This window comes from Luteimonas huabeiensis HB2, assembly GCF_000559025.1.
Lineage (GTDB): Bacteria > Pseudomonadota > Gammaproteobacteria > Xanthomonadales > Xanthomonadaceae > Luteimonas > Luteimonas huabeiensis.
Genome location: NZ_JAAN01000020.1, coordinates 1 through 56,687, shown reverse-complemented (window position 1 = coordinate 56,687; position 56,687 = coordinate 1). Strand labels below are relative to the sequence as shown.

Genomic DNA, 56,687 nt, shown 5'->3' with positions numbered 1-56,687 from the left:
CCAGCAGCTGGGGCATGATTTCCGGGAGGAAATCGGTGTCGTGGCGGGCGGCGCGCTCGAAGGCGCGGATCGCGGCGACGTCGTTGCCGGCGTCGAACTCCAGCCGCCCGGACAGGATGCCGGCGCGCACGGAGTTGGAATCCGCCGCGTAGGCGCGCGCCACCGCGGCGCGCGCGCCGTCGAAGTCGCCGGAGGCGCGCAGTCGTTCGGCCAGCTCGCACTCGAAGTGCGCGATCAGGCGCCCCATCGGCTCGCCGGTGACCGCCTCGTAGCGGGTGGCGTTGTCGATCGCCTTCGGCCAGTCGCGCTCGGACTGGTAGATGGAGATCAGGTGCTTGAGCGCCTGCGGCGCGCGGTCGTCGAGCGCGGCCAGCTCGGTGAACACCGTCTCGGCGCGATCGAGCAGCCCGGAACGCATGTAGTCCTCGCCCAGCGCCAGCAGCGCCTGCACGCGCTGCTGGTCGCTGAGGTCGGAGCGCTCCACCAGGCCCTGGTGGAGGCGGATCGCGCGATCCACCTCGCCGCGCCGGCGGAACAGGTGGCCCAGCGCGACCTGGGTCTCGAACGTGTCCTTGTCCAGCTCGGCGATGTGCAGGAACAGCTCGATCGCCTTGTCGGGCTGTTCGTTGAGCAGGTAGTTGAGGCCGCGGAAATAGGTCGTCGACAGACGGCTGACCTGGGTGTCGCTGTGGCGTTCGCCGCCCCTGCGCCCGATGATCCAGCCGCTCAGCGCGGCCAGCGGCAGCAGCAGGAAGAACCAGAACCACTCGCTGATGAAGGCCATCGATCGACTCCTCGTTCAATGCGGGCCCGGCCGCGCGCCCGCGCCTGGCGCCGGCACGCGCGCAGCGTGCGGCAGGCCGGCGGCGGGACCGGGGCAGTATCACCGAAACCCGGCGCGGCCACGCACCGACCGGCGGGAAATGCGGCCATGCTTCGGCCCAGCGCCCTGGGGCGTCAGTCCTCCGACGGCAGCGGATCCACGCCGCTGACGCGCTCGCGCAGCTCCTTGCCGGGCTTGAAGTGCGGCACGTGCTTGCCCGGCAGGGCGACCGCGTCGCCGGTCTTCGGGTTGCGCCCGGTGCGGGGCGGACGGTAATGCAGCGAGAAGCTGCCGAAGCCGCGGATCTCGATGCGCTCGCCCTGGGCCAGGGAAGCGCCCATCATCTCCAGCAACGACTTCACCGCGAGATCGACGTCGTCGGCCTTCAGGTGCGCCTGCCGCGCGGCAAGGATCTCGATGAGTTCCGACTTGGTCATGTCCCCGGTCTGACGCTGGTGGCGCACAGGGCGCCGAGAATGCAAACGGCGGCCCGGAACCCGGGCCGCCGTCGCCGACTCGCTGGTGTTACTCGCTCTTGCCTTCCAGCTGCTCGCGCAGCAGCGCGCCCAGCTTGGTGGTGCCGCTCGAGGCCTCGGCCGCCGCGCGGTTGTACTCGGCCAGGGACTCGGCGGTCTCCGCCTCGTCCTTCGCCTTGATCGACAGCTGCAGGGTGCGGCCCTTGCGGTCCATGCCGACGAACTTGGCCTCGATCGTATCGCCGACCTTCAGGAACTGGCTGGCGTCGTCGACGCGCTGGTCGTTGATGTCGCGCGCGGCCACGTAGCCCTCCACGCCCTCGGCCAGGTCGATGATCGCGCCCTTGGCGTCGACTTCGCGGACCGTGCCGGTGACCTTCGAGCCCTTGGGGTGCGAGGCCATGAACTGGCCGAACGGATCCTGCTCGAGCTGCTTGACGCCCAGGCTGATGCGCTCGCGCTCCGGATCGACCGCCAGCACCACCGCCTGCAGGGTGTCGCCCTTCTTCAGGTTGCGCGCCAGGTCCTCGCCGCCGGTGTTCCAGCTCATGTCGGACAGGTGGATCAGGCCGTCGATGCCGCCGTCCAGGCCGATGAACACGCCGAAGTCGGTGATCGACTTGATCTGGCCCTCGACCTTGTCGCCCTTCTTGTGGATCGCGGCGAAGGTCTCCCACGGGTTCGAGGTGACCTGCTTCATGCCCAGCGAGATGCGGCGGCGCTCCTCGTCCACGTCCAGCACCATGACCTGGACCTCGTCGCCGACCTGCACAACCTTCTGCGGGTTGACGTTCTTGTTGGTCCAGTCCATCTCCGACACGTGCACCAGGCCCTCGACGCCCGGCTCGATCTCGACGAACGCGCCGTAGTCGGTGACGTTGGAGACCTTGCCGAACACGCGGGTGTTGGCCGGGTAGCGGCGCGAGATGTTGTCCCACGGATCCTCGCCCAGCTGCTTCAGGCCCAGGCTGACGCGGTTGCGCTCGCGGTCGTACTTGAGCACGCGCACTTCCAGTTCCTGGCCGACCTCGACCACCTCGGACGGGTGGCGCACGCGCTTCCACGCCATGTCGGTGATGTGCAGCAGGCCGTCGATGCCGCCCAGGTCCACGAACGCGCCGTAGTCGGTGAGGTTCTTCACCACGCCCTTGAGCTTGGCGCCCTCGACCAGCTTCTCCATCAGCGCCTCGCGCTCCTCGGAGTGCTCGCTCTCGACCACCGCGCGGCGGGAGACGACGACGTTGTTGCGCTTGCGGTCCAGCTTGATCAGCTTGAACTCGAGCTCCTTGCCCTCGAGGTAGACCGGATCGCGCACCGGGCGCACGTCGACCAGCGAACCCGGCAGGAACGCGCGGACGTCCTTGATGTCGACGGTGAAGCCGCCCTTGACCTTGCCGCTGATGCGGCCGGTGACGGTCTCGTTCTTCTCCAGCGCTTCTTCCAGCTCGTCCCACACCATCGCGCGCTTGGCCTTCTCGCGCGACAGCACGGTCTCGCCGAAGCCGTTTTCGAGCGAGTCCAGCGCCACCTTGACGGTGTCGCCGACGGCGACGTCGATCTCGCCGTCGTCGTTACGGAACTGTTCGATGGGCACGATGCCCTCGGACTTCAGGCCGGCGTTGATGACGACGACGTCGGTGCGTACGTCGACCACCGTGCCGCTGACGATGGCGCCCGGCTTGAGCTTGGCGAGGTTGGCCTGGCTCTGCTCGAACAGTTCTGCGAATGATTCGGTCATTGTGATGGTTACTCGGTTGATGACACGGACGCGCGGTGCGGCGGGAACTTCCGCCCGGATGCCGCGGTCCACCCGTAGGTCGGCCTGCGCGGGATTGCGTATGGCCGTTGCGTGCGAAGTGGATTTCCTCCGGGCGCGAGCGCCCGGAAGGGCCTGTCCGCCGCGAGCCGGACGCGCCGGGCGGGCCCGGCGCCCGAAGGCGTCAGTCCCGCACCAGCGCGAGCACGCGCGCGACCACCTCGTCGATCCCCAGGCCGGTGGTGTCGATGCGGACGGCGTCTTCGGCCGGCCGCAGCGGCGCCACCGCGCGGCTGGCGTCGCGGGCGTCGCGGGCGAGAATCTCTCGCAGCAGACCGCTCAATGTAACGGAAACCCCCTTGCCGCTCAACTGCTTATAGCGCCTTTCGGCGCGTTCCTCGGCACTGGCGGTCAGAAACACCTTCCAATCGGCATCCGGAAAGATCACCGTACCCATGTCGCGACCGTCGGCGACCAGGCCCGGCGGCTGCCTGAATGCGCGCTGCCGGTCCTTGAGCGCGGCCCGCACCTCGGGGATCGCGGCGATCGCCGACGCCGCCGCGCCGGCGGTCTCGGTGCGCAGCTCGTCGGTGGCATCGACGCCGTTGATCAGCACCCGCGGCTCCCCCGACGGCGCGTCGCGAAACGCCACCTCGACGTCGAAGGCGCAGCGCACCAGCGCGGCCGGGTCGGCCAAGTCGATGTCGCTCCAGCCCGCGGCGACCCCGACCGCCCGGTACAGGGCGCCGGAATCCAGGTAATGCCAGCCCAGCTCGCCCGCCACCGCGCGGCTGATGGTGCCCTTGCCCGAGCCGGAGGGACCATCGATGGTGAGGACGGGGACGGCGGATTCGGGCATGCCGGGGGCTCGATGCGGGGACGGCACATTCTAGGTTCTCCGCCGCTCCGGCGGGCGGGCCGCATCTCGGGACGCATCGCGGCTGCGAGGGCGGCGTCGCCTCGCCCGGAGCGGCGACGCGTCCGAGGCCGTGCCCCGGCACAGGCCGATGCGGCCCGGCACGCGCCCGCGCGAGGCAAGCAGTTGATCCGGCTGGCGAAAGTCCGCTAGAATCGCCGGTTTCCTGCCGTCATCCCGTCACCCTTTACGCAAGCCGAGGTTCCATCATGAAGGTCCTGTCCTCCCTGAAGTCGGCGAAGGCCCGCCACCGCGACTGCAAGGTCGTTCGTCGTCGCGGCAAGGTCTTCGTGATCTGCAAGTCCAACCCGCGGTTCAAGGCGCGCCAGCGCTGAGACCGCCCCGGCGCCGCGGCGCCGGCCGGTTGCGTCGAGAGGGCCGCGCGAGCGGCCCTTTCGCGTTGGGGCGCGCCGCCCTCCACGGGCGCAGCGGCGCGATCGGCCTGGCGTTGTTTAGAATCTGCGCTTCCGACCGCCAGGAGCCTGCCATGCCCCGTCGTATCGCCGTTGCCGCGTTGTGCGCGCTGGCCCTCGCCGGCGGCTCCGCTTCCGCCGACGTCCTGCTGGTCGAGCGCGTCCAGGCCGGGGCCCGGGTCGCGCTGCCGCCCCAGGGCATGCGGATGGCCGAGGTCGAGGCGCGTTTCGGCGCGCCGGCCGAGCGGCTCGACTCGCGCGGCGGCCAGAAGCGCGACTGGCCGACCATCCACCGCTGGGTGTATCCGGACTTCACCGTGTACTTCGAGCGCGACCGGGTGGTGAGCGCGGTGCTCAACCAGGCCGCGCCCAACGAGATCGGGCCCCGCCCCGCGATCCGCTGATCCGCGCCGTCGGCGCACTGCCCGTCCCGCCTTCTTCCAGGTGCCGGCCCGCGCGGCCGGCGCCCTCGTCCAGGAACGCCCGCGACCCATGACCCACGACCTCCCCGCCCGCCGCTTCCCCGCCGAATGGGAGCCCCAGGCCGCGATCCTGCTGGCCTGGCCCCACGCCGACACCGACTGGGCCGAACGCCTGGGCGAGGTCGAGGAGACCTACATCGCGCTGGTCGGGGCGATCGCGCGCTTCCGTCCGGTGCTGCTGTGCGTGGCCGACGACGACGTCGAGGCCTACGCGCGCGCGCGGCTGTCGTCCTCGCGCATCGACATGGCGCAGGTGCGCTTCCTGACCGTGCCCTACGACGATACCTGGCTGCGCGACTCCGGCCCGATCACCTTGCGCGAAGGGGACGGCTTCCGCCTGCTGGACTTCCGCTTCACCGGCTGGGGCGGCAAGTTCGCCGCCGAGCGCGACGACGCGCTGGTGTCGCGCCTCGACGAGATGGGCGTGTTCGCCCGCAGCGAGCGCATCGCGATCGACTTCGCGCTGGAAGGCGGCGCGATCGAGACCGACGGCGCGGGGACCCTGCTGACCACCTGGAAGTGCCTGCACGAACGCCACCCCGGTCTCGACCGCAGCGTGCTCGAGGCCCAGCTCGCCGGCTGGCTGGCGCAGGAGCGCGTGCTGTGGCTGGAGCACGGCTACCTGGAGGGCGACGACACCGACGCCCACATCGACACCCTGGCGCGCTTCGCCGCGCCCGACGCGATCGTGTTCCAGGCCTGCGACGATCCCGGCGACGCGGCGCACTACGCCGAGCTGCGCGCGATGGCCGACGAGCTGGCCGCCCTGCGCACCGCCGATGGCGCGCCGTACCGCCTGTTCCCGCTGCCGTGGCCGCGCCCGATCCACGACGGCGAGCGCCGGCTGGCGGCCTCCTACGCGAACTTCCTGATCGTGGACGGCGCGGTGCTGATGCCCGGCTACGGCGACCCGGCCGACGCCGCGGCGCGCGACGTCGTCGCGCAGGCGTTTCCGGATCGCGAGGTGGTGCAGATCGATTGCCGGCCGCTGATCTGGCAGAACGGCAGCCTGCACTGCCTGACCATGCAGTTGCCGCGCGGCGTGCTCGGCTGACGCCGCCGGCGCAGCCGGTACCCGCGGCCCATCGCCGCGCTCCGTGGCGTACAGCCTCCAAGGATTAGACTGCCCGCATGAAGACCAAGACCCTGCCCGTCGCCCTCGTCCAGGAGCGCAACCACGGCGACGCCGCCGCCAACCTGGAGGTCATCGAGGCCCGCGTGGCCGAGGCCGCGGCCGCCGGCGCGCGCCTGGTGCTGCTGCAGGAGCTGCACAACGGCGCCTACTTCTGCCAGCACGAGTCGGTGGCCGAGTTCGACCTCGCCGAGCCCATCCCCGGGCCCAGCACCGAGCGCCTGTCGGCGCTGGCCGCGCGCCACCGGGTGGTGCTGGTCGGCTCGCTGTTCGAGCGCCGCGCCGCCGGCCTGTACCACAACACCGCGGTGGTCCTGGACGCCGACGGCCGCCTGGCCGGCAAGTACCGCAAGATGCACATCCCCGACGACCCCGGCTTCTACGAGAAGTTCTATTTCACCCCGGGCGATCTGGGCTTCGGCCCGATCGACACCTCGGTCGGTCGCCTGGGCGTGCTGGTGTGCTGGGACCAGTGGTACCCGGAGGCCGCGCGGCTGATGGCGCTGGCGGGCGCGGAGCTGCTGCTCTACCCCACCGCGATCGGCTGGGACCCGGACGACGCCGAGGACGAGCGCGCGCGCCAGCGCGACGCCTGGGTCCTCAGCCATCGCGGCCACGCGGTCGCCAACGGCCTGCCGGTGCTGTCGTGCAACCGGGTCGGCCACGAGCCGTCGCCGCTCGGCGCCTCCGGGATCCGCTTCTGGGGCAACAGCCACGTGCTCGGCCCGCAGGGCGAGTTCCTGGCCGAGGCCGGCGGCGAGCCCGAGCTCCTGCTGGCGGAGCTGGACCTGGCGCGCAGCGAGGACGTGCGCCGGATCTGGCCGTTCCTGCGCGACCGCCGCATCGATGCCTACGGCGACCTGCTCAAGCGCTACATCGACTGACCGCCCGGCACCGCCCATGACCGAAACGCCCAGCCCGCTCTGGCAGAGCCAGCCGCATGCCATCGTCGAGCGCGACGGCGTCCGCTACACCCTGCTGGGCACCGCCCACGTCTCCAAGGCCAGCGTGGACGCGGTGGAGGACGCCATCGACAGCGGCGGCTTCGACACCGTGGCGGTGGAGCTCGACGCCGGCCGGTTGCAGGCGCTGACCGACCCGGACGCGCTGGCGCAGCTGAACCTGGTGGACGTGATCCGCAAGGGCCGCGTGGCCATGTTCGCCGCCAACCTCGCCCTGGCCGCCTACCAGCGCCGGCTCGCCGAGCAGCTGGGCATCGAGCCCGGCGCCGAGCTCAAGCGCGCGGTCGCGGTGGCGAAGGAGCGCGGGCTGGGGCTGGAACTGATCGATCGCGAGGTCGGGCTGACCTTCCGCCGCGCATCGCAGCGCCTGGGCTTCTTCGGCCGGCTCAAGCTGGGCTGGAGCCTGCTCGGCGGGCTGCTGACCAGCGAGGAAATGGGCGAGGACGAGATCGAGAAGCTCAAGGAAGGCGACATGCTGGAATCGAGCTTCGGCGAGTTCGCGCAGACGAGCCCGGCGCTGTACGAAACCGTCATCGCCGAGCGCGACCGCTACATGGCCGCGCGCCTGCGCGAGGTCCCGGCCGGCGCGAAGGAGGTGCTGGCGGTGGTCGGCGCCGGACATCTGGCCGGGCTGGCGCGCCATCTCGCCGAGGACGCGCCGGCGCCGGCCGAGATCCGCGCCGAGCTGGAGGCGGTCGCGGCCAGGCGCCGCTTCCCCTGGTTCACCACGATCCTCATGGCGTTGATCCTGGGCATGATCGCCTGGGGCTTCTGGCAGGGCGGCGCCGCGCTGGGGACGCAGATGCTGCTGGACTGGGTCGTCATCACCGCCGTGCTGGCCGCGATCGGCACCATCGCCGCGGCGGGCCATCCGCTGAGCGTGCTGGTCTCGGCGATCGCCGCGCCGCTGAAGCCGTTCCGGCCTCCCGGGGTCTCGCCGGGGCTGTTCAGCGCGCTGGTCGAAGTCCAGCTGCGCAAGCCCGCTTACGGCGACTTCCTGGCCCTGCGCGACGACGTACAGACGCTCAAGGGCTGGTACCGCAACCGCGTCTCGCGCGCGATCCTCAACTTCATGCTGACCAATCTCGGTTCCAGCGCCGGCGTGTGGATCGCCGGGCTGCGCATCTTCCGGACCCTGCTGTCGTAGACCCCGCCCTCGCCGCGGCCCGCCGGGCGGCGGCGCTCAAGGCGCCGCCGCCGGCAGCGGCTCGCCGCGGCGCCGGCGCGCGCGCCGCAGCAGTCGCTTGCTGCCGTTGGCCAGGTCGTCGAGCAGCGCGTAGATGGTGGGCAGGAACAGCAGGCTGACCACCGTCGAGAACGCCAGCCCGCCGGCCACCGCGCGCGCCATCGGCGAGTACGCCAGCCCGCCCAGCACCACCGTGTCGCTGAGCGAGATCGGGATCATCGCCAGGATCGCGGTGCCCATGGTCATCAGGATCGGCCGCAGGCGCTCGCGGCTGCCCTCCACCAGCGCATCGGTCCGGCTCATGCCGCGCCGGCGCAGGTTGTTGATGTGCTCCACCATCACGATGCCGTTGTTGACCACCACGCCCATCAGCACCAGCACGCCGATGAAGGCCATCACCGTGATCGAGGTGCCGGTGAGCCAGAACAGCCAGAACACGCCGAAGATCGAGAACAGCACGCAGCTCATGATCGCGGCCGGGAACAGCAGCGATTCGAACACCGCGGCCATCACCACGTAGATCATCAGCAGCGCGATCAGCAGGTTGAACATCATCTGCTGGCTGGCCTGCTGGTCCTGCTCGAAGCCGCTGCCGGAGAAGCTGAAGCCGTAGCCCGGCGGGAAGGCCATCGCCTGCAGGGCCTGCTCCATCGCCTCGCGGGCCTCGGGCATGGTGGTGGCGCCCTCCAGGTTGGCCTGGATGGTCAGCGTGGTCTGGCGGTCGGTCCGGCTGATCCGGTTGGCGCTGGGCACCACCGACACGTCCACCATGCTCAGCAGCGGCACCGTGCGGCCGTCGTCGGCGCGCACCATGAAGGTGGCGATGTCGGCCTCGGTGTAGCGCTCGGCGCCGGCGAAGCGGACCCAGACCGGCACCTCGGTCTCGCCGCGGCGGAAGTCGCGCAGCTGGGTGCCGCGCAAGGCCATGCCGACGAAGGTGGACACCTGCTCGGCGCTGAAGCCGTAGGCGGCGGCGCGCTCGCGGTCCACGCGCACGGTCAGCTCCTGGTTGGTGTCGCCGGCGTCCACCCGCACGTCGCGCAACTCCGGGCGGCTCTCCAGCACGGGCACGATGTCCGCGGCCAGCTCGCGCAGCATCTGCGCCGAATCGCCGACCAGCAGCACCTGCACGTTCTGCCCGCCCATGCCGCCGCCCTGGTCGCCGCCGCTGCCGCGCACGCCGATTTCGGCGCGGGCCGACTTCGGCAGCTCGCGGCTGATCAGGTCGCTCTTCTCGCGCAGGTCGACCTTGCCGTCGCCGAAGGTGGCCACGGTGCCGGAGTCGCCCTGTTCGCCGAACCACGAATAGATCTGGGTGATGCCCAGCCGTTCGCGGTTCTCGTCGAGATAGCGCTCCACCCGCGCCACTTCCTGCGAGCGCTGCTCGTTGTTGTAGCTGCCCTTCCACTGGTAGTAGACGGTGATCTCGTTGCCGCCGTCGCCGCCGCCGAACATGTCGAACTTGGCGAGCTTCATCGGCACCAGGCTGGCGGCGATCACCGCCAGGATGCCGGCGACGGCCCAGCCGCGGTGTTCCAGCGTCCAGCGCAGCAGCCGCGCGTAGCGGCGCTGCATCCGCGGGATCAGCCCGTCCGGCCGCGCCACCGCCGCCGGCGTCCTCATCCGCGCCGACAGCATCGGGATCAGGCTCACCGCGACCAGCCAGGAGGCCAGCAGCGAGACCGAGATCGTGACCGCGATCTGGGCCATGAAGATGCTGATGTCGTTGGTCTCGCCCAGCAGGTTGGGCAGGAACACGATGCAGTGGCACAGCGTGCCGGCCGACAGCGCGATGGCGACGTTGCGGGTGCCCACGATCGAGGCGTAGGCCGGCCGGTCCGGGTGGCGCTCGCGCTCCTGGTAGATGCTCTCGACCACCACCACCGCGTTGTCCACCAGCATGCCGACCGCCAGCAGCAAGCCCATCAGGCTCAGCACGTTGAGGGTCACGCCGAAGAAGTGCATGAAGCCCAGCGTCATCACGAAGCAGATCGGGATCGCGAGGGTCACCATCAGCGTGGACGGCCAGTGGCGCAGGAAGAAAAACAGCACCACGATCGACAGCACCAGCCCGATGGCGCCGGCCTCGGCCAGTTCCAGCAGCGAACCGGTGACCTCCTCGCCCATGTTCTGGATGATCTTGACGTCGATCCCCTCCAGTCCCGGCTCGCTGCGCGCGCGGTCGATCTCGGCCAGCGCCTCGCGCGAGACCTCGACCAGGTTGGCGTCGCGCTCCTTGTAGATGTCCAGGCCCACGGCGGTGCGTCCATCGAGGCGGCGCCCGTAGTCCATCCGCGCCGGGCGCAGCCGCACTTCGGCCACGTCGCCCAGGCGCAGGCCGCGCTCGTCGACCGGCAGCTGCCGCAGTTCCTCCAGGTCGACGATCTCGCCCACCGGCTGCACGCGCAGGCGGCGGCCGCCGTCCTCGATGAGGCCGGCGGAGACCGAGAAGTTCGCCGCCTGCAGGCGCTGGCCGAGCGCGTTGAGCGCCAGCCCGTGCGCGGTGAGCCGGTCGGGATCGATCGCGATCTCGACCTCGTTGGGCGGCGCGCCGCTGACCTCCACCCGCGCCACCCCGGGCACGCGTTCCACCCGCCGCTTGAGCTGGCGGTCGATCAGGTCGTAGGCGCCGGTCAGGTCGGTGTCGCCGGCCAGGCGCACGCGCAGCACCGGCTCGTCGGCGGTGGACCACTTGTGGACGAAGTAGCGGCGGAAGTCGTCCGGCAGTTCGTCGCGGATGGCGTCGATGCGCTCGCGCGCCTCCGAGGCGGTGATCGCGATGTCGCGGTCCCAGTCGGAGAACTCCATGAAGATGTCGGCGCCCTCCGAGGTCGCCCGCGCCCGCATCCGCTTGATGCCGGTCATGGTGGCCAGCGCCTCCTCGGCCGGCCGCAGCACGTTGCGCTCGACTTCCTCGGGCGTCGAGCCGGTGTAGGGCATCTGCACGTACAGGAACGGCGCCGACACGTCCGGCAGCGCCTCCAGCGGCAGCCGGAACGAGGCGATCAGCCCGATCGCGAACAGCGACACGAACAGCATCACCGTGGTGACCGGCCGCCGCAGGCTGAGTTCGGCGATGCTCATGCCGGCTCGGCCCCCGGCTCGGCATCGGCGATCGCCCCACGCGCGCGCTCGCCGCGGGCGCGGTACCAGGCATCGCCGCGGCGGTCCATCAGGTCGTAGACCACCGGGATCACCAGCAGCGTGAGCACGGTGGAGACGACGACGCCGCCGATCACCGTGATCGCCATCGGCGAGCGCACCTCCGCACCCTCGCCGAGGGCCAGCGCCAGCGGCATGAAGCCGAACACCGTGCACAGCGTGGTCATCGCGATCGGGCGCAGGCGCGAGCGCGCGCCCTCCACCATCGCCTCGCGCTTGGGCACGCCGGCCTCGCGCAGCTGGTTGACCTTGTCGATCAGGATGATCGCGTTCTTGACCACCAGTCCGACCAGCAGGATCAGGCCGATGAACACCACCACCGAGATGGTGTGGCCGGTGACCAGCAGCGCCAGCACCGCGCCGACCAGCGCCAGCGGGATGGTGAACAGGATCACGAACGGATGCAGCAGCGATTCGAACTGCGAGGCCATCACCAGGTAGACCAGGAACACCGCCAGCGCGAACGCGAACAGCAGCGAGCCCAGCGATTCCGACAGTTCCTCGCCCTGGCCGCCGATGTGCATCGAGACGCCGGCGCCGAGCGGCTCGGCGGCGACCATCGCCCGCACCTCGTCCACGGCCGCGCCGAGGTCGATCCCGCGCAGGTTGGACGACACCACCGCCACGCGCACCTGGTCGGCGCGGTGGATCTCGGCCGGGCCGGTGGTGGCCAGCACCTCGGCCACCGCCGACAGCCGCACCGGGCGCGCGGCCTCGGGATTGACGATCAGGTTGCGGATCGCCTCCACGGAGTCGCGCTCGCCCTCGCGGGCGCGCACCAGCACGTCGATCTTGCGGTCGCGGAAGTTGTAGCGGGTGGCGACCTCGCCGCGCACCGAGCGCACCACGGCATCGGCGATCTGCCGCGTGGTCAGCCCCAGCGCGCCGGCGCGGGCCTGGTCGAACACGATGCGGATCTCCGGCGCGCCCTGCTCCACCGTGGACTTGACGTCGGCATAGTGGGGATTGGCGCGCAGCAGCGCGGCCATCTTCTGGCCGGCCGCGGCGAGGCCGTCCAGGTCCTGCCCGCGCAGCTCGATCTCCAGCGGCGTGGAGAAGCTGAAGAGCGCCGGCCGGCTGAAATCGACCTGCGCCCCCGGATAGGCGCGCATGGTCCCGCGCAGCGCGTCGGTCAGCCGCGCCTCGAGCTCGCGGCTGCCGCCCTCGGCCATGACCACGGTCAGCTTGGCGACGTTCTCGCCGCTCTCGGTCGGGTTGGCGTCCAGCCGCGTGCCGCTGCCGCTGTAGCCGAACAGCGCCGCGATGCCGTCGTCGCCGTCGTGGGCCGCCTGCACCTCGCGCAGCACACGATCGGTCTCGCGCAGCGGCGTGCCCGGCGGCAGCTTGACCGTCATCTCGAAGCGGTCCTGGGCCAGCTGCGGGATCAGGTCCGTGCCCAGCAGCGGCACCACCGCCAGGCTGGCGGCGAACGCCGCCGCCGATACGCCCAGCACCGCCCAGGGCCTGGCCATCGCGCCCGGCAGCAGGCGCAGGTAGGCGCGCTCCGCGGCTTCGTAGGGCGCCATCGCCAGGTCGCTGGCCTTGCGCATGACCGGCGACAGCAGCGCCGCGGCCCCCCGCCACAGGCGCACGAAGAACCAGGCCACGGCGAAGCAGGCCCCGCGCGCCAGCGCGCCGATGCCGCGCCCGGTCGCCGCCAGCGGCCGCTGCCAGCGCGCCTCCGGCCGCCACTGCGGATGCGGCGCCTCGTCCGGGAACTGCATCGGCGAGCGCGCCTTGAGCGCGCTCAGCATCGGGATCAGGGTCATCGACACCGCCAGCGAGATGCCGACCGCCAGCGCCACCGTGATCGCCTGGTCGCGGAACAGCTGCCCGGCGATGCCCTCGACGAACACCAGCGGCAGGAACACCGCGATCAGGGTCAGGGTGGAGGCGACCACCGCCATGCCGACCTCGCGGGTGCCCTCGATGGCCGCCTCGAGCACGCCCAGCCCGCGCTCGCGCGCCTTGGCGATGCTCTCCAGCACCACGATCGAATCGTCCACCACCAGCCCGGTGGCCAGCGCCAGGCCGCTCAGCGACATCACGTTGAGGCTCAGCCCCAGCTGGTCCATGAAGAAGAACGTGGCCACGATCGACACCGGCAGCGACAGGCCGACCACGAAGGTGCTCCAGCCGCTGCGCAGGAACAGGAAGATGATCAGGATCGCCAGGGTGCCGCCCAGCACCGCGTCGAACTTGACGTCGGCGATCGCGGCGCGGATGAACTTGGCCTGGTCGTCCACCACGGTCAGCTCGATGCCCGCCGGCACCTCCTTGCGCAGCTGTTCCAGGCGCGCGTGCACGGCGTCGGCGGTGGCGACGGTATTGGCGTCGCCTTCCTTGTAGATCGCCAGTTCCACCGCTTCGCGGCCGCCGAGGCGGATGATCGATTCGCGCTCGCGGTAGCCCTGCCGCACCTCGGCCACGTCGCCCAGGCGCACCGGGCGGCCGTCGGCCACCGTGCGGCCGCTGGAACCGCCGGCGCTCTGCGCCTGCATCGCCGCCGCCAGCACCGCGGCATCGCCCGAGGCCGCGGCGATGCGTGCCACTTCCTCCGCCCCGCTGCCGGAGGTCGCGGCGGCGGACTGCGTGGCCACCAGCATGCCGCGGATCTCCTCCACGCTGGCGAACTGGTTGACCGTGCGCACCAGGTAGCGCTGGGTGCCCTCCTCCAGGCGGCCGCCGGAGAGGTTGACGTTCTCCTGCTTCAGGCGCTGGATCACGTTGTCGATCGGCAGCCCGATGCGCGCCAGCTGCTGGGTGTCCAGCTCGACCTGGATCTCGTCCTCGAGTCCGCCGCCCACGCGCACCGCGGCCACGCCCGGCACCGGCTCCAGCTTCTTCTTGAGATCGTCGTCGGCGTAGCGGCGCAGCTCGGTGAGCTGGCGGACCGGATCGCCGTCGCCGGCGGCCGACAGCGCCACGCGCAGGATCGGCTCGGTGGACGGGTTGAAGCGCAGCAGCACCGGCGGCTCGACCTCGAGCGGCAGCTGCAGCGTCTCCAGCTTGTCGCGCACCTCCAGGCTGGCCTGGTCCATGTCGGTGCCCCAGGCGAACTCCAGCACCACGTCGCTCTGGCCGGTGCGCGAGACCGATTTCAGCTTGCGCAGCCCCTTGACCACGCCCAGCGCTTCCTCGACCGGCTCGCTGACCAGGGTCTCGATCTCGGCCGGCGCGGCGCCGGTGTACTCGGTGCGCACGGTGAGCGTGGGATAGCTGAGGTCGGGCAGCAGGTTGACCTTGAGATTGCCCAGCCCCAGCAGGCCGAACAGCAGCAGGCTCACCGTCACCATCGCCACGGTCACCCGCCGCCGGGTGGAGAACTCGATCACCCCGCCCCGCGCGCGCGGGGCCGGGCCGGCGCCCGCGGGGGCGCCGGCGCGTGCGTCGGGCGCGCTCATCGCGGCGCGCCGCTGCTGCCGTCGGCGGCGCCGGCGGCGGGCGCGCGCCAGGCCGTCGCGCACCTCGACCAGGTTGCCGTCCACGTAGCCCAGCTCCACCGGCGTGCGCACCGCCTTGCCCTCGCGCACCACGTACACCGCCGGCGCGCCCTCGTCGTCGAGCAGCGCCAGGCGCGGGATCGTCAGCGCGTCGGCGCGCTGGTCGTAGTCGATGCGGATGCGGCCGAACATGCCCGGCTGCAGGGCCTCGCCGGCGAAGGCGCAGATGACCCGGAAGGTGCCGCTGCCGGCATCCACCACCGGCGCGACCCGATCGACCACGCCGTTGAACTCGCGCCCGGGCAGCGCGTCCACCTGCAACCGCACCGGCTGGCCCTGCCGCAGCGTGGCCAGCTCGCGCTCGGGCACGTTGAGGGTGGCCTCCAGGCGCGAGTTGTCGACGATGCGCAGGATCGGGGTGTTGATCTGGACGAAGTTGCCGGTCTTGATCGAACGCGAGGCGATCACGCCCGAAATCGGCGCGGTCACGTTGGTGTAGGAGAGTTCGAGCTGCGCCAGGCGGTAGGCGGCGCGGGCGTTCTCCAGATCGTAGCGGAGCTGGTCGTGGTCGCCGGCGCTGATCAGTTGCTGCGCGGCCAGCCGGTCGGAACGGTTGAAGTTGTTCTCCAGCTTGCGCATCTGCGCCTCGATCTGGGCCAGATTGAGCCGTGCGCGGTCCGGATCCAGCCGCACCAGGGTCTGCCCGGCGCGCACCACGTCGCCTTCCTCCACCAGCACCTCCAGCGCCACCCCGGAGGTCTTGGCGACGACCTGCGACTCGGCCTGCGCTTCCAGCGGCGCGGTGCCCGTATAGCTGGCGGCGATGGCGCGGCGCGTCGCCTCGGCCGTTTCCACCGGCACCGCGGCCGCGGCGGCGTCGGCCGCCGGCGCGGCGTCGCCCGCGGCCCCCCGGCCGCACCCGGCCGTCATCGCCAGCACGATCGCCGCGCCCAACACGGGCAGCGCGCGCCGCCCCCAGCCCTTGTCTCGATACGACGGCATGCCCCAGCGTCTCCGGTCGGTGTTATTGGTGTGGTAGTTAGGTATATCACCAGGCCGCGAGGGCGCCATCCGCCGAAGGTCATGGTGACCGGTGGCGCTCCGACAGACGCCGCGCAGGGCGCGCGCACCCGGCGCGCCCGCGCCCGATCGGGCACCCCGCCAGGCGCCTTGGGAAGCGCGTCGAACGCAGGCTATACTGCCTCGATTGCGCGTCGGCGCCACCTCGGAAGCCACGCGCGGCCAGTCATCGCCAAGCGACATCAGCCAACAGGACTGCGGAACAACATGATGCGACCGCTGCAACTCGCCGCCTGTCTCGCCTTCGCCGCGGCCCCGTCCGCCGCGTTCGCGCAGCAACCCGCTTCCGCGCCCGACGCCGGCAGCGCCGACCTCGAGAACGGCCGCATGCTGACCTACACCTGTCAGGGCTGCCACGGCATCGCCAACTACAAGAACGCGTATCCGAACTACCGGGTCCCGAAGATCGGCGGACAGTCCGCGGCGTATCTGGTCAACGCGCTCACCGAGTACCGCAACGGCACCCGCCAGCACCCGACCATGGAAGCGCAGGCCCGCAGCTTCTCCGACCAGGACATCGCCGACATCGCGGCGTTCCTGTCCAGCCTGCAGAAGTGAGCCGCGCCATGATCGATACCCGTCGCCTCGTCCTGTCCAGCTTCGTCCTGTCCTGCGCGTTCCTGGCCGCCTGCTCCGGCGGCGCCGAAGGCGAGCAGGTCGCCGAGAACCGCTCCTCGTCCGCCGGGCTGCCGAAGGGCCGCGTCGTGGAGGGCGAGCAGCGCGCCAACGTGAAGGGCCAGGCCACCGGCCAGTCCTGCATCGACTGCCACGGCCCGGACGGCAACGACCCGCTCGACGACACCTATCCGAAGCTCGGCGGGCAGTACGCCGACTACCTCGCCCACGCGCTGCAGCAGTATCGCGCCGGCAAGCGCGAGAACGCGCTGATGGCCAACCAGGCGACGGACCTGACCGACCAGGAGATCGCCGACCTGGCCGCCTACTTCGGCTCGCGGCCGGCGCTGATCGTCGACCTGCAGGGCGCGCACGCGCGCTGACCACCCGCTCCGGGCGATGCCCGGAGAAAACGCCCTGAAGGAACGGAGCCGCCAGGCTCCGTTCCGCATTGGGCGCGGCGAATCCGCATGCCTTCGGTCCGCAGCGCCGGAGGGCGATGCAGGCGGCGGCGCGATCGCGCGGTTCGCCTCCTCGCATCGGCCCGCGCGGGCCGCCCGCTCAGTCGCCGTCGTCCTCCTGCAGCTCCGGCTTCCAGGGCACGTCCGGCGGCGGCCGGGCTTCGGCCTCCACGTCCTGCTTGTTCGGATCGGTGATCACGCAACCGCCGGCGAATGCCAGCATCATGACGTCGCAGCGGATCGACTTGCTGGTGCCGGGGATCGGGATCAGCACGGTGCGGATGCTGCGGCGCGCCCATTCCTCCAACAGGCTCTCGTGCGGCACCCAGAACGGGTCGAGGCTGGTGGGCTCGTAGTCGGACGGCGGTCGCTTGAGCCAGGTGCCCATGCGATCGATCTTCTCGTAGTCCTCGGTGATCGTGCCCGGCGGCAGGCCGCCGCCGACGCGCGCGCCGGCTTCCGGCGGCAACTGCGGGCGGCCGTCGCGATTGAACAGGGCCGAGCGGCCGGCCTGGCCGCCCGGCCGGTTCCGCGCCGCCTCGCCCCAGTCGTCGGCCGCGCGCGGCGTCGGCGCGGCACCGGGCGGTGCCGCCGGCGCGGGGCCGGCACCGGCGGCCGTGGCCGCGGGGCCGGCGCCTTCGGCAGCGGCCGGTGCCGGTGCGGCCGCCCCGGGCTCCACCGTCGAGGACGCGGGCGCGCCCGCGTCGGCGACGGCCGCGGGCGCGGCGCCCGCATCGCGTTCGGGCTGGCGCACCGGGATCTCGCGCACGCGCGCCGGCGGCGCATCGCGCTGCACCACCGGCGCCCGCGGCACGGGCACGCTCACTTCGGGCAGGGTCACCTCGCGCGGCGGCGAGACGATCTCGCGTTCGGCCAGTTCCACCGCCGGTTGCGGCACGACCGGCGCGACCGGGCGCGGCTGCAGGCTCGGCGATGCCGGCCGCACCAGCACCGGCGGCGGCCGCTCGGCGATCTCCCGCAAGCGCGGCCGCACCTCGCGCGTCTCGGGCGCCGGCGCCGCCAGCGGGATCTCCGGCGGCGGCACCACGAACGGGCCGTCGGGCACCGGGGTCTCGGTGACCGCCAGCGGCTGCTCCGGCTGCACGGGCGCGACCGGCTCGGGCGCGGCGACAGGCTCCGGCTCGGGCGGCTGCGACACCGTCGCCGGTGCCGGTGCCGGCGGCACGGCCGGCGGCGGCGTGGCCGGCGCGGGCTCGGCCTCCGGCTCCGCGGCGGCCTCGCCGGAGGGCGCGCCGCCGCCGGCATCCTCGGGCGTGCCCTCGCCGATCCAGGTCACCTCCACTGCGGCGTCCGGGCCGGCCTGCGTCGGCGCGCGGTACGGCGGCACCACCATCAGCCAGGCCAGGGCCAGCAGGAACAGCAGGTGCAGCGCGCCGGAACCCACCGAGGACACGGCGCGCAGGCTGCGCTCGTCGCGACGAGCCGGTTCCCACTGCTGTCGCCACAGCGACGCGAACGCGCGCCAGCGGTCGGCGGGTACCTCGCCCGGCGGCGGCGGCGCCGGCTCGCGCGCGGCCAGCCGCGCGACGATCTCGGCGGCGGGCGCGCCGACCACGCGGCCCGGCCGTGCCGGCAGCGCATCGAACCAGGCCTGCCAGCCGGGCGGGAAAGCGCCTACCGGCGCCTGCGGGCGGATCGAGCGAGGGTGGCGCCTGTGGAGCGCGGCGATCAGTTCGGCGGAGGTGAACACTCGCGCCGCGGTCCGCTCAGGCGACGTCGCGTGGGACGTAGGGCGCCGCGCCGGTGTCGTGGTCGGTGGCGTCGCGCACCGCGGTCACGCCGGGCACCTTCTCCAGCAACGTCTTCTCGATGCCCTGCTTGAGGGTCACGTCGGCCATGCCGCAACCATGGCAGCCGCCGCCGAAGCGCAGCACCACCACGCCCTCGCCGCTGACCTCCACCACCGAAACGTGGCCGCCGTGGCGGGCGAGCTGCGGATTGATCTCGTGCTCCACCAGCCAGCGCACCCGCTCCACCAGAGAAGCCGACTCCGCCGGCGCCTCGCCCTTGATGCGCGGCGCGCGGATCTGCAGCTGGCCGCCGGTCGCCTGGGTGGCGTAGTCGATCTCCGCGCCGTCGAGCCAGCGCACGCTGTCGGCCTCCAGCCACAGGGTGAAGCCCTCGCAGTCCACCGCCCATTCGTCGCCGCGCAGGTCGCCCGGCTCGGCGAACTCCAGGCGCACGTCCGCGCGCGTGGTTCCGGGGTGCACGGCCGACAGGCGCACGCCGAGGCCCGGCAGCGCCTCGCGCTCGATCAGCTTGCGGAAATGCGCCTGCGCGCGCTCTGAGATCTGGATCATCGTCGTATTCTAGCCCCCTGGATCACGCCATCGGGCCGCGGCGGGCCCCGCCCGGGCCGCCGTTGTCCCTCTGTTCGGAGTCGAATGCCGCCATGACCGATCTCGTCCCGCTCTCCCAGGCCCATTGCGTCCCGCGCAAGGGCAGCGAGCACCGGCTCACCGAAGCCCGCATCCGCGAACTCCTGCCCGACGTCCCCGCCTGGGAACTGGCGGAAAACGGCCATGCGCTGGTGCGCACGTTCCGCTTTCCCGACTACTACCGCACGATGGCGTTCGTGAACGCGCTGGCCTTCATGGCCCACCGCGAGGACCACCACCCGGACCTCGGCGTGCACTACGACCGCTGCGTGGTCCGCTACTCCACCCACGACGTCGGCGGCCTGTCCGAGAACGACTTCATCTGCGCCGCACGGGCGGATGCGCTGGCGGTCTGAACGCGACATCCGGCGGCGCGCGGCGGCGTTCGCGCTCGGCGCGCTCGCGGCGTGCGCCGGCACCGCCGCCGCGCAGGACGCGGGGTTTGCGGCCGCGATCGGCGCGCGCGAGCGCGGCGACATGGACGCTTGCGGCCGCCTCGTGCTGGACGCGGAAGAGCGCGACGAGCCCCTGCCGCCGAACGGCGAACTGATGGGCGCGGACTGCCTGGCCGCGGCGGGCCGCCTCGACGAGGCGATGGCGCTGATCGATCGCCACCTCGCCTCCGGCCGCATCGACATCGACCAGTTGCGCGAGCGCGACAGCGCCGGGCTCGCGGCGCTGCGCGCGCATGCCGGCTGGCCGGCGCTGGACGCGCGCGCGCAGGACGCGGCGCAGGCGCTGGAAGCGCGGCTCGACGCGCCGTTGCGCGCCGCGCTGCGGGAACGCGCGCAGCGCGACCAGGCGGCGCGCCAGGCGGTCGTGCAGGCTCAGGACGAGCCCGACCGCCGCGCCGCGCTGGACGCGATGGCCGCGATCGACCGCGACAACACCGCCTGGCTGCGCGGAATCCTGGCCGAAGACGGCTGGCCGGGCGCCGCCCGCGTCGGCCCGGACGGCCTCCGCGCCGCCTGGCTGATCGTGCAGCACGCTGACGCGGATCCCGGCTTCCAGCGCGAGGCGCTCTCGGCGATGGAGCGCGCCGCGCCCGCCGACCGCCCCGATCCCGCCAGTCTGGCGATGCTGACCGACCGCGTCCTGCTGGCCGAGGGCCGCCCGCAGCGCTACGGCAGCCAGTTCGAAACCGGCGAGGACGGCACGATGCGGCTGCGTCCGGTCGAGGACGCGGCCGGGCTCGACGCGCGGCGGCGCGCGGTCGGCCTGCCGCCGATGGCCGACTACCGCCGGATGCTGTCGGAGACCTACGGCGTGCCCGTCGAATGACCGCCGTGCGGGTTGCGGCCGGCGGATTCACCATCGCGCCACCCGTACACGCGCAGGCTGCCGGCAGTCCAGCCTGCGGAGCCGCCATGTTTCCCCACGATCCCGTGCCCGCTCCCGCCGCGGCGCGCGCAGCCCGCGTCCGTGGCGCCGGCCTCGCGCTGCTCGCCTTGCTGATCGCGGGCTGCGAGCGCACGCCCGTCCCGCCCGGCCCGGATGCAGCGCCGGCCGAGTCCGCTGCGCCGCCGGCCGTCGCGCCCGCGTCCGCGCGAGCCGCCGACGACGACTTGGCGCTGCTGGCGGGCGCCGAGATCCGGGTGCCCGGCGACGGCCAGCCCGACGTGCCGCTGACGCTGCGCGAGGGCCGTGGCGACTACGCGATCGGCGACGAGCGCGGACAGGCGGCGCTGGAAGGCGTGCTCGGCAGCGTCGAGACCACTGACGGACGCGACCTGTTCGCCGGTCTGTCGGTGATCCGCGGCGGCAGCGGCAACTGGCGCTACGTGGCGCTGTTCCACGTCGGCCCGGATGGGCGAGCGCGGCACGCCGACTCGCGCTTCGTCGGCGACCGGGTCCGCTTGCAGCGCGTGGAGGCCGACGGCGCCATCGACGGCACGCGCTACGACGCGGTCCTGCACTACCTGGACCGGGCCCCGGACGAGCCGATGGCGGCGGCACCGACGGTCCCGGCGACGCTGCCCTTGCGCGTCGAGCACCACCGCTTCGCCGACGACGTCGCCGCGACGCGATAGGCAGGCGCACGCGACCCCGCCGCGCGGAGACTGGCAGCGGCGTCGCGCCTGTTCTCTCGAGGCCCTGCGTGGAGGCCACGCACGCGCTTACGAGGCGCCGGACGCCCGGCTAGACCCCGGGCTCGCCGGGCTGCGGCATCGAGGCCGGCCGCGCGCAACCGCGGTACGGGCCGCGCCCGTCGACGACCAGTTCGCCGGACAGCGGGAACCGCGCGCCCGACATGTCGTCCTCGCAGGCGGCGGCGCGCACGCGCACATCGACGCTGCCGGCCGCATCGCGAGCGCTCACCTCGCGCACCCCGCCGACGATTTCCGAGCGCGCCACCGGCAGGCGCCGCTCCTCGATGTCCACGCCGGCCAGCACCAGCGTGTCGCCCTCCACGCGGGCCTGGAAGAACGGCTCGTTGGTGGAGACGACGATCTCCGCGGGGACACCGTCTTCCACGGCCGCGGGCGGCGCCGGCGCGTCGTCTTGCGGGGGGCGCGGGGCCTCGCCGCAAGCGGCGAGCAGCAATGCCAGGGACAGGGCCACGAGGTGGGTGCGCATCGCGATCTCCATTGGCGGACTGGCCCGATGCTCGCGAGCCCGGGGTGAATCGCCGGCGAACGCGGCGGCGCGGACCTCGACCATGGTCCAGCAGCCGTCGCCGCCGTACGGCGGTATGGTGCCAGGCTTTTGCCGGCCCCGGAGACCGCAATGTTCCAACGCGCCACCCGCCTGTCCGTTCGCCTGGTCGAGCGCTACCTGCCCGATGCCTACGTCTTCGTGCTGATCTTCACCGCCCTGGCCGCCGCGGCGGCGCTCGCGGTCGAGCGCACGCCGCCGCTGGAGCTCGTCCGCTACTGGGGCAACGGCTTCTGGGAACTGCTGGGCTTCTCGATGCAGATGCTGCTGGTGCTGGTGACCGGCTTCATCCTCGCGCGCACGCCGCCGGTCGCGCGCATGCTCGCCGCGATGGCCTCGCGCTGCCGCACGCCGCGCAACGCCATCGTCGTGGTCACCCTGGTGGCGATGCTCGCCAACTGGATCAACTGGGGCTTCGGCCTGGTGATCGGCGCGCTGTTCGCGCGCGAGGTCGCGCGCCACGTGCGGGTGGACTACCGCCTGCTGGTGGCCAGCGCCTACTCGGGCTTCCTGGTCTGGCATGGCGGGCTGTCGGGCTCGATCCCGCTGACGATCGCCACCGAAGGCCACTTCCTGCAGGACGCGATGGGGCTGATCCCGACCAGCGAAACGATCTTCGCGCCGTTCAACCTGCTCATCCTCGCCCTGCTGGCGATCGCGGTGCCGCTCATCAACCGCGCGATGACCCCGCCAGACCGCGACGCGGTGGTGTTCACGCCGCCGGAGGATCCGGCGCCGCCGACGCTCGATCGCGACGCCACGCCCGCGGTGCGGCTGGAGCACGGCTGGCTCCTGTCGGTGGCCATCGGCGCGGCCGGCCTGGTCTACCTGGTCGATCACTTCGCCGGCGGCGGCGGCCTCAACCTCAACATTGTCAACTACGGCTTCCTGATGCTGGGCATCGTGCTGCACCGCACGCCCGCGCGCCTGCTGGCCGCGCTGCAGGAGGCGATCAAGGGCGGCGCCGGCATCGTGGTCCAGTTTCCCTTCTATGCCGGGATCATGGCGATCCTGGTCGGCTCGGGGCTGGCGACGACGCTGTCGGAGTGGTTCGTCTCCTTCGCCAGCGCCTCGACGCTGCCGCTGTGGACGTTCCTCTCGGCGGGCCTGATCAACATGTTCGTGCCCTCCGGCGGCGGCCAGTGGGCGGTGCAGGCGCCGGTGATGATCCCCGCTGCGCAGGCGCTCGATGCCGACCTCGCGCGGGTGGCGATGGCGGTGGCCTGGGGCGATGCGTGGACCAGCATGCTGCAGCCGTTCTTCGCGCTGCCGCTGCTGGCCATCGCCGGCCTCAAGATCAAGGACATCATGGGCTACTGCCTGATGCTGCTGATCGCCGCCGGCTTCATCATCGGCGCGGTGCTGCTGTTCTTCTGAGCCGCGCCGCAGGCTTGCGTAGAATCGCCGGCGCCCCCCGCGTTCCGCACCAGGAGTTTCCGTGTCCCTTCGCGCCCGCCTCGCCCCGCTGGGCCTCGCCCTCGCCATCGCCCTGGCCGCCCCGGCCTGCTCGCCGCCCGCGCCGGGCGCGCAGCCCGCCGCGCCGGCGGCGCAGGCGCCCGCGCCGGCCCCGGTCTCGGCGTTCTTCCAGGCCTACACCGACGAGTGGATGCGGCGCCAGCCGTCCGCCGCCACCGCCAGCCGCTACTTCGACGGCGAGCTTCAGGCCGAGATGGACCGCCAGCTCACCCCGCTCACCCCGGCCTTCCGCAAGGAGACCGTGGCCCTGGCCGAACGCGGCCTGGCCGAGCTGGCCGGCTTCGACCGCGCCGCCATGAGCGACACCGAGCGCGTCTCCGCCGAGCTGATGGAATGGCAGCTGCGCACGCTCGTCGAGGGCGATCGCTACGACGACTACGCGTTCCCGCTCAACCAGTTCGGCGGCGCCAACGTCGCCCTGCCGAACCTGCTGACCGTGGTGCATCCCCTCGACAGCGCGCAGGACGCCGAGCACTACCTGGCCCGCCTCGGCCTGTTCGAGGCGCGCATGGGCGAGGCGGTGGAGCGCGCGCACGAACTGGCCGCTCGCGGCGTGCTGCCGCCGCGCTTCATCCTGGAGGCCACGATCGCGCAGATGCGCCAGTTCGTCTCGGCGCCGCCGGAACGCAACCCGCTGGTGACCACGTTCGCCGAACGCCTGGAGGGCATCGACGGGTTGGACGCGGCCGCGCGCGAATCGCGGGTGGCCAGCGCCGCGCGCCTGGTGCGCGACGGCGTCTACCCGGCGTGGCAGCGCGCCATCGCGGAGCTGGAATCGCAGCTGCCGGACGCCACCGACGACGCCGGCCTGTGGCGCTTCGAGGACGGCGCCGAGGCCTACGCCTTCCAGCTGCGCCGCTACACCTCCACCGGGCTGAGCGCCGAGGAGATCCACGAGATCGGGCTGCGCGAGGTCGCGCGCATCGAGGCCGAGATGGACGCCATCCTGCGCTCGCTGGGCCGCCGCGAGGGCAGCGTCGAGGCGCGGTTGGCGCGGCTGCGCGAGGACCTGGCCTACCCGGACGACGCCGCCGGCCGCCAGGCGATCATGGCCGACATCGAGACCCTGATGCGCGACGCCGAGAAACGCAGCGAGGCGCTGTTCGACATCCGCCCGAAGACGCCGGTGATCGCCCGGCCCTACCCGGAATACCGCTGGGCCAGCGCCGCGGCGAGCTACACCGCGCCGCCGCTGGACGGCTCGCGGCCGGGCGTGTACCAGATGCCGCTGCGCAAGGATCGCCTGACCCGCTTCGGCCTGCGCACCCTGGTCTACCACGAGACCGTGCCCGGCCACCATTTCCAGATCGCGTTGTCGGTGGAGAACCCGGCGCTGCCGAAGTTCCGCCAGACCCGCGCCTTCGGCGGCATCTCCGCCTTCAGCGAGGGCTGGGCGCTCTACGCCGAGCGGCTGGCGGCCGAGGAAGGCTGGTACGAAGGCGACCGCGAGGGCCTGCTGGGGCAGCTCGACGCCGAGCTGTTCCGCGCGCGGCGGCTGGTCGCCGACACCGGCCTGCACGCGATGCGCTGGACCCGCCAGCAGGCGATCGACTACGGCATCCCGCCCTCGGAAGTGGACCGCTACGTGGTGATGCCCGGCCAGGCCACCTCGTACAAGATCGGCCAGCTGGAGATCATCCGCCTGCGCGACAAGGCCCGCGACGCCCTGGGCGATGCCTACGACCCGCGCGAGTTCCACAACCGCGTGCTGCTGACCGGCACCGTGCCGCTGGAGCTGCTGGAGCGCGAGGTGGACGCCTACATCCACCAGGCGCGGGCGAGCGGCTGACCGGCGGTCAGGAGGCCGTACGCACGCGCTGCGTCGCGGCCTCCAGCGCGTGGACCACGGCGGCCATGTCGGCCTGTCCCAGGCCCAGCTCAAGCGCCTGCTCGAACAGGTCGTCGGCGGCATCGAGCAGTGGCGATGCCACCTGCCCGGCACGCGCCTGCTCCCCGATCAGGCGGGTATTCTTGCGCACGTCCGCGATCGCGGCCTGGGCCTGGAAGTCGCGCCGCAACAGCTTATCGAGCTTGGCCCGGGAGACCTCGCTGGCCATCGGCCCGGCATCGAGGATCGCGCGGAACGCGCCGAGGTCCAGCCCATGTCGCTCGGCGAAATGGGCGGCCTCCGCCAAGCCGGCGACCTGGGTGACCAGGTACAGGTTCACCGCCAGCTTCATTAGTGCGGCCGCAGGCACCGCGCCGCAGTCGAACGCGCTGCGGCACATCGGCGCCAGCAGCGGGCGCACCCGCGCGACCGCGGCCGCCTCGCCCGCCAGCATTGCCACCAGCCGGCCGGCCTCGGCGGGACCGCGCGAACCGGACACCGGCGCTTCCACGTAGGCGCCGCCGGCGGCGCGCACGTCCGCCTCCAGCGCGCGCGAATAGGCCGCCGACGTGGTGCCCATGTGCACCAGCGTGCGCCCGCCGACGCGCGCGGCGAAATCCACGCCGCGGCGGCGCCCGAGCACGGCATCGATGGCGTTTTCGTCGGCGAGCATCATCAGCACGATACCGGCCCCGGCGAACACCTCCGCCGGCGAGTCCGCGACCTCGGCGCCTGCCTCGCGCAGCGGCAGGGTCCGAGCCCGACTGCGGTTCCAGACCACCAGCGGCTGGCCCGCGCGCGCCAGATTGAGCGCCATCGCCTGCCCCATCAGGCCGAGCCCGAGGAAGCCAAGCCGCTGCGCGGGCATTGCGTTCGCGGCGACGGACACGATTCGGCCCGGCGCCTACAGCCCGCCGCCAACGCGCAGCACGGCGCCGGTCACGTAGGCGGCTTCGGGCGAACACAGCCACAGCACCGCCGGCGCGATCTCGTCCGGGCGGGCGGCGCGCCCCAGCGGAATGCGCCCGGCCGCGCGCTCGGCACGGTCGGGATCGCCGGCGGCGGCATGGATTCCGGTCGCGGTGGTGCCCGGGGCGACCGCGTTGACCCGGATGCCGGATGCCGCCACCTCCTTCGCCAGCCCGACCGTGAACGCCTCCACCGCCGCCTTCGAGGCCGCATAGTGGACGTACTCGTGCGCGGCACCCAGGGTCGCGGCGATCGAGGACAGGTTGACCACGCAACCGCCCTGCCCGCGCTCGCGCCAGCGCTTCAGTGCCGCCTGCGTGGCGGCCAGGGTGCCGAACACGTTGACCTCGAAGACGTACCGCACCTCGTCCAGCGATCGCGCCTCGAACGGTCCCAGCGGGCCGGTCACACCGGCGTTGTTGACCAGCGCGTCGAGCGGCCCGAGCGCGCGCTCGGCGCGTTCCACCAGTTCCTCGGCGGCGTTCGGATCGGCAGCGTCGGCGCGCCAGGCGAACAGACGCCGCCCGGCGTCGCTCGCCGCCGCTTCCAGCCCCTCGCCCTCGGCGTGGCGCCAGCTATAGGCGACGTCGTACCCGGCCGCGAGCGCGCCGCGCACGATCGCCGCGCCGATCCCGCGCGCGCCGCCGGTCACCAGCATCGTGCGTCTCGTGTCCGCCCTCGCGCCCATGCGTCCTCCCGTACTGTCCGGATGCCGACAGTAGAGCGCAGCCGCGCGCGCCCTTCAAACGAGTTTCAGGCATGCATCGCATGCGCCCGGCGCATGCGAACCGGCACCTTCGCCGCACCGCGACCGCCCGCTCCCCGCGAGGATCGCGACCGGCACCACCGCCCGCACTCAGTCCGCCGTCGCGGGAGGCGCCTGCGCGCGCAGCCAGTCGCGCACTCTCGCGACGACGGCCGGAACTTCGCCGCCCGCATCGAACAGCCAGTAGCCGTGCGCGCACCCCACCGGCACTTCCTCGGGCGTGAGCCGCACCAGTCCGCCCGCATCCAGCACGGCGCCGAGCAGGGGCAGGCGCCCGAGCGCGATGCCCTGACCGGCCAGCGCGGCCTGCACCAACTGGTCGTATCGGTTGAAACCGATCACGCGCGCCGCGGCGTCGGCCTCCAGGCCGCGACGCCGCAACCACGGGCCCCAGCGAAGCCAGGGCGCCCGCGCATCCTCGAACTCGAGCAGGCAGTGCCCGGCCAGCGCGGCCGCGCCCGGGAACGCGCGCAGGCCCAGCGCGGGGTGCGCGACAGGCGCCACCGCCTCCCCGAACAGGCGCACTGCGTGCGCCGGCGCGCGCTCGGCGGCGCAGTAGCGGATCGCGAGATCGATCTCCTCGCCGCGCAGATCCGCCACCACGCGATCGAGCGCGGCCAGGCGCACATCCGCCTCAGGCACTTCGCTGCCCAGCCGGCCGAGCAGCGGCAGCAGCCAGACGCCGGCCACGCCGGCGCTGGCGGTGATGGTCACGCGGCGATCGCCAGGATCTTCGCCTAGCGCCTGCATCGCGACCGCGATCTGCCGCAGCGCGGCATCGGCGCTGGCGTAGAGCGCCGAGCCGGCCGCGGTCAGCGCGATCCCGCGGTGGCGCCGCTCCAGCAGCGCGCAGCCCAGCGCGCGTTCGAGGGTGCGGACCTGTCGGCTCACCGCGGACTGGGTGAGGCACAGGTCCTCGGCCGCGCGCGTCACGCTCGAGCGCCGCGCGACCGCGACGAACCCGCGCAGCGCATCCAGATGCGAGAGAGCGAGCAGGTCGCGGCTGATGCGCTCCACGAGCGGCGCCGACGGGTCGGCTCTACCAGATGCGCACGCGATCCTCCGGCGCGATCCACAGCGGATCGCGCTCGGTGACCTCGAAGGCGTCGTACCAGGCGTCGATGTTGCGCAGCGGCGCGAAGGCGCGGATCTGACCCGGCGAGTGGGTGCCGTTGACCAGTTGCTGGCGCAGCGCGTCGTCGCGCCACAGCGTGCGCCACACCTGCGCCCAGCCCATGAACAGGCGCTGCTCGCCGCTGAAGCCGTCGATCTCGGGCGCCTGCGCGCCGCCGAGCGAGCGACGATAGGCCTCCAGCGCGATGGTCAGCCCGCCCAGGTCGCCGATGTTCTCGCCCATCGCCACACGCGCGTTGATGTGCATGCCCGGCAACTGCGGGAAGGTGTAGGCCTCGTACTGCGCGCCGAGCTTGGCGGCCTGGGCCTCGAACTTGGCCGCGTCCTCGGCCGTCCACCAGTCGCGCAGCACGCCGTGGCCGTCGGACTTGCGGCCCTGGTCGTCGAAGCCGTGCACGATCTCGTGGCCGATCACGCCGCCGATGGCGCCGTAGTTGACCGCCGGATCGGCCGCGGGGTCGAAGAACGGCGGCTGCAGGATCGCGGCCGGGAACACGATCTCGTTCTTGACCGAGGAGTAGTAGGCGTTGACCGTCTGCGGGGTCATGCCCCATTCGCCCTTGTCCACCGGCCGGCCGATGCGCTGGCGCCGGTAGTCCCAGTCGAAGCGCAGCGAGCGCTCGGCGTTGCCGAACAGGTCGCCGTTGACGATCTCCAGGCCGGAGTAGTCGCGCCAGGTCTCGGGATGGCCGATCTTGAGCCCGAAGTTCTCGAGCTTGGCCAGCGCCTCCGCGCGGGTTTCCGGCCCCATCCACTCCAGCGCCTGCAGCCGGGTGCGCATCGCCGCCTTCACGTTGGCGACCAGCTCGTCCATCTTGGCCTTGGCGTCGGCCGGGTAGTACAGCGCCACGTAGTCGCGCCCGATCGCCTCGCCCATCGCCTCCTCGGCGAAGGCCACGGCGCGCTTCCAGCGCTCGCGCTGCTCGGGCTGGCCGGACAGGAACTTCGAGCGGAATTCGAAATGCGCCTCGACGAAGTCGCTCGACAGCAGCGGCGCAGCGCTGTCGGCGGCGTGGAAGGCCTGCCAGGCCTGCAGCGTGGGCACGTCGGTCTGCGCGAAGATCTCGGCGAGCTTCGGGATCGCGGTGTCCTGCCGGACCACGGCGACCTGCGCCCGGTCGACGCCGGCCGCGGCGAAGAAGGCCGCCCACGGGAAGCCGGGCGCGCGCTCGGGGAACGCCGACAGCGCGAGCGGGTTGTAGGTCTTGCTGCGGTCGCGGCTCTGCGCGCGCGTCCAGTGCGCCTCGGCGATGCGGGTCTCCAGCGCCAGGATCGCCTCGGCCTGCGCGGCCGGCTGCGGCCAGCCGGCCAGTTCCAGCAGTTGCGCGACGTAGGCCCGGTAGCGCTCGCGCTGCGGCGCGAACTTCGGGTCCAGGTACATCTCGCGATCGCCCAGGCCCAGGCCCGACTGGCTCAGGTACAGCGCGTAGACGTCGGGACGGCGCTGGTCGTCGGACACGCTCAGGCCGAACAGGCTGCGGCCGAAGCCGCCGTAGCGCCCGCCCATCAGCGTCGCCAGCGCCTCGTGGTCGGCGGCGGCGCGGATGTCGGCCAGCAGCGGCTCCAGCGGCCGCGCGCCCAGCGCCTCCACCGCGGCCTCGTCCATGAACGCGGCGTACAGCGCCGCGATCTTCGGCGCATCGCCGCCGGTGGCAGGATCGCCGAGCGGATAGCTCTCCACCAGCTGGCGCACCCGCGCCTCGCTGAGGTCGCGCAGGATCATGAAGGCGCCGTAGCTGGACTTGTCGGCGGGAATCTCGGTCGTCGCCGCCCAGGTGCCGTTGACGTAGCCGAAGAAGTCCTCGCCCGGGCGCTTGCGGGTGTCCATGCCCGCGGTGTCGATGCCCCAGGTGCCGAAGCGCTGGGCCTGGATGGCGCCGCCGGCGCCGCCTGCGGTGCCGGCTTCGACGGGGAACAGCGCCTGCAGCGTGCAGGCCTCGTCCAGGCAATCGCGATCGTGCGCGGCCAGCGGCGCGGCAGCGCCGAGCGCCAGTGCGGTGGCGAGGGACAGCAGGGACTTCTTCAAGGCGGCACTCCAGGCGGTTTCGGTCGCGCGACAGCATAGCGTCCGCCACGCGCCGCCGACAGCCGCGCGCGTTCGCAGCGCCGAGGTGCTATACCGGATCGCCCCCCGACCTCAGGCGTGCTCATGGACACCGACGAAATCCACCGCGGCCGGCTGATCGACCACCTGCAGCTGGTCGTGCGCGACCTCGACGCCAGCCATCGCTTCTACGCCGCGGTACTGGACGCGCTGGGCCTGCCCATGGGCGGGACCGGCGACGGCTGGTTCTGGGCCGACGAGCTGTTCGTGACGAGCGCCGACAGCGCCGCCGCGCTGGGGCAGCTCACGGGACGCCATCACCTCGCGTTCCAGGCGCACGACCGCGCCAAGGTGGAGGCCTTCCACCGCGCCGCGATCGCCGCCGGCGGCACCGGCAATGGCGCGCCGGCAGAGCGCGCCTACCATCCCGGCTACTACGCCGCGTTCGTGCTCGATCCGGACGGCAACAACATCGAGGCCGTCTACCACGGCCCGTCGCAGCGCAGCGCGGAATCGATCCGGGTGACGTTCTAGGGTGCACCTGCAACGCCGGAGCCGTCCGTTGCCTGCGAGGCCGTACTGCCCCTTCTCCCGCAAGGGGGAAGCATGCTGTCCTTTCTCCTGCAAGCGGGAAGCATGCCGTCCCTTCTCCCGCAAGCGGGAAGCATGCCGTCCCTTCTCCCGCGAGCGGGAAGCATGCCGTCCCTTCTCCCGCGGGAAGGGAAAAACAGAGTGCCCCCGCTCGCGGAGGAAGGGAAAACAGAGTGCTCCCCGCTGCGGGGGAAGGAAAACACAGAACGCTCCCCGCTTGCCGGTGGAGAGGCGCGCGCTGGATGTCGATGCGGGCCAGAGGCCGCTCAGGACGCCAGCGCGCTGCGCGCCGGCGTGGGCCTCGGCTGATCGTCGGGATCGCCGGCGGCGAACCCGGCGACGGCAAGCACGCTGGCGCTGCCATCGGCTTGGTGCACACGGTTGCGCCCCGCGCGTTTGGCCGCGTACATGGCGCGGTCGGCGTGCGACAGCATCCGTTCCAGCCCGTAGCCCGAGAGGCAGGTGTCGGTGACGCCGAAACTGGCGCCGATCCGGAAGTCGTAGCCGGCGGATGTCGCATCGATCGCCGCCAGCCGCGCCAGCGCCTGCTCGGCGACCCGCCGGCCCGCGGCGGCGTCGCGGCCCACCATCAAGATGGCGAATTCCTCGCCCCCGATGCGAGCGATGAGATCGTCCGGGCCGCACAGGGCCTGGCAGGCGGCGGCGACCTGCTGCAGCGCCCAGTCGCCCGCGGCATGGCCGAAGCGGTCGTTGACCTGCTTGAAATGGTCCAGGTCGAAGGCCAGCAGCGCCGCGACGCGGCCCTCGCGCCGGCATTGCGCCAGCAGCCGCTCGGCCTCCTGGGTGAAGTGATGGCGATTGCCGACGCCGGTGAGCATGTCGGTCTCGGCCATGCGCTTCAGGCGCATCTGCAGGCGCTTGGTCTTGAGCGCCCAGTAGCCGATGCTCGCCAGCAACCCGGCCAGCAGCACCGCCAGCGCCAGCCACGCCCGCGCGCGCTGGCGGGCGACGCGTCGCTCGAGTTCGAGCAACGCGTTGCGCTGGTTCAGCAGCTCGATCTGCTGCGCCTGCTGCTGCGACTGGTGGCGCACGATCTGGTAGGCCATCTCGCGCGACTTGACGTCGCTGAAGTGCGCGCGGTCGGCCTCGGCGAACGCACGATATGCGGCCAGCGTCTCTTTCGGGTCAGCGCGCTCTTCCGCCAGCCGGTACAGCGTCCGAAACGCGATCACGAGCGGTTCCGCGCTGACCAGTGCCAGCGTCTGCGTTTGCGATACCGCCTGCTCCGCGTGCATCCTGGCAGCCTCGCGGTCCCCGGTCGCCATGCGGTATTCGGCCAGCAGGGCGTGATAATGGGCGATCAGCAGCGGATACCCCGTGTCCTCGACCGTCTGCAGATACTCCGCAAGGAGCTCGATCGCCTCCGACGTGCTGCCCTGCGCATGCAGCGCACGGGCCAGGTACGTCCGCGAGAACCCGGCCAGGATCGGCTCCTTCTGCGCATCGCAGTGACGAATCGCCCGCTCCGCCATCTCGCGATCGAAGCCGCCGCCTCTTCCCAGTTGCGATTCGAGCGACAGGTTTTCCGCGATGCAGCGGCTGCGTCCGTCAGGCCGATCCGCCAGGACTCTCGAAGCGAACTGCAACCCCAACCCGAATTCTCCGACCTGGTTGTAGACGATCCCCGCGCTGAGCTGCCCCCGATGCAGCACCTCCCGGCGGGCGACTTCGTCCTGGAGCGGGAGGATCCGATCCAATGTCGCCAGGGCTTTCTCGAATTGCCGGGTGATCGCGAAGACGTTGGCCAGCAGTCCTCCCGCCTCGAAGCGGGTCTCGCTGGACGCACCGCCGGACACGATCGGCTCCAACAGCGATATCGCGCCCTGGGGATCTCCACCGATGACCAACCGATGGGCGTGCAACAACCGAAGATGGGTCCGCTGAGCCGGCGTCGCGTACGCCGCGAGTTCATCCAGCCGGGCCAGCAATTCCCGGAACCTGCCAACGTCCGACGTCCGGACCGACACCGCCTCGTCGAGCAACGTATCGAAGGACGGATTCGCCACGGCGGTGGGCGCCAAGGCGAGCAACGTGACGAGCATGACACCGTGCCGGACCGATCTCATGGCGTGTGCTTCCTGCGCAGCGCATCCCTTCAGTCGGGATCGAATCGGATGCCGTCTCGGTCACCGCGATCGTCCCGGTCGTCTTCCTCATCGCGATCGGGCGAATCGAGCGGGCCCTCGGTTTCGCCCTGGTCGGGCGTGGCGACCATGCACATCATGAGCGCCCGCGCCCGCAACAGCCGCCCGAGCGCCGCGCCATCGCGCGCGCGCAGCGCCTCGCGCTGGCTTGCGTCGATCTGTAGCGCCTCGACCGCTGCCGCGTACGCGGCACCCGGGTCCGCCGCGAAGGCGCCCCGCCCCATCGTGTCCAGAAAGCCGATCGCATCCGACATCGCAGTCCCCTCTTCCCCTCAGTTCCCGGCCGGCGCGCCGGCCCATACGTCCGCTTGGCATTCCAGTCGCGCGATCCGCGCGAGCATCGCCTCGTCGCGCTGCAGCGGCACCGCCGGCGGCACGACGAGCGTCGTGTGCTGCGCGGTCGGCGCGTCCGCCAGGGCCGACAGCGGCACGGCGTCCGTGCGGGGCGCGGCGATCGGCAGCGTAGCAGCTTCGTACAGCCACACGAGGTGCCCGGCCGGATAGTCCTCGCGCAGCCGCTCGACCAGCAGCCGACGGTGCGCCGCACCGGTCGAGGCGCGTCTGACCGAGCGGTCGCCGGCCACCCCCACCTGCCACAGCACCAGGTAGGCGGACGGATCGACGCGGCGCCGGTAGAACATGAACTGGCTGGCTTCGTAGTGCTGGCAGCCGACCCGGCCGGGATCGATCCCGAGGTCGGCGTAGAGGCAGTCCTCGGCCGAGATGCCGGGCTCCATGCGCGCGTCGAACCCCTCCTCCCTCGCCTGCGCGACGGCGCGGTGCGGGACGGCGGCGAACACGCCGGGATGGCCGTAGAACGCGCCGCAGACCGAGCGCCCCGCGCGCACTTCCGCCAGCATCGCCTCGACCATGTCGCGGTAGCTGTCGTGGCGCGACCGGCCAGGGGCATAGAAAAGTTGCAGGCTGCGCACGTCCGGGTGCATGCGCTGCACCCACAGTTCGACCAGGGGATCGGAGACCGCGACGAACACCACGTCGGCCTGCTCGATATGGCTGCGCGCGCGCGGCGCCAGATGCGCCCCGAGCATCATGCCCAGTCCCACGCAGGCGAGTCGCCCCCGTCCGCCCATGCCGTTCCCCTGCTCCCGAAATGCGACTCTATTCTCGTTCCGGCACCGATGCAAAGCCCGGGCGGGCCGGCCACCCGGCCCGGTCCAGGCGCCAGCGCGCGTAGCCGTCGCGGTTCCCGTCGGCGACGAACCCCGTTCGGCGCATCAGCCCGGCTGCGCCATGGTGGCCCTCGCGGTGGCGGGTCCAGACCGAAGCCAGCCCCGGAAACGCCCGCAGCCTGGGCAGCAGGCCGCCGATCGCCTCGCTGGCGTAGCCCCGATCCTGCCGGGACGGCGGCAGCAGAAGGCCCAGTTCCGCGCTGGCGCGCGCGGCATCGAATACCAGCGCCATCAGGCCGAAGCCCTCGCCCGCGGCATCGCGCAACACCCAGTAGGCGGCGCCCGGCGGATCGGTAGCCAACGTCGCGAGTACCGCGTCGAAGGCGCGCGCGGCCGCGGCCGGAGCCAGCGCGGTCCCCACCTCGCGCATGGTGGCCGGATCGCCGTACAGCCGGAGGTAGAGCGCGCGGTCGCCGGCACCCAGCGGGTGCAACCGCAGGCGGCGGGTCTTGAACCCGCTGCCGGGCGGGCCGGGATCCTCCACGACGCGCGCGCCTACTGCGCCGCGTCCGCAGCCAGGGCATGCAGCAGATCCACGTAGGACCGCTCGATCTCCGCCAGGCCGGCCGCAGCCACGCCCTCGGCCGGGCGGATCAGCATGTACTCGTCCGGGCCGTGCGCGCCGGAGCCGTGGCCCAGGCCGCCGAACACGAACGGCAGCCCCAGGGTGCGGGTGAACTGGTAGAACGGCGCGCTGCCGCCCAGCCAGGGCGCCACCCGCGGCTGCGCGCCGTACTTGTTGAAGACGCCCAGCGCCGCTTGCACCAGCGGCGCGTCGACCGGGGTGGCCGCGGCCGGATAGCCCGCCAGCGGGCGCAGCGCGATCTCGCCGAAGCCCTGCGCGTCGAGATGGGCGCGGATCATCCGGTAGGCGTCCTCCGGCTCCAGGCCCGGCGGCAGGCGCGAGTCGAGCTTCGCGGTGGCCACGTGCGGCAGGATGGTCTTCATGCCCTCGCCGGTGTAGCCGCTCCAGATGCCGTTAATGTTGAGCGTGGGGTCGTACAGGTTGCGCACGATGGCCTCGCGCCCCGCCAGCCCGTCGATCCAGCGCGAGACGCCCAGCGCCGCCTGCGCGGCGCCGTCGTCGGCGGTCTCGGCCAGCGCGTTGATCAGCCGCTGCTCGTCGGGCGTGGGCGCGCGCACCGCGTCGTAGTAGCCGGGCACGAGCACGGTGTTGCCGTCGGGCGTGGTCAGCGAGGCGATCGCCTGCACCAGGCGCAGCGCCGGCGCATCCACCAGCGCCTTCAGCGAGCCGTGGATCTCCGAGCGCGCAGGCCCGCCCCAATCGCCGCCGCGCGCCTCCAGCTCGAAGTACACGATGCCCTTGACGCCCAGGTTCAGCGCCACGTCGCCCGTCGGCGCCTGGATGTTCATCGGGAAGAACGCGCCGTCGGCCTCGCGCAGCCGGTCCACCCAGGGCGCCAGCACCTCGCCGAAGTTCGGCGAGCCCAGCTCCTCCTCGCCCTCGGCGACGACGTAGAGGTTCACCGGCAGGGTGCCGTGGGTGGCGATGATGGCGTCGACGGCGTTGAGGAAAGCGCGCTGCGGTCCCTTCTGGTTGGTCGCGCCGCGCGCCATCAGCACCGTGCCCAGCGCGTGTTCGACCAGTTCGCCGGCGAACGGATCGTCGATGCGCCAGTTCGGCTCCACCGGCTGCACGTCGTACATCATGTAGACCACCAGCGTGCGCGGTGCGCCGGCATCGTAGTAGCCGAGGACGCCGGGATGGCCCGGGGTCTCGACCAGCCGCACCTCCTGGAAGCCCAGCGCGCGCAGATCGTCGGCCACCAGCTGCGCCATCGCGTCGATGCCGTCGTCCTGGGCGCTGATCGAGCGCTGCCGCACCCAGCGCTGCAGGTGCGCGACGTGGGCGTCGAGGTCGGCGTCGATGCGCGCGTAGACCTCGCCGTGGTCGCCGGCGTAGGCCGGCACCGAACCGGCGTCGAACGCGGCCTGGGTGGTCAAGGCGTACTCGGGGCGCGGCGACGGCTCCCGCGCTTGCGGCGCCGCCGCGGCCAGGCACGCGACCAGCGCGGCGGCGGCCGCGTGCGTTCGGATCGGCATTCCCGCACTCCCCAGTGGGCGAAGGCCGATCTTAGCCTCGGTGCCGGACGCGTGTCGTCACCCGGGCGGCATCCGCGCTACCGCCCGCGCGCCGCCCGCGCGAGCAGGCACAGCAGCGCGCAGGCCAGGAGCGCGGCGCCCAGGTTGCAGGCCATCCCGGCGACGAAGGCGGCCGCGTACAGCGCCTCGCGCGCGGGCCCGCCGCCGGCCAGCACCCGGCCGAACAGCAGGCCGACCACCGCCACGCCGAGCGCGGCGCCGACCTGCTGCAGCGTGGAGACGACACCGGCGGCCATGCCGGCGCGCGCTTCCTCGACGAAACCCAGCACCAGGTTCAGCAGCGGCGTCATGATCAGGCCCTGCGCCGCGCCCACCGCGACCAGCGCCGGCAGCCACCGCGACGGTTCGAGCCCGTCGCCGGCCAGGCCGACCTGCGCGATCAGCACCGCCAGCGACACCGCGTAGGCGAACGCGCCGGCGGCGATCGCCGGCGTGCCCCAGCGCGCCACCAGCCGCGGAGCCAGCAGCGAGGCGGCCACGAAGCCCACGCTGCACGGCGCGAACAGCAGCCCGGCCGCCAGCGGGTCGAGCCCGAGACCAGACTGCGCGAGCAGCGCGAAGCACAGGAAGAAGGAACTGGAGGTCGAGTAGACCAGCAGCACCAGCGCGCCGCCCAGCGCGAAGCGGGGCTGGGCGAACAGGCGCATGTCCACCAGCGGCATGCGCCCGGCGCGCCGCAGCCGTTCCTGCCGGGCGTAGAAGCCGACGAGCGCCAGCGCCGCGGCCGCGAGCGTCCACCCGCTCCAGCCCGGCCAGCCGCGCGCGGGCGCCTCGATCAGCGTCGCCAGCAGCAGCGCGAGCCCGGCGCTGACCAATGCCACGCCCGGCCCGTCCAGCGCCGGGCGCTGCGGCGCGCGCGATTCCGGGATCCAGCGCGCGGCGGCGATCGCGAACAGGCCGATCGGCACGTTGATCAGGAAGATCGTGCGCCAGCCCAGCCCGAGCAGGTCGGCATGCACCAGCCAGCCGCCCAGCACCTGCCCGGCGATGGCCGCCAGACCCAGGGTCATGCCCAGCAGGGCGAACGCGCGCCGGCTCGCCGCACCGTCGAAGCCGACGCGGATCGCGGCGTACACCTGCGGGAACAGCAGCGCCGCGGCCAGGCCCTGCAGCACGCGCGCGGCGATCAGCACCCCGGCCGTGGGCGCCAGCCCGCACAGCGCCGAGGCGGCGGTGAAGCCCGCCATGCCCGCCACGAACAACCGGCGCCGCCCGTAACGGTCGCCGAGCCGGCCGCCGGTGATCAGCAACACGCCGAAGGCCAGTTCGTAGCCGGCGACGATGAAGCCGACCTGGGCGAAGCTGGCGCCGAGCCCGGCCTGCATGCTGGGGATCGCCACGTTGACCACGAACAGGTCGAAGATGGTCACGAAGCCGGCCAGCAGCAGTACCGACAGGCCCCGCCAGGGCGGCGCGGGCACGATCGGCGCGGAGACGGCGGAACAGGCGTCTGGGGGCACGGCGGGCGCTCGCGGATCGAGGGAGCGGCGATTCTGGGAAGCACGCGATCCCGTTACAATCCGTCCGTTTATGCTGTTACTGGAGGCAACCGGATGGCGCGCTCGCTGCAACGCCGCCGCGGCGAACTGGCCGAATTCCTGCGTACCCGCCGCGAGCGCCTGTCGCCGGCCGACCTGGGCCTGCCCAGCGGCGGCCGCCGACGCACGCCGGGCCTGCGCCGCGAGGAGGTGGCCGCGCTCGCCGGGGTCGGGCTCACCTGGTACACCTGGCTCGAGCAGGGGCGCGAGATCGGCGTCTCCTCCGCCTTCCTCGACAATCTGGCGCGCGTGCTGCGGCTCGACGCCGCCGAGCGCCGGCACCTCTACCTGCTCGCCCACGCCCGTCCGCCGGTCGAGCCCGGCCGAACCTGGTGCCAGATCCCCCCGCTGGTCGGCCGGCTGATGCACGACCTGGCGCCGCACCCGGCCTACGTCCTCAACCTGCGCTGGGACGTGCTGGCGCACAACGCGCCGGCGGATGCGGCGTTCGGCTTCGGCGCGCAGCCGCCGGCGCGGCGCAACCTGCTGTGGATGCTGTTCGCCGACCCCTGCATGCGCGAGCGCATCGTCGACTGGGAGCGCCAGGCGCCGGAGATGTTGTCGAGCTTCCGCCGCGACTACGCCCGCGCCACCCACGATGCCGACACCCAGGCGCTGGTGGCGGAGCTCGAGCGCATCGCGCCGGACTTCAAGGCCTGGTGGCGCCGGCACGAGGTGCACGCGCCCTGCAGCGGCGTGCGCCGCCTGCGCCTGGACGGCGCGGCGGTCGCCTTCGAGCACACCACGCTGACGATCGACGAGGAGCGCCATCTGCGGCTGGTGGTCTATGCGCGCGCGGCGGCGGATTCCCCCGAAAACGCGCAGCAGGGCTAGACTGCGCCCCGCCCTTCGCGCATTCAGCCACCGCCATGGCCACTCGCCACCCGCTCCACCGGCTCGCCGAGACCGTTCTTTCGGCCGCTGCGCAGGGCCGCGACGACGCCGGCAGGCAGGCCCTCGCCCTCGTCGCGGCCTTCGCGGCCCAGCCGATGGTCTTCGCCGGCACCGCGAAGGCCGGTCGCGGGCACGGGATCGCCCTGCTCGACATCGACGGCCGCCCCACCCTGCGCGCCGGCATCGACCGCGCCGCCGCCGCCCAGGCCATCGCCGGCGACGCGGATTCGCTGGTCGAGGGGACCGGCGCGACGATCCTCGAGTTCGCGCAGCAGGCGCGCTTCGATCTGTCCCTGCGCACCGGCCCCGGCGCGGAGGATGTCCTCCTGCTCGACGACGAGCGCCTGTTGCTGCTGGCTCGCATCTCGACGCTGGCGACGCCGGCATCGACCCGGGCAGCGCGACACGATGCCGACGCCGTGCGCGCCTTCCACCCCGGCCCTTTCGCCGACTGGCTGCGCGACTACTGCCGCGCCCATGCCGACATCGCCAGCGCACGACTCGCCCTCGTGAGCGTCGGTGCCGCACCGGTGCCCGATCTGCTGGTCGTGCTGGATGCCGCCTCGCCGGCGCCGCACGTCGAGCGCATCCGCGCGGAGGCGCCGGCCCTGCTCGGTCCCGGCCGGCAGTTGCTCGACGCGGGCGCGCTCGGCGGCAACGCGGCGGCGCTGGCCTGCATCCGTGCGCAGCCCGCGCTCTACGAGCGCGGCCGCGACGGCTGGTGGGCGCGGCTGCGGCAGCGCCTGCGCCCGCCGCCGATCGTCCACATCGACCTCGTCGTGAGCGAGGACGCGCCCGGCGACGCCTGAGCCCCATCGCCGACGCGCGCGCCCGCGATGCCGCGGCGCGCCGCGCCCGGTCCGTCCACCATGCGCTCGCATCCGAACCGTGACCGCCGGCGCGCTGCGGTGCGTGCCGGCCGATGCGCGTACCGTCCCGCGCCCCGCCCTCGGCTAGACTCCCCCGTTCACGACCAAGGAGGCGCTCCATGCGATTGCGCACCTGCTCGATGGCCCTGCTGCCGTGGCTGCTGTGCGCATGCGGCGCGCAGGACACCGCCGGCGCCCCGGGCACGCCCACCCCAAGTCCCGCCAACCAGGAAGCCCCTCACGTGGCCGACACCCACGAACCCGCCGCCGCGTTGCCGGCCCCGCGCGCCGACAGCGTCCTGTACTTCATCAGCGGCATCGACGGCGACGGCGCCACCGACTACGAGATCGCCAACGGCAGCCGGATCCACTACTGGTACGGGCTGGAGTTCGAAGCCGCCGGCAAGCGCTACTACACCGGATTCGCCTGGATCACACCCGAGAAGTACGGCGATGCGCGCGCGCGCGGCGAGGTCGATCCCGAGGCCCGCGTGACGCTGACGCAGGCGACGTTCGAGGCGAGCGCCCCCGGCGCGCGCAGCCCATGGACGCTGGTCGGCAGCGAACCCTGGATCGGCGAGTTCGGGATCGCCGAGCGCGCCAACCCGATCGATCCCTCGCGCGTGCCGCAAACGCATGCCACGCCCTCGGGCCGGCTGTTGCTGCTCGTGCCGACCTGGTCGCAGGACGCCACCGGCGCGCGCAGCCGCGCGGTCGAGGTTCTGGTGTTCAATCCGCACGAACTGGGCGTGGACGAGCGCAGGTGGACGCACCTCGGGACGCTGCCTGCCGCCGAAGGCGACGGCGCGGTGGCGTTCCTGGCCCGCGACGGCAGCGACCTGCCCGACCTCCGCCTGGGGGGTGACAAGGCGTACGAGTACCGCTACGATCCCGTCCACAACACCTACCGGTCGACCTCACGGTAGCGGGCCAACGGACTGGCTCGGGTCGGCCTCCCGGCGACGGCGCAAGCCGTCGCCCCGCACGCATGGACACCGCGATGCAGACAGGCTACCCCCGGGCCGCGTTCCCGGACCGCTCTCCGACCGTCTTTTCCCGTTCCGCTGCGCCACGCGCCGACGCGCGCGCACGCCCTTTCCTCGGTTGCGCGGCGCGGCTGGCCGCACTCGCGCTGGCCAGCCTGCTGGCCGCATGCCAGCCGTCGCCCGAATCCGCGGCGGCGGATCCCGCGGCCTCCGTCGAGGCCCCCGCCGCCGACGCGCCGGCCGCCGTCGCCGACGCCGCGGTCGAACCGGACGCCGCCGCGCCGGCCGCGCCCGGCCCGCTGCGCGGGGCGCTGGTCGTGCTCGCCAGCGAGCAGCCGCCGTCCTGGGAGCGGCTGCAGGCGGTGCCCGGCCTGCCGCCGCTCGCACCGGCGGACGGCATCGGACGCTATCCGACCGGCCGCTCGGCGCGGCTGACCCTGGCCGGCTTCGATACCGCCGTGCTGCCCGACGGCGGCGTGGGCGCCGAGGCCGGCACCCGCGAGGGCAACGAGGGCGAGGCGATGGCCACCTTCGCCGGCACCGAGGATTCGGTGCGGACCCTGATCGTGCGCAAGTTCCATCCCCGTACCGATTATGCGCGCACGCTGCGGGCGCAGCTGCAGCCGCGCGACCGGCTGGTGCGGCGCGACGGCGTGTGCGACGACGCCGCGCCGGTCGCGGCCGATGCGCCGACCGAGTACTGGCTGGCGCTGGACGGCGGCGAGCGCACGCTGGCCGTGTCCGCCTCGGTCGATCCGGGCGGCCGCAATGGCCCGGGCTATACCGACTTCGAGTTCCGCCGCGGCGGCACCGACATCCAGCTGCCCGACTGCGACCGCTGACCGCCCGGCCGCCGAGCGGCGGCCGCGGGCTCTCCACCTGCCGGCGGGACCCGCCGGGTACCATCCAAGGAACGAAGCGATGAGCGACATTCGTAGCGACAATGCGGTCGCGACCGCGCGTGCATGGAACCAGGGCGCGATCGCCGGTCTCGACGATGCCATGACCCGGCGCCTGGTCGCCTCGACCGTCTATACCGAGAGCAACGGCGGCGATCTGGCGATCACCAACGCGCAGGGCTACGTCGGCCGCTACCAGGCCGGCGCCGGCTGGCTGGCCGATGCCGGGCTGATCGACCGCGAGCGCTACGACCGGGCCCTGCGCGACTCCGGCCACAGTTCGGAGTGGAACTGGGCGGTCTCGGGCGGCATGACCCGCTTCCTGCAGGATCCGGCGAACTGGAACGACGGCCTGAGCCTGGAGCGCTACGTCGCATCCGCCGATCTGCAGGACGCCGCCTTCAAGCGGGTCAGCGACGAGGCCTACCGGCAGGCGCTGCGCAGCGGCGTGCTGCACGAGGGCGACAGCCCGGAACACGTCGCCGGCATCCTCAAGGCGCGCCACATCGCCGGCCCCGGCGGCGCGGCGCAGGTCGTCCAGGGTCGCTCGGTGGCCGACGCCAACGGCACCAGCAACGCCGCCTACTACAACGACATCGCCATCAACCAGGACCGGCTCGACGCCCGCCTGGGCCTGGACCCGGCGCGCGAGCGCAGCGTGCTGATCCGCGGCGCGCTGGCCGATGGCCGCCTGGAACTGGACGAGCGCGGCGAAGGCGTGCGCCAGTTGCAGGAATCGCTGCAGGCGCGCGGCTACGCGGTGGGCACGCCCGACGGCCAGTTCGGCCCCACCACGCAGGCCCGCGTGCGCGACTACCAGCGCGACAACGGCCTGCCGCAGACCGGCGTCGCCGACGCCGCGATGCTCGAGGCGCTGGGCGTGGGCCGCCACATCCACGCCATGCCCGACCGCGCGCTCGACGACGGCCGCCTGCAGCGCGGCGAAATGGGCGACAGCGTGCGCCTCCTGCAGCAGGCGCTGGCCGACCAGGGCCAGCAGCTGCAGATCGACGGCGACTTCGGCCGCGGCACGCAGGAGGCGCTGCGCCGGTTCCAGCAAGGCGCCGGACTGGAGGCGACCGGCATCGCCGACCGCACCACGCTCGAGCGGCTGGAACTCGACGACCTGCTTGCCGAACACGCGGCGCGGCGCGAGGCCGAGGCCGCGCGCGCGCAAGGCGCTCCGGCACAGGGCGCCGCACCGGCGCAGGGCCCGCAGGTGTCGATCCAGACCACGACCGACGGCACGACCGCCCGGGACGCGACGCCGCAAACCGTGCGCGAGCCCGCGCAGGACGCGACGGCGACGACGCCCGGCATCGCGCTGGAGCGCGCCTACGCGCTGACCCGCGAGTACGACCACGTCACCTACAAGATGGGCGGCCGCCATCCCGAACAGGGCCAGGTGGATTGCTCGGGCTGGGTCGTGACCCTGGTGAACGCCAGCATCGACGAGGTCAACGGCCAGGCGGGCCGGACCGTGATCCCACGCCAGGATCGGCTCGCGCTGATGGAGGACTATGCCGCCCGCATCGTCGAGAAGGTCGAGCGGCGCTCCGGGGTGATGATCGAGGGCCGCGACGTCACCGCCGACGTGCTGCGCGAAGGCATGATCATCGGCGAGGACAACGGCCGGAAGGGCTGGGATGCCGGGCGCTACCGCGGCATCGACCACATCGTGATGGTGGTTCGCGACCCCACCGACGGCACGCTCAAGATCAGCCAGTCGCGCAGCGGCGAAGGCGTCGAGCTGGTCCCGCTCGAGCGCTATCTGGAGCGCAAGCATGCGCGCGGCACCGAGCTGTACGCCACCGATCCGCTGGCGCAGGCGCGCGAGCTACTGCAGGACCGCGGCGAGGCGCGCGCGCGCCCGGCGTCGCGCGACGCCGCCACGGGCTCGCCGACGCCGGACCTGCTGCGCGAACGCGACCGCGGCGAGGCGGTGCGCAGCCTGCAGGACGACCTCAACCGCCTCGGCGTCCGCGATGCCGAGGGCAAGCCGCTGGAGACCGACGGCCGGTTCGGTCCGCGCACCGCGCAGGCGGTGGAAGCCTTCCAACGCGCCAACGGCCTGGACGTCGACGGCATCGTCGGCCCCGACACGCGCAAGGCGCTGGAACGGGCCCAGCAGGAGGCCCGCGCGCAGGACGCCGACACGCGGCGGCCCGCCGCCGAGGCGCCGGAGCGCAGCGGCCTGGACGCGATGATGGAAGCGGCCAAGCGCGGCGACCTGGCCGCACTGCGCGCGGCGATGACCGACTTCGCCGGCTCGCCGCAGGGACGCGAATGGCTGCAGCAGGGCGAGGCCCGCTGCCCGCCGCAGCCCGAGCGCCAGGCCGACGCAGCCCGCACGGAATCCCGCCCCCCGCCGCAGGAAGATCTCGTCCGCTGAACCGCGGCGGCCGCATCCGCCGCACCCGCCCCCATCGATCCCCCGCACGGCGCGAGCAACGACACCGTGATTCGTCCGCACCACGACGCCCGGCCCGCACGGCCGCCCCACCGGCATCGCGCCACCGGGTGTTCGCCCTTGGCCGGCGCGCTGGCCCTGGCGGTGCTGTCCGCCTGCCAGCCCTCGCCCTCCGCGGCCGGGCCCGCACCGGCCGACGTCGCCGGCACCGCCGCGACGCGGGCGCCCACGGCGCCGCCGCTCGCCCCCGCCGCCCTGGAGCCGGCGCAGGTGCAGTCCATCGTCGACGGCCTGCTGCGCTCGGCCTACGGCGCCGACAGCTTCGACGCCTCGCGCGGCTGCTGGCGCCACACCTTCGAGACCGGCGAGGAGCCGCAGGCGTACTGCATGCGCGTCGCCGAGCCCAGGGTGGTCGCCGGCGAGCAGGGTCCGCAGGTCTACGTACTGACCTACAGCGATCCCGACGCGGGGCTCTATTCGCGGGTCGATCCCGGGCTGCAGGGCGTGTTCGCGGCCCAGGCCGGCGCCGACGGCACGTGGACGCCGCTGGCCTCCAGCCCCGCCATCGACATGGGACAGAACGGCGACTGCGGTTGCCGGGACAGCGAATTGATCCAGGTCGGCCCCGACCGCCATGGCTGGCTCTCGGTCGCCGGCGGCGTCTGGCAGGGCGTCGAGTCGAGCCTGTACGCGCTGCAGGTCCCGATCGACGGCGCGTTCCGCAACGTCTCGCGCATCCCGCGCGCCAGCGAGGACGCACCCGGCGAGGTCAACATCCTCGGAGTGGACCGCAACCGCGCGGTGGTGGCGGGCATGTACCCGCTGACGGTGACGCGCCGACGCGGCGACACGCTGCTCGACAGCCGCACGGTGGCCTTCGACCCGGTGCAGGGGGCGTATCCATGGACGCCCTAGCCTGTATCGACGTGCGGCGCACGAAAGAGGCCCCTCTGGGGGGCACGCTGTCTTTCCCTTCCCCCGCACGCGGGGGGCAGTCTGTTTTTTCCCTTCCCGCGCAAGCGGGGGGCATTCTCTTTTTCCTTCCCCCGCAAGCAAGGAACGACATGCGCCCGCTCGCGGGAACAGGAACGGCATGCGCGCGCTCGATGAAGAGGGACGAGGCGCGGCGGTCGTCCCGGCAACCGGAACGTCCACCCGGCATGCGCCGCAGCCATCGGCCGGCGGCATGAAAGAAGCGCTCCCCGTCCCCCGCAGGACCGTACCTGCGCTGCCGGTCCGCCTCTCGGCCGCGCTGGCGGTCGGCTGGACGCTGGCGGCCTGCCAGCCTACCGCGGCGGCGCCTGCGGACGCCCAGGCAGCGGCGACCGACGCCACGACGCCGCCCGCACCTGCCCAGGCGCCGCCCGTCGCCCGGCGAGACCGGTGCCACCGGCGATGCCGCGAGCGCTCCGGACGCCCCCACGACCGACGGCCTGCGCGAAGGCATGGCCTACGCCGACCTGCGTCGCGCCATCATCGCGCAAGGCTGGCAGCCGACGTCGCAGCCCGACTGCAAGCGCAACGTCGTTGGCGGGGATTTCGAGCGCATCTGCGCGCACACACCCAATCGCTGCGAGATGTGCGATCGACGGCCCGAACTGGAGATCTGCAGCGGCGACGGTCACTGCCTGCTCCGCTTCGCCAGCCGCGACGGCCGGCAGACCTTGACGATCAACACCTACGGAACGATCGAGGACGCCGAGGTGTCGGGCGACGCCTCGCGGCTGCGGGTGCCCTGGTGGGACGTGCAACCCGCGGAACGCAATCAACCCTGACTTGGAAGGAGGCAATCATGAGCGAACCCCTGGCGGATCCGATCCATCGCGGCGAATCTGACCGCGGAAACGGCGAGGCTGCTCGCCGCAGGGCGATCGGCCCGGGCCGCCGGCCTGCCGGCGCGCTCCTCGGCGCGTTGCCGGCGGTGCTGCTCGCAGGCGCGCTCGGCGGTTGCCAGCCCCCCGCTTCGACGGACGGCTCCACGCCTGCCGGGGAATCGACGGAAAGCCGCGGGACCGCCGGAACCGGCGATGCGCCCGCAGCGGCCGAAGCGACCCTTCATGAGGACGCCGCGGCGGCCGCAGCCGATCTCCGGGGGGCGCAGGCGCTGCCCGAAGAAGTCCCCGTCGCCCCCGCCTCTTCCGACCTGGTCGATATCGCCCCGGCCGATCTCCGCCCCTCCTTCCAGACCTGCCTCGACGCATCCGGCGGCGTCACGCCCGCGATGCAGGACTGCATCGACGAGGAGTACGGCTTCCAGGACGACCGCCTCAATGCCGCCTACAGGGCGCTCATGGAACGTACGCCGGGCTCCGGGCGCGACGCGCTGCGCGACGAGCAGCGGCGCTGGATCGAACAGCGCGATGCCGCCTGCAGCCCTGGCGAGCGGCCCGGCCAGGGACAGATTCTCGATGCCGGCAACTGCGAAGTGAACGCAACCGCCAACCGCGCGGCGGTGCTCGAACGACGCTGAGGTTCTTCGCGCCGGATGCACGGCGACCCACACATCGAAACAGGAGATCACGAAATGGACGGATGGCACCTCGGCATGACCTCCGCGCGCTACGAGACCGGCGGGCGCGGTGCGGGCACGATCTCGAGCGGCAGAGGCGACCACGGCGGCGCGTCCTACGGCACCTACCAGTTGTCGTCGCGGATGGGGACCCTGCAGGAATTCCTGGATCAATCCCCTTACGGCGCCCGCTTCCAGGGCCTGACCCCGACCAGCGACGCGTTCGACGCCAGGTGGCGCGAGCTGGCCCGCACCGACCCGCAGTTCGCGCAGGCGCAGCACGATTTCATCAAGAGCACCCATTACGACGTGCAGGTCCGGGCCCTGAGCCAGGGTGGCCTGGACCTCGGCGATCGCGGCCCGGCGGTGCAGGACGCGCTGTGGAGCACCGCCGTCCAGTATCGCGACCTGACGCCCGGCATCTTCCGCAACGGCCTCCGGGACAAGTTCGGCGAGTCGTACGATCTGGCCAGCCTGTCCGATCGGCAGATCGTGGAGGCGGTGCAGGACTACAAGCACGAAAACACCCAGCGGCTTTTCAGGAGCTCGCCGCAGCTGTGGGACGCGCTGCGCGAACGCGCGCTGGCGGAGAAAGCCGACCTGATCGAGCTGGCCGAAGGCCGGCTCCCGCGCCAAGGCGCGGGCAGGTCCGATCGCGACCCGCAGTCGGGCGGCACGTTGCGGATGGAGGATCGCGGCGAAGCGGTGAGGAGCCTGCAGAGCGATCTCCGCCAGCTCGGCTTCGACGGCGCCGACGGCAGGCCACTGGCGATCGATGGCGACTTCGGCCGCAACACCGATCATGCCGTGCGCGCCTTCCAGCAGGCGCAGGGGCTCGACGTCGACGGCATCGTCGGCCCGGAGACGCGCAAGGCCCTGGAACGGGCGCAGCAGGAAGATCGCCAGCAGGATGCCGGCACCCGCCAGACCGGCGCCGACGCCGGGCGCAACGGCCTGGACGCCCTGATGGAGGCCGCCAAGCGCGGCGACGTGGCCGCCATGCGCGCGGCGATGACCGACTTCGCCGCCTCCCCGCAGGGACGCGAGTGGCTGCAGCAGGGCGAGACCCCGTGCCAGGCGCCGCCATCGCGCCAGCCCGATGCGCAGCAACCAGTGCAGGCGGGCATGGCGCGATCGTGACCGAGAGCATGCTGCCGGGTGCCGGGCGATGCCGAGTACCGACCACGGGCGCGCAGGCATGGCTTGCCGCATCCGCAGTTCGACCCAAGCGCCGGCGCGAGCCGAACGCAGACCGCGCGCGCGTCGGTCAGGTCGGCCGGGCCCGCGCGTTCGCGGCGCCGACGCGGCGCACCGTTTCCATGACGCCTTGGCGGTGCGACCGCCCATCCGCAGGAGCGAAGCAGTGAAAAACCGACGTCCCGAATCGCCCCCCGCCACCGATCCCGTGGAATCGCCGGCGACCGCACCGGACCTCGTCCGGGATCCGCTGGACTTCGTCCGCCGCATGCAGCAGGGCGGCCTGGGGGCGCCGGGCGGGACGCCGGACGCCTTTCGCGACAGCGTGCAGCGCGAGCGCACGCTGAAGCAGCTGTCCGAGCTGATGGCCGCGGCCGGCGGTCGCGGCGCCGGTCCCGGCACCGCGCAGGCATTCCAGGGCCTGCCCACTGCGCAGGCGGCATGGCCCGCGCCGCAGGTGCTGGCGGACCTGCTGAAGCGGTTGCAGGCCGGCCTGCAGCATCCCGGCCAGGCCGGCGCCCTGCCGGACGGGCTGCAGCTCGACGGTCCGCTCGCCGGCAGCCTCGAACAGGCGCTGCGCCTGTTCGAGGAGGCGAGCCGTGCGACGGGCCACGCGCAGGGGGCCGGTGCCGCGGCCCTGGGGGCGCAAGCCCCGGTCGAAGCGCCGCCGCAACCCGGAAGCGAAGGTGCTGGCCTCGGCGCCCTGATGGACGCCGCTCGCCGCGGCGATGCGATGGCGCTGCTGGCGGCGCTGGCCAATCTGGCGGGTTCGCCGCTCGCGCTGGCCTGGGCCGCCACCGCCGCGCCCGCGCCGGAACCGATCGATGCCGTGGCGCCGGACGCGCCCCGGCAGGACGCCGGCCTGCGCGGCGACCCGGCGCGCTGAGCCTTCGCGGGCGCCCCGACCGATGCGGCCCGGGCCGCCCCAGCGAGCACCGCGGCCACCTCATGCACCGACCGGAGACCACCTTGTCGTATCGATTCGCCCCCGTCCTGCTGGCCGCCGTGCTCGGCATCGCGCCGACCGCCTGCCGGCCCAACGCCCCTTCCGCGCCGCCGGCCGCCGAGGCGGCGCCAGCGCCCGCACCGATCGGCCACGGACCGGCCTGCCCGGAACCGGACTTCGGGGACTTCCTGGCCCGCTTCGGCCGCGAGATCGCGTTCCAGCAGCGCGCCGTCGCCGATCCGCTCGCCAGCAGCGTCTACGTCGTCGACGCGGACCCGGCGATGCGCCACCTCGAAAGCCGCATTCCCCTGAGCGAGGTCGAGTGGCCGGTCATGCCCGATCCCGCCAGCCTGCAGGCGCAAGGCCGGGAAATGCTGATCTCCGACGAAATCGACGGCGGCACGACGGTGCTGATCCGCACGCCGGAAGCCCGCGAACAGCGGTTCTTCCACTTCGCCCGGCGCCCCTGCTGGCAACTGGTGCGTATCGAGCAGCACACCGCCTGACCGCGTCGAGGCGGGGCTTCCGGCGAACGCCGCGCGCAACGGGGCGCAGGGCCGCGGATGCGTCGCGGATGTCGGCCGCGCCGCGCTTGATGCGATAATGGCCGCTGGAGGGCGCCCCGCATGGGCGCCCTCCGCTCGTCAGCCAGGGAGCCCCGTGTTCCCAAGCCAGTCGTTTCCGCGTTGCCTAGGCTGACCATGTCCATCGATTTCCCGCGCCCCCGCGCCCTGTCTCTCGCCCTGCTCGCCTGCCTGGCTCCCCTGTCCGCGCAGGCGCAGGACCGCGCTGCCTCCCCCGACGCCAAGACCCTCGACACCGTGGTGGTGACCGCCGACGGCTCGCAGGTCGAGCTGCCGCCCGCCTACGCCGGCGGCCAGGTCGCCACCGGCGGCCGCGTGGGCCTGTTCGGCAACCTCGACGTCATGGACACCCCGTTCAACAGCCTCAACTTCACCGCCGACCTGATGCGCGACCAGCAGGCCCGCAGCGTCGCCGACGTGGTGCAGAACGACCCGGCGGTGCGCGTGGCGCGCGGCTTCGGCAACTTCCAGGAGCTGTACGTGGTGCGCGGTTTCGCCGTGTACTCCGACGACATGAGCTACAACGGCCTGTACGGCCTGCTGCCGCGCCAGTACGTGGCGGCGGAGTTCCTGGAACGGGTGGAGGTCTTCCGCGGCGCCAACAGCTTCCTCAACGGCGCCGCGCCCAGCGGCAGCGGCGTGGGCGGCGCCTTCAACCTGGTGCCCAAGCGCGCCGGCGACGACGACCTGACCCGCCTGACGCTGGGCTACGAGAACGACGGCCAGGGGTACGCCGCCGCCGACGTCTCGCGCCGCTTCGGCGCCGACCGCGCCTGGGGCGTGCGCGCCAACGCGGTGCGCCGCGACGGCGATACCGCCCTCGGCGAGGCGCGCGAGCTGGGCGTGCTGGCGCTGGGCGTGGACTATCGCGGCGAGCGCGCGCGCTTTTCCGCCGACCTCGGCTGGCAGGACCACCGCATCGAGGCGCCGCGCCCCAGCGTCACCCCCGTCGGCGGCATCCCCATCGCGCCCGACGCCGACGTCAACTTCGCCCAGCCGTGGACCTTCACCGACGAGGAGGACCTGTTCGGCGTGATCCGCGGCGAGTACGACCTCAGCGAATCCACGATGGCCTGGGCGGCGCTCGGCGTACGCGACGGCAAGGAACACAACGTGCTCGCCAACCCGAGAGCCGACGCCGCCGGCAACCTGACCGCCTCCCAGTTCGACAACGTGCGCGAGGATCTGCTGCGGACCGGCGAGGTCGGCCTGCGCACCGAGTTCGAGACCGGCGCGGTCGGTCACCGCATCAGCGTCAGCGCCTCGTTCTTCGACCTCGACTCGCAGAACGCCTTCGCGACCGGCGCGCGCAACGCCATCGGCAGCCTGTATGCGCCGATCGCGATCGCGCCTCCGCCCATCAATCCCCCGGTCGGCGACATGTCCGATCCGCTGACCACCAGCAGGACCCAGACTGCCAGCTACGCGATCGCCGACACCCTGAGCCTGGCGGACGATCGCGTACTGCTGACGCTGGGCGCGCGCCGGCAGACCCTGCGCCAGTCGAGCTACGACTACACGACCGGCGTGCTGTCCAACCGCTACGACGACAGCGTGACGACGCCGGTGGCCGCGCTGGTGTTCAAGCTCGGCCGCCAGGTCTCGCTGTACGCCAACTACGCCGACGCCCTGCTGCCGGGCGAGACGGTCAAGCAGACCAGCGCCGACGGCACGCCGATCGTCAACGCCGGCGAGATCCTGTCGCCGTTCCGCTCGAAGCAGTACGAGGCCGGCGCCAAGTTCGACGCCGGCGGCTGGGGCGCGACCGCGGCGCTGTTCCGCATCGCCAAGCCGAACGCGATCGAGGAGGACTACGTCGTGCGCGACAACGGCGAGCAGCGCAACCAGGGCCTCGAGTTCAGCGCCTACGGCCAGCCGGTCGAGGGCTTGCGGATCCTCGGCGGCTTCACCCTGCTCGACGCCACCCTGCAGAAGACCGAGGGCGGCGCGAACGAGGGCAACACGGTGCTGGGCGTGCCCGAGGTGCAGCTCAACGCCGGCGTGGACTGGGACGTGCCGGGCGCGGACGGGCTCAGCCTGGATGCGCGCGCGGTGCACACCGGCCGTCAGTTCGCCAACGACGCCAACACGCTGGAACTGCCGTCCTGGACCCGGTTCGACCTCGGCGCGCGCTACGCCTTCCAGGCCGGCGGCCGGCCCTGGACCTTGCGCGCGCGCGTGGACAACCTGTTCGACCGCGGCTATTGGGCCTCCACCGGCGGCGCTTCGGGCGCCAACTACCTGGTGCTGGGCGCGCCGCGCACGATCACGGTCTCGGTCTCGGTCGATCTCTGACCCGTGGCGCGCGGCCGTGCGCCGCGCGCCGTCGCGGATCCGTGCTGTCGCGCAGCATGGGGCTCGTGCGCGCAGGCGCGGTTTCACCGCGCCTGAACACTTTTCCGTGACTGACATCGACGATCCGCGCGCTGCCGGCGGAGGCCGTTGACAACGCTGTCATCCGGGGAAAAGTCTGGCCGCCGGCTGCCATTCCGGCGCCGACCACACTCTCCAAGGAGCTCCCCATGGATACGGAACGCTTACGCGCGCTCGCCCTGCCGCTGGCCGCCCTGCTCGGCGCGGCGACGCTCTCGCCGCCCGACGCGCACGCCCAGGCCCTGGTCTGGGAGGAGAACTTCGACGGCCCCGGCATCGACGGCAGCAAGTGGATCTACGACGTCGGCACCGGCTGCCAGCTCGGCATCTGCGGCTGGGGCAACGGCGAGCTGCAGTACTACACCAGCCGCCCGGAGAACGCCCGCATCGAGGACGGCCGGCTGATCATCGAGGCGCGGCGCGAGACCTTCCAGGGCAGCCCGTTCACCTCGGCGCGGCTGAAGACCGAGGGCCGCATGCACTTCCGCTACGGCACGCTCGAGGCGCGGATCAAGACCCCGCAGGTCGGCAACGGGCTGTGGCCGGCCTACTGGATGCTCGGCGCCATCGGCGTGTGGCCTGCGCGCGGCGAGATCGACATCATGGAAGCCGGCTCGGCCGCGGCGATCGCCGACGGCGCGGCCAACCGCCGCATCGGCGCCGCCGTGCACTGGGACTACAACGGCTCCCAAGCCGACTACGGGCAGGACTACGACAGCCCGACCGACCTGCACACCGACTTCCACGTCTACCGCATGACCTGGGACCCGCAGTTCATCCGCGTGTCCATCGACGGCCAGCAGTACTTCGAGTTCGCCATCTCCGACATCGAGGGCGCCTCGCTGCACGAGTTCCACCAGCAGCACTTCCTGCTGCTCAACCTGGCCGTGGGCGGCACCTACACCGGCATCCTCGCGCCCGAAGGCGTCACCGCGCCGCTGCCCGGCCGCATGGAGGTGGACTACATTCGCCTCTACCAGGACGCGCCGGGCAGCGAGCTCTACATCGGCAGCACCGCCGCTGCGCCGCCCGGCCGCTTCGGCGTCTACAGCGAGCAGTCGGGGCTGAGCGGCGCGCTCGACTTCGGCGCCGACGCCGACCTGTTCCTGTGGCACAACCTGACCCCGATGCCGGCCGCGCCGTTCGAGGGCGGCGAGGTCATGGCCTTCCGCGCCAGCGCGGGCCAGTGGTTCGGGATGGGCATCGTCACCGACTATCGCAACATGTCCAACTACGCCGGCGGCGCGCTGAAGTTCCACATGCGCACCACCACCCAGGCCAGCTTCAAGATCGGCATCAACACCTCCTTCGGCGACAGCTGGGTCGACTTCGTCGCCGGCGGCCCGGGTTACGGTCTGGTGCGCGACGGCAATTGGCACGAGGTGACGATCCCCTTCAGCGCCTTCTACGACCTCGACCTGCACGCGGTGAAGCAGATGTTCATGCTGGTCGCCGACCCGCCAGCCGCCGACGTCGAGTTCCACATCGACAACGTCTACTACCAGAGCCCGTGAACCGATCCTCCCGCCGCGAGGGCAGCCGCCTTCGCGGCGATCGCGCGGCCGCGCGCGAACGGTGCGGGTCTCAAGGCGTCGCGGGCGGCGGATCGAGCCTGCGCAGGCAGCCCCAGTCGAGCGCGACGGCAACGGCGCTGCGCCGAGGATCGAGCGGGCTCGCATCGTCGCACTCGCGCAAGGTGCGCGCTTGCCGCCCCTTGTCCCAGACCAGCGTCCACAGGTGCCTGCCCGGCGCCGGGCAAGGCACGCGCCGAGCATCCGCCGCGGTGCTGCGCCTGCAGTAGGGCGAACCGTCCCGGGCCTCGAACTCGACCAGGATCTCCGCGCCGCGCACTTCCAGCCGGGCGACTTCCCCCGGGATGTGCAGGGCCGCATCCGGCCCATGACCGACGTCGCGCATGCGCGCCCTGGCCTCGAGTTCCCATGCGCCCGCCAATGGGGCGGGCACCAGCCGTGGATCGTCCGGCTTCAGCGGCGTCATCACGACGACCTGGTTGTGGCAATCGAAGTTGGCCCCCACGCACGTCGCGTCTCGATCGCCACGATCTCGCGCACGCCATCGCCGTCGAGATCCGCCACCTCCACGAAGCCGGCGCGATAGTCGTACTGGATGTCGTCGCCAGGGTGGTAGTCCACCCACGCCTGCGCGGCGCGCTCGGCCTGGGCCTGGCTCGGTCCAGTGTCGCCCTGTACGGCCAGGGCGCCCATCGCCATGCTCCATGCAAGAAGCCACATGCGGGTATGCCTCCTTCGTCGCCGTGCGGCCGGCGGCGATCCAGCATATGGGACATCTCTGAGCGCGTCGCGGGGCGCCGGGCCGATCCAGCGATCCGTCGGCCGCGCGGCGCGGCGGTGCCGGGCGCGGCCGAGGCGCTGGCACGAGCCGCGGTCACGGCGAGATCGATGCGCCCAGGCCCGCGACGAACTGGCCCGATTCCGTTGTCGTCATGAGGCAGCGCGCACGGCGTGCCCGCCCCCGATCCCGGTGGCGGGACGCGCCGCGCAACGTCGACGAGGCGTGAACCGTTTTCGACAGGGCCGGGACTACAGTAAGCGCCCCTTCCGAAATAAGGACATGCGCGATGCACACTCTCCATTCGCTTCCGCGTCCCCGCCGCCTCGCCGCCGCCCTGCTGGCCGCCGGCATGGTCCTGACCGGCGGCGGGCTGACCGCCTGTTCGACCACCGCCGGCCACACCGCCGCCTCGCCCTCGGCCCAGCGCGCGGAGATCGACAGCGCCGCCGATGCCGCGCTGCAGCGGCTCTACGAGAACGCGCCCGATGCGCGGCAGCTCGTCCGCGACGCGAAGGGCGTGCTGATCTTCCCGACCGTGGTGCGCGCGGGCCTCGTCGTCGGCGGCGAATACGGCCGTGGCGTGCTGCGCGTGGGCAACCAGACGGCCGGCTACTACCGGACCGCGGCCGGGTCGCTGGGCCTGCAGGCCGGCGCGCAGTCCAGCGCCACCATCCTGCTGTTCATGACCGACGAGGCGCTGGCCAAATTCCGCAACAGCAACGGCTGGACCGTCGGGGCCGATGCCACGGTCGCCGTGGCCCACGTCGGCGCCAACGGCAACATCGACACCCAGACCATGCAGCAGTCGGTGATCGGCTTCGTGCTCAACAACGCCGGATTGATGGCCGGCGTGTCGCTGGAAGGCTCGCGGATCACCCGCATCGCCGACCTCTGAGCGGCCGGCCGGGGCCCTGCGGCACGCGCGCCCAGCCGCGTCCGCAGGCCCCGGGCCACCCGGCGGCCGGGAACTGCGGCATGCCCCGGCCATCGATGGATGCGAAGACACGGGTGATGTCCTGAACATCGTCTTCCACGCCTGAGGCTTGCCCGGCGCGGCATGGCGGCGGTATGGTGAGCGTTCCCGCATGCCCGCCCCGATCGCATGATCTCCGCCGCCCAACTGCGCGCCGCGCGCGCGCTCCTCGGCATCGACCAGCGCCGCCTAGCCGAGATGGCCGGCGTCTCCCTGCCCACGATCCAGCGCATGGAATCCAGCCCCGGCGACGTGCGCGGCATGGTCGGCACGCTGACCCGCATCGTCGAGGCGCTCGACGCCGCCGGCATCGAACTGATCGGCAACGAACGGCCCAGCGAGGGCCGCGGCCGCGGCGTGCGGCTGAAGGCGCCGGCGTGAGCGGTCCCGCCCGTCGGCTGCAGCGGCGTCCGCGGCCATGACCGAGCGGCTGCCGCGCTGGGTCTGGGTGGGCGCGATCACCCTCGCCTGCATCGCCGGCATGGTCAACGTGGTCGGCTACCTCGGCTTCGAGCATCTCGCCGTCAGCCATCTCACCGGCACCACCAGCCTGCTCGGCGCCGCGCTCGTCGAAGGCGACTGGCGCTCGGTCCGCCACCTGTGGGCGATCCTGATCGCCTTCAGCCTGGGCGCCATGCTCAGCGGCCTGATCGTCCAGGACAGCACCCTGCGCCTGGGCCGCCGCTACGGCGTGGCGCTGGCGCTGGAGGCCGTGCTGCTGGCCGCCTCGGTGCCGATGTTCGTCCACCAGCAGCTCAACGGCGCGCTGCTGGCGGCGATGGCCTGCGGCCTGCAGAACGCGATGGTCACCACCTACAGCGGCGCCGCCGTGCGCACCACGCACCTGAGCGGCATGTTCACCGACCTCGGCATCGGCCTCGGCCACCTGATCCGCGGCATGCCGCTGCCGCTGCGGCGGCTCACGCTCAGCGGCCTGATCATCAGCGGCTTCCTCGGCGGCGGCATCCTCGGCGCCTGGCTGTTCCGCGCGATGCACTACTACGCGCTGCTGATCCCGGCCGCACTGACCGGCCTGACCGGCATCGGCTACGTCGCCTACCGGCACTGGGCGCTGCGGCGGCAGCGGCGCTGGCTCGGGCGTGAACACGGCGCACCGCACGCGGGCGCCGGACAGGACGGGACCGGCACCGGCTGAGCGCGAACGCCTGCGCACCGCGCGCCGCGCACGTCGCGTTCACCGCGCAGCGCCTAGAACGGGGCTCCCGGCGTCGCCGACGCCACGACGGAACGTCCGCCATGCCCACCCCGCAGGAACTCGAAGCCAAGCTCTGGAAGGCGCTGAAGTCCGACCGCACCGTGATGCTCGGCGTGGACGGCGTCGAGGACGGCCACTCGCGGCCGCTGACGGCCTTCGTCGAAGGCGAGTCGGGGCCGATCTGGTTCTTCATCGGCAAGCCCAACGCGATCGTCGATGGCCTGTCCGAAAGCCGCCGCGCGATCGCCGCCTTCAGCTCCAAGGGCCACGACCTGTTCGCCAGCATCCAGGGCAACCTCAGCCTGTCCCGCGACCGCGCGGTGATCGACCGCCTGTGGAATCCCTTCATCGCCGCCTGGTTCGAAGGCAAGGACGATCCCAAGCTGGTGCTGCTGCGCTTCGACCCCGAGCGCGCCGAGGTCTGGCTCAACGAATCCAGCCTGCTGGCCGGGGTCAAGATGCTGCTGGGCATCGACCCCAAGCGCGACGCCGAGGACAAGGTCGCCGACCTCGACCTGCGCTGAGGACGACCGGCCCATCGCGACGGCGGCTGCCCAGGGCGTATCCCCATTCGATCTGCAGCGCCGAAGCTGTCCCCGCTCGCGCTTGCGGGAGCATGCCGTTCTCCCGCAAGCGGGCGCATGTTGTTCCTTCTCCCGCGCCGGATGAGGGCCGCTTTAGGCGCCTGCGGCGTGCCCCCATCCGCCTTCGGCACCTTCCCCCGCTTGCGGG

The 56,687-nt window shown here is 72.8% G+C and carries 51 protein-coding genes and 1 pseudogene (1 of these 52 running past the window's edge); 30 read left to right on the top strand and 22 right to left on the bottom strand.

Annotation, left to right across the window (positions count from 1 at the left end; all coding sequences use genetic code 11):
• The 4 genes from lapB to cmk all read right to left on the bottom strand — a co-directional run.
• Positions 1–784: the 5' portion of a lipopolysaccharide assembly protein LapB gene (lapB, locus tag Z164_RS0108080; protein WP_024890200.1), read on the bottom strand. The gene continues 401 nt to the left of window position 1, outside the view; only the first 784 of its 1,185 coding nucleotides appear in the window; it begins with the start codon at positions 782–784; its stop codon lies beyond the left edge, outside the window.
• 173 nt (positions 785–957) lie between these two features.
• Complete coding sequence (locus Z164_RS0108075; RefSeq protein ID WP_024890199.1) at positions 958–1,260, bottom strand: integration host factor subunit beta; 303 nt, start codon at positions 1,258–1,260, stop codon at positions 958–960.
• An 88-nt stretch (positions 1,261–1,348) separates the two neighbouring features.
• The gene (rpsA, locus tag Z164_RS0108070; protein ID WP_024890198.1) at positions 1,349–3,037 is read right to left on the bottom strand and encodes a 30S ribosomal protein S1; all 1,689 of its coding nucleotides are present in this window, start codon (positions 3,035–3,037) and stop codon (positions 1,349–1,351) included.
• A 202-nt stretch (positions 3,038–3,239) separates the two neighbouring features.
• Positions 3,240–3,914, bottom strand: coding sequence for a (d)CMP kinase (gene cmk, locus Z164_RS0108065; protein WP_024890197.1), 675 nt, complete (start codon positions 3,912–3,914; stop codon positions 3,240–3,242).
• A gap of 266 nt (positions 3,915–4,180) precedes the next feature.
• Between cmk and ykgO the strand changes: the two genes are divergently transcribed.
• From ykgO to Z164_RS0108040, 5 genes are all read left to right on the top strand, one after another.
• Positions 4,181–4,306, top strand: coding sequence for a type B 50S ribosomal protein L36 (gene ykgO / locus Z164_RS0108060; RefSeq protein WP_010342887.1), 126 nt, complete (start codon positions 4,181–4,183; stop codon positions 4,304–4,306).
• A gap of 152 nt (positions 4,307–4,458) precedes the next feature.
• Positions 4,459–4,788 carry a hypothetical protein gene (locus Z164_RS0108055; RefSeq protein WP_024890196.1) on the top strand — a complete coding sequence of 110 codons (330 nt, stop codon included), beginning with the start codon at positions 4,459–4,461 and terminating at the stop codon, positions 4,786–4,788.
• Positions 4,789–4,876: 88 nt separating this feature from the next.
• Positions 4,877–5,920 (top strand): agmatine deiminase family protein, encoded by a 1,044-nt coding sequence (locus Z164_RS0108050; RefSeq protein ID WP_024890195.1) that lies wholly within the window; start codon positions 4,877–4,879, stop codon positions 5,918–5,920.
• Positions 5,921–5,997: 77 nt separating this feature from the next.
• Positions 5,998–6,882 carry a carbon-nitrogen hydrolase gene (locus tag Z164_RS0108045; protein WP_024890194.1) on the top strand — a complete coding sequence of 295 codons (885 nt, stop codon included), beginning with the start codon at positions 5,998–6,000 and terminating at the stop codon, positions 6,880–6,882.
• Between the two features lie 16 nt (positions 6,883–6,898).
• On the top strand, positions 6,899–8,107 hold the full coding sequence (locus tag Z164_RS0108040; RefSeq protein WP_024890193.1) for a TraB/GumN family protein: 1,209 nt from the start codon (positions 6,899–6,901) through the stop codon (positions 8,105–8,107).
• Positions 8,108–8,143: 36 nt separating this feature from the next.
• On the opposite strand, the gene Z164_RS0108035 is transcribed toward Z164_RS0108040, so the two are convergent.
• The 3 genes and pseudogenes from Z164_RS0108035 to Z164_RS23315 form a co-directional block, all read right to left on the bottom strand.
• Positions 8,144–11,230: an efflux RND transporter permease subunit gene (locus Z164_RS0108035; RefSeq protein ID WP_024890192.1), complete on the bottom strand. Its 3,087-nt coding sequence runs from the start codon at positions 11,228–11,230 to the stop codon at positions 8,144–8,146.
• A complete protein-coding gene (locus Z164_RS0108030; protein ID WP_024890191.1) occupies positions 11,227–14,712 on the bottom strand; it encodes an efflux RND transporter permease subunit in 3,486 nt (1,161 codons plus the stop codon). The genes Z164_RS0108035 and Z164_RS0108030 overlap by 4 nt, the downstream gene beginning before the upstream one ends.
• Positions 14,713–14,760: 48 nt before the next feature.
• Positions 14,761–15,681, bottom strand: a pseudogene (locus tag Z164_RS23315) (efflux RND transporter periplasmic adaptor subunit); the annotation flags it as partial.
• 360 nt (positions 15,682–16,041) lie between these two features.
• Between Z164_RS23315 and Z164_RS0108025 the strand changes: the two are divergent.
• Both Z164_RS0108025 and Z164_RS0108020 read left to right on the top strand, forming a co-directional pair.
• Positions 16,042–16,389 carry a c-type cytochrome gene (locus Z164_RS0108025; protein ID WP_024890190.1) on the top strand — a complete coding sequence of 116 codons (348 nt, stop codon included), beginning with the start codon at positions 16,042–16,044 and terminating at the stop codon, positions 16,387–16,389.
• A gap of 8 nt (positions 16,390–16,397) precedes the next feature.
• Complete coding sequence (locus Z164_RS0108020; RefSeq protein ID WP_081770120.1) at positions 16,398–16,829, top strand: c-type cytochrome; 432 nt, start codon at positions 16,398–16,400, stop codon at positions 16,827–16,829.
• A 178-nt stretch (positions 16,830–17,007) separates the two neighbouring features.
• Here the strand turns inward: Z164_RS0108020 and Z164_RS22775 are convergent, their stop codons facing one another.
• Positions 17,008–18,618 (bottom strand): hypothetical protein, encoded by a 1,611-nt coding sequence (locus tag Z164_RS22775; protein WP_024890188.1) that lies wholly within the window; start codon positions 18,616–18,618, stop codon positions 17,008–17,010.
• Positions 18,619–18,634: 16 nt separating this feature from the next.
• On the bottom strand, positions 18,635–19,228 hold the full coding sequence (locus Z164_RS0108010) for an NfuA family Fe-S biogenesis protein (protein ID WP_024890187.1): 594 nt from the start codon (positions 19,226–19,228) through the stop codon (positions 18,635–18,637).
• Positions 19,229–19,320: 92 nt separating this feature from the next.
• Here Z164_RS0108010 and Z164_RS0108005 point away from each other — a divergent pair, with 92 nt between their 5' ends.
• From Z164_RS0108005 to Z164_RS0107995, 3 genes are all read left to right on the top strand, one after another.
• Complete coding sequence (locus Z164_RS0108005; protein ID WP_024890186.1) at positions 19,321–19,662, top strand: 4a-hydroxytetrahydrobiopterin dehydratase; 342 nt, start codon at positions 19,321–19,323, stop codon at positions 19,660–19,662.
• A complete protein-coding gene (locus Z164_RS0108000) occupies positions 19,646–20,587 on the top strand; it encodes a DUF6624 domain-containing protein (RefSeq protein ID WP_024890185.1) in 942 nt (313 codons plus the stop codon). The genes Z164_RS0108005 and Z164_RS0108000 overlap by 17 nt, the downstream gene beginning before the upstream one ends.
• A gap of 86 nt (positions 20,588–20,673) precedes the next feature.
• Positions 20,674–21,336: a hypothetical protein gene (locus Z164_RS0107995; RefSeq protein WP_024890184.1), complete on the top strand. Its 663-nt coding sequence runs from the start codon at positions 20,674–20,676 to the stop codon at positions 21,334–21,336.
• Between the two features lie 109 nt (positions 21,337–21,445).
• Here Z164_RS0107995 and Z164_RS20220 read toward each other — a convergent pair whose 3' ends face one another.
• The gene (locus Z164_RS20220) at positions 21,446–21,883 is read right to left on the bottom strand and encodes a hypothetical protein (RefSeq protein WP_152540890.1); all 438 of its coding nucleotides are present in this window, start codon (positions 21,881–21,883) and stop codon (positions 21,446–21,448) included.
• Positions 21,884–22,033: 150 nt separating this feature from the next.
• Between Z164_RS20220 and Z164_RS0107985 the strand changes: the two genes are divergently transcribed.
• Positions 22,034–23,338 carry a short-chain fatty acid transporter gene (locus Z164_RS0107985; protein WP_024890182.1) on the top strand — a complete coding sequence of 435 codons (1,305 nt, stop codon included), beginning with the start codon at positions 22,034–22,036 and terminating at the stop codon, positions 23,336–23,338.
• Positions 23,339–23,399: 61 nt separating this feature from the next.
• On the top strand, positions 23,400–25,226 hold the full coding sequence (locus Z164_RS0107980) for a DUF885 domain-containing protein (RefSeq protein ID WP_024890181.1): 1,827 nt from the start codon (positions 23,400–23,402) through the stop codon (positions 25,224–25,226).
• Positions 25,227–25,233: 7 nt separating this feature from the next.
• Here Z164_RS0107980 and Z164_RS0107975 read toward each other — a convergent pair whose 3' ends face one another.
• The 4 genes from Z164_RS0107975 to Z164_RS0107960 form a co-directional block, all read right to left on the bottom strand.
• On the bottom strand, positions 25,234–26,154 hold the full coding sequence (locus tag Z164_RS0107975; RefSeq protein ID WP_236621776.1) for an NAD(P)-dependent oxidoreductase: 921 nt from the start codon (positions 26,152–26,154) through the stop codon (positions 25,234–25,236).
• 15 nt (positions 26,155–26,169) lie between these two features.
• On the bottom strand, positions 26,170–26,892 hold the full coding sequence (locus Z164_RS0107970; protein WP_024890179.1) for an SDR family NAD(P)-dependent oxidoreductase: 723 nt from the start codon (positions 26,890–26,892) through the stop codon (positions 26,170–26,172).
• A 198-nt stretch (positions 26,893–27,090) separates the two neighbouring features.
• Entirely contained in the window at positions 27,091–28,017 is a 927-nt protein-coding gene (locus Z164_RS0107965; RefSeq protein ID WP_201769581.1) for a LysR substrate-binding domain-containing protein, read from the bottom strand.
• A gap of 22 nt (positions 28,018–28,039) precedes the next feature.
• Positions 28,040–30,160 (bottom strand): M13 family metallopeptidase, encoded by a 2,121-nt coding sequence (locus Z164_RS0107960; RefSeq protein ID WP_024890177.1) that lies wholly within the window; start codon positions 30,158–30,160, stop codon positions 28,040–28,042.
• Positions 30,161–30,283: 123 nt separating this feature from the next.
• On the opposite strand from Z164_RS0107960, the gene Z164_RS0107955 reads away from it, so the two are divergent.
• Positions 30,284–30,712, top strand: a complete 429-nt coding sequence (locus Z164_RS0107955; RefSeq protein WP_024890176.1) for a VOC family protein — start codon at positions 30,284–30,286, stop codon at positions 30,710–30,712.
• A 323-nt stretch (positions 30,713–31,035) separates the two neighbouring features.
• Here the strand turns inward: Z164_RS0107955 and Z164_RS0107950 are convergent, their stop codons facing one another.
• The 6 genes from Z164_RS0107950 to Z164_RS0107925 form a co-directional block, all read right to left on the bottom strand.
• Positions 31,036–32,832, bottom strand: a complete 1,797-nt coding sequence (locus Z164_RS0107950; RefSeq protein WP_152540889.1) for a tetratricopeptide repeat-containing diguanylate cyclase — start codon at positions 32,830–32,832, stop codon at positions 31,036–31,038.
• Positions 32,833–32,885: 53 nt separating this feature from the next.
• Positions 32,886–33,188 (bottom strand): hypothetical protein, encoded by a 303-nt coding sequence (locus Z164_RS0107945; protein ID WP_024890174.1) that lies wholly within the window; start codon positions 33,186–33,188, stop codon positions 32,886–32,888.
• 18 nt (positions 33,189–33,206) lie between these two features.
• A complete protein-coding gene (locus Z164_RS0107940) occupies positions 33,207–34,025 on the bottom strand; it encodes an SAM-dependent methyltransferase (RefSeq protein ID WP_201769580.1) in 819 nt (272 codons plus the stop codon).
• Positions 34,026–34,053: 28 nt separating this feature from the next.
• Positions 34,054–34,608, bottom strand: a complete 555-nt coding sequence (locus Z164_RS0107935) for a GNAT family N-acetyltransferase (RefSeq protein WP_024890172.1) — start codon at positions 34,606–34,608, stop codon at positions 34,054–34,056.
• Between the two features lie 11 nt (positions 34,609–34,619).
• Positions 34,620–36,188, bottom strand: coding sequence for a M20/M25/M40 family metallo-hydrolase (locus Z164_RS0107930; RefSeq protein ID WP_024890171.1), 1,569 nt, complete (start codon positions 36,186–36,188; stop codon positions 34,620–34,622).
• A gap of 77 nt (positions 36,189–36,265) precedes the next feature.
• Positions 36,266–37,669, bottom strand: coding sequence for an MFS transporter (locus Z164_RS0107925; protein ID WP_236621775.1), 1,404 nt, complete (start codon positions 37,667–37,669; stop codon positions 36,266–36,268).
• A gap of 132 nt (positions 37,670–37,801) precedes the next feature.
• Between Z164_RS0107925 and Z164_RS0107920 the strand changes: the two genes are divergently transcribed.
• The 13 genes from Z164_RS0107920 to Z164_RS0107860 all read left to right on the top strand — a co-directional run bounded on the left by Z164_RS0107920 (position 37,802) and on the right by Z164_RS0107860 (position 52,967).
• Complete coding sequence (locus tag Z164_RS0107920; protein WP_024890169.1) at positions 37,802–38,620, top strand: helix-turn-helix transcriptional regulator; 819 nt, start codon at positions 37,802–37,804, stop codon at positions 38,618–38,620.
• Positions 38,621–38,655: 35 nt separating this feature from the next.
• Positions 38,656–39,489 (top strand): hypothetical protein, encoded by an 834-nt coding sequence (locus tag Z164_RS0107915; protein WP_024890168.1) that lies wholly within the window; start codon positions 38,656–38,658, stop codon positions 39,487–39,489.
• A gap of 179 nt (positions 39,490–39,668) precedes the next feature.
• Complete coding sequence (locus tag Z164_RS20215; protein WP_152540887.1) at positions 39,669–40,475, top strand: hypothetical protein; 807 nt, start codon at positions 39,669–39,671, stop codon at positions 40,473–40,475.
• 74 nt (positions 40,476–40,549) lie between these two features.
• Positions 40,550–41,377 (top strand): hypothetical protein, encoded by an 828-nt coding sequence (locus Z164_RS23090; RefSeq protein WP_160170685.1) that lies wholly within the window; start codon positions 40,550–40,552, stop codon positions 41,375–41,377.
• Positions 41,378–41,456: 79 nt separating this feature from the next.
• Positions 41,457–43,826 (top strand): peptidoglycan-binding domain-containing protein, encoded by a 2,370-nt coding sequence (locus Z164_RS23085; protein ID WP_024890165.1) that lies wholly within the window; start codon positions 41,457–41,459, stop codon positions 43,824–43,826.
• Between the two features lie 66 nt (positions 43,827–43,892).
• Positions 43,893–44,759, top strand: coding sequence for a hypothetical protein (locus tag Z164_RS0107895; RefSeq protein WP_236621774.1), 867 nt, complete (start codon positions 43,893–43,895; stop codon positions 44,757–44,759).
• 530 nt (positions 44,760–45,289) lie between these two features.
• On the top strand, positions 45,290–45,619 hold the full coding sequence (locus Z164_RS22390; RefSeq protein ID WP_024890163.1) for a hypothetical protein: 330 nt from the start codon (positions 45,290–45,292) through the stop codon (positions 45,617–45,619).
• 17 nt (positions 45,620–45,636) lie between these two features.
• Positions 45,637–46,314, top strand: coding sequence for a lysozyme inhibitor LprI family protein (locus Z164_RS22385; protein ID WP_024890162.1), 678 nt, complete (start codon positions 45,637–45,639; stop codon positions 46,312–46,314).
• Between the two features lie 54 nt (positions 46,315–46,368).
• Positions 46,369–47,493 (top strand): peptidoglycan-binding domain-containing protein, encoded by a 1,125-nt coding sequence (locus Z164_RS20200; RefSeq protein ID WP_024890161.1) that lies wholly within the window; start codon positions 46,369–46,371, stop codon positions 47,491–47,493.
• Between the two features lie 223 nt (positions 47,494–47,716).
• Entirely contained in the window at positions 47,717–48,436 is a 720-nt protein-coding gene (locus Z164_RS0107875; protein ID WP_152540886.1) for a hypothetical protein, read from the top strand.
• 83 nt (positions 48,437–48,519) lie between these two features.
• The gene (locus Z164_RS0107870) at positions 48,520–49,002 is read left to right on the top strand and encodes a hypothetical protein (protein WP_024890159.1); all 483 of its coding nucleotides are present in this window, start codon (positions 48,520–48,522) and stop codon (positions 49,000–49,002) included.
• 195 nt (positions 49,003–49,197) lie between these two features.
• Complete coding sequence (locus tag Z164_RS0107865) at positions 49,198–51,375, top strand: TonB-dependent receptor (RefSeq protein WP_024890158.1); 2,178 nt, start codon at positions 49,198–49,200, stop codon at positions 51,373–51,375.
• Between the two features lie 227 nt (positions 51,376–51,602).
• Complete coding sequence (locus Z164_RS0107860; RefSeq protein WP_024890157.1) at positions 51,603–52,967, top strand: glycoside hydrolase family 16 protein; 1,365 nt, start codon at positions 51,603–51,605, stop codon at positions 52,965–52,967.
• A 70-nt stretch (positions 52,968–53,037) separates the two neighbouring features.
• Here Z164_RS0107860 and Z164_RS0107855 read toward each other — a convergent pair whose 3' ends face one another.
• Both Z164_RS0107855 and Z164_RS0107850 read right to left on the bottom strand, forming a co-directional pair.
• Positions 53,038–53,490 carry a hypothetical protein gene (locus tag Z164_RS0107855; RefSeq protein ID WP_152540885.1) on the bottom strand — a complete coding sequence of 151 codons (453 nt, stop codon included), beginning with the start codon at positions 53,488–53,490 and terminating at the stop codon, positions 53,038–53,040.
• Positions 53,451–53,705, bottom strand: a complete 255-nt coding sequence (locus tag Z164_RS0107850) for a hypothetical protein (protein WP_024890155.1) — start codon at positions 53,703–53,705, stop codon at positions 53,451–53,453. Before Z164_RS0107850 ends, Z164_RS0107855 begins: the two co-directional genes overlap by 40 nt.
• A 347-nt stretch (positions 53,706–54,052) precedes the next feature.
• Here Z164_RS0107850 and Z164_RS0107845 point away from each other — a divergent pair, with 347 nt between their 5' ends.
• The 4 genes from Z164_RS0107845 to Z164_RS0107830 all read left to right on the top strand — a co-directional run bounded on the left by Z164_RS0107845 (position 54,053) and on the right by Z164_RS0107830 (position 56,479).
• The gene (locus Z164_RS0107845; protein ID WP_024890154.1) at positions 54,053–54,661 is read left to right on the top strand and encodes a BPSL1445 family SYLF domain-containing lipoprotein; all 609 of its coding nucleotides are present in this window, start codon (positions 54,053–54,055) and stop codon (positions 54,659–54,661) included.
• A gap of 207 nt (positions 54,662–54,868) precedes the next feature.
• Complete coding sequence (locus tag Z164_RS0107840; protein ID WP_024890153.1) at positions 54,869–55,120, top strand: helix-turn-helix domain-containing protein; 252 nt, start codon at positions 54,869–54,871, stop codon at positions 55,118–55,120.
• Positions 55,121–55,157: 37 nt separating this feature from the next.
• Positions 55,158–55,895 (top strand): YoaK family protein, encoded by a 738-nt coding sequence (locus Z164_RS0107835; RefSeq protein WP_024890152.1) that lies wholly within the window; start codon positions 55,158–55,160, stop codon positions 55,893–55,895.
• A 101-nt stretch (positions 55,896–55,996) separates the two neighbouring features.
• Positions 55,997–56,479, top strand: a complete 483-nt coding sequence (locus tag Z164_RS0107830) for a pyridoxamine 5'-phosphate oxidase family protein (RefSeq protein WP_024890151.1) — start codon at positions 55,997–55,999, stop codon at positions 56,477–56,479.
• Positions 56,480–56,687 lie beyond the last annotated feature (208 nt).

Excerpts from the sequence above, each read along its gene's own strand:
- Z164_RS0108075 (WP_024890199.1), bottom strand. The coding sequence starts at position 1,260 with ATGACCAAGTCGGAACTCATCGAGATCCTTGCCGCGCGGCAGGCGCAC.
- Z164_RS0107865 (WP_024890158.1), top strand. The coding sequence starts at position 49,198 with ATGTCCATCGATTTCCCGCGCCCCCGCGCCCTGTCTCTCGCCCTGCTC.
- rpsA (WP_024890198.1), bottom strand. The coding sequence starts at position 3,037 with ATGACCGAATCATTCGCAGAACTGTTCGAGCAGAGCCAGGCCAACCTC.
- Z164_RS20215 (WP_152540887.1), top strand. The coding sequence starts at position 39,669 with ATGCGATTGCGCACCTGCTCGATGGCCCTGCTGCCGTGGCTGCTGTGC.
- Z164_RS0108035 (WP_024890192.1), bottom strand. The coding sequence starts at position 11,230 with ATGAGCATCGCCGAACTCAGCCTGCGGCGGCCGGTCACCACGGTGATG.
- Z164_RS0108005 (WP_024890186.1), top strand. The coding sequence starts at position 19,321 with ATGACCGATCTCGTCCCGCTCTCCCAGGCCCATTGCGTCCCGCGCAAG.
- ykgO (WP_010342887.1), top strand. The coding sequence starts at position 4,181 with ATGAAGGTCCTGTCCTCCCTGAAGTCGGCGAAGGCCCGCCACCGCGAC.
- Z164_RS22390 (WP_024890163.1), top strand. The coding sequence starts at position 45,290 with ATGGCCTACGCCGACCTGCGTCGCGCCATCATCGCGCAAGGCTGGCAG.
- Z164_RS0107845 (WP_024890154.1), top strand. The coding sequence starts at position 54,053 with ATGCACACTCTCCATTCGCTTCCGCGTCCCCGCCGCCTCGCCGCCGCC.
- Z164_RS0107850 (WP_024890155.1), bottom strand. The coding sequence starts at position 53,705 with ATGTGGCTTCTTGCATGGAGCATGGCGATGGGCGCCCTGGCCGTACAG.
- Z164_RS0107930 (WP_024890171.1), bottom strand. The coding sequence starts at position 36,188 with ATGCCGATCCGAACGCACGCGGCCGCCGCCGCGCTGGTCGCGTGCCTG.
- Z164_RS0107915 (WP_024890168.1), top strand. The coding sequence starts at position 38,656 with ATGGCCACTCGCCACCCGCTCCACCGGCTCGCCGAGACCGTTCTTTCG.
- Z164_RS0107950 (WP_152540889.1), bottom strand. The coding sequence starts at position 32,832 with ATGCTCGTCACGTTGCTCGCCTTGGCGCCCACCGCCGTGGCGAATCCG.
- Z164_RS23085 (WP_024890165.1), top strand. The coding sequence starts at position 41,457 with ATGAGCGACATTCGTAGCGACAATGCGGTCGCGACCGCGCGTGCATGG.
- Z164_RS20200 (WP_024890161.1), top strand. The coding sequence starts at position 46,369 with ATGGACGGATGGCACCTCGGCATGACCTCCGCGCGCTACGAGACCGGC.
- Z164_RS0108030 (WP_024890191.1), bottom strand. The coding sequence starts at position 14,712 with ATGAGCGCGCCCGACGCACGCGCCGGCGCCCCCGCGGGCGCCGGCCCG.
- Z164_RS0107945 (WP_024890174.1), bottom strand. The coding sequence starts at position 33,188 with ATGTCGGATGCGATCGGCTTTCTGGACACGATGGGGCGGGGCGCCTTC.
- Z164_RS0108040 (WP_024890193.1), top strand. The coding sequence starts at position 6,899 with ATGACCGAAACGCCCAGCCCGCTCTGGCAGAGCCAGCCGCATGCCATC.
- Z164_RS0107985 (WP_024890182.1), top strand. The coding sequence starts at position 22,034 with ATGTTCCAACGCGCCACCCGCCTGTCCGTTCGCCTGGTCGAGCGCTAC.
- Z164_RS0107840 (WP_024890153.1), top strand. The coding sequence starts at position 54,869 with ATGATCTCCGCCGCCCAACTGCGCGCCGCGCGCGCGCTCCTCGGCATC.
- Z164_RS0108045 (WP_024890194.1), top strand. The coding sequence starts at position 5,998 with ATGAAGACCAAGACCCTGCCCGTCGCCCTCGTCCAGGAGCGCAACCAC.
- Z164_RS0108025 (WP_024890190.1), top strand. The coding sequence starts at position 16,042 with ATGCGACCGCTGCAACTCGCCGCCTGTCTCGCCTTCGCCGCGGCCCCG.
- Z164_RS0107970 (WP_024890179.1), bottom strand. The coding sequence starts at position 26,892 with ATGCTGGTGACCGGCGGCGCGCGCGGGATCGGCGCGGCGATCGTGCGC.
- Z164_RS0108010 (WP_024890187.1), bottom strand. The coding sequence starts at position 19,228 with ATGATCCAGATCTCAGAGCGCGCGCAGGCGCATTTCCGCAAGCTGATC.
- Z164_RS0107835 (WP_024890152.1), top strand. The coding sequence starts at position 55,158 with ATGACCGAGCGGCTGCCGCGCTGGGTCTGGGTGGGCGCGATCACCCTC.
- Z164_RS0107830 (WP_024890151.1), top strand. The coding sequence starts at position 55,997 with ATGCCCACCCCGCAGGAACTCGAAGCCAAGCTCTGGAAGGCGCTGAAG.
- Z164_RS22385 (WP_024890162.1), top strand. The coding sequence starts at position 45,637 with ATGAGCGAACCCCTGGCGGATCCGATCCATCGCGGCGAATCTGACCGC.
- Z164_RS0108055 (WP_024890196.1), top strand. The coding sequence starts at position 4,459 with ATGCCCCGTCGTATCGCCGTTGCCGCGTTGTGCGCGCTGGCCCTCGCC.
- Z164_RS0108000 (WP_024890185.1), top strand. The coding sequence starts at position 19,646 with ATGCGCTGGCGGTCTGAACGCGACATCCGGCGGCGCGCGGCGGCGTTC.
- Z164_RS0107955 (WP_024890176.1), top strand. The coding sequence starts at position 30,284 with ATGGACACCGACGAAATCCACCGCGGCCGGCTGATCGACCACCTGCAG.
- Z164_RS0107940 (WP_201769580.1), bottom strand. The coding sequence starts at position 34,025 with ATGGGCGGACGGGGGCGACTCGCCTGCGTGGGACTGGGCATGATGCTC.
- Z164_RS0108050 (WP_024890195.1), top strand. The coding sequence starts at position 4,877 with ATGACCCACGACCTCCCCGCCCGCCGCTTCCCCGCCGAATGGGAGCCC.
- cmk (WP_024890197.1), bottom strand. The coding sequence starts at position 3,914 with ATGCCCGAATCCGCCGTCCCCGTCCTCACCATCGATGGTCCCTCCGGC.
- Z164_RS0107920 (WP_024890169.1), top strand. The coding sequence starts at position 37,802 with ATGGCGCGCTCGCTGCAACGCCGCCGCGGCGAACTGGCCGAATTCCTG.
- Z164_RS0107995 (WP_024890184.1), top strand. The coding sequence starts at position 20,674 with ATGTTTCCCCACGATCCCGTGCCCGCTCCCGCCGCGGCGCGCGCAGCC.
- Z164_RS20220 (WP_152540890.1), bottom strand. The coding sequence starts at position 21,883 with ATGCGCACCCACCTCGTGGCCCTGTCCCTGGCATTGCTGCTCGCCGCT.
- Z164_RS23090 (WP_160170685.1), top strand. The coding sequence starts at position 40,550 with ATGCAGACAGGCTACCCCCGGGCCGCGTTCCCGGACCGCTCTCCGACC.
- Z164_RS0107860 (WP_024890157.1), top strand. The coding sequence starts at position 51,603 with ATGGATACGGAACGCTTACGCGCGCTCGCCCTGCCGCTGGCCGCCCTG.
- Z164_RS0108020 (WP_081770120.1), top strand. The coding sequence starts at position 16,398 with ATGATCGATACCCGTCGCCTCGTCCTGTCCAGCTTCGTCCTGTCCTGC.